The sequence below is a fragment of the Micromonospora sp. NPDC049282 genome (genome assembly GCF_043197045.1).
Classification (GTDB): Bacteria; Actinomycetota; Actinomycetes; order Mycobacteriales; family Micromonosporaceae; genus Micromonospora.
In genome coordinates this window covers 221,519-276,365 of record NZ_JBICSL010000006.1, presented here as the reverse complement: position 1 = coordinate 276,365, position 54,847 = coordinate 221,519, and the positions used below count along the sequence as shown (strand labels likewise).

The window sequence follows — 54,847 nt, the reverse complement described above, 5'->3', positions numbered from 1 at the left end:
GAGCGCGCCCGGGCGGCGGTGGCGGCGTTCGAGATCGCCGGGCCGAAGAACAACCTGCCGTTCTTCGCCGAGCTGCTGGAGAACCCGGAGTTCCTCTCCGGCGACTACGACACCGGCATCGTCGGCCGGATGCGCTGACCCGACCGCTCGACCCAAGTGAGGTGAATCTGATGGCGGAACTGCCGAGCTCCGTGAGCATCCGTGAGGTCGGTCCGCGGGACGGGCTCCAGAACGAGGAGCCGATCCCGACCGACGCCAAGGTGCGGCTGCTCGACGCGCTGTCCCGGACCGGGGTGCGGCGCATCGAGGCCGTCTCCTTCGTCCACCCGAAGGCGATCCCGCAGATGGCCGACGCCGACGAGGTGTGGCAGCGGGCGGAGAAGGTGGCCGGGGTGCGCTACTCGGCCCTGGTGCCGAACACCCGGGGCGCGCAGCGGGCCCTGGCCGCCGGATTCACCGAGATCGAGGTGGTGGTGTCGGCAAGCGACACGCACAACCGGCGCAACGTCAACCGCTCGACCGAGGAGTCGCTGGACGACATCGCCGAGCTGATCGACCTGCTGCACGGCGCGGGCGCGACCGCCGAGGTGATCGTGGCGACCAGCTTCGGCTGCCCCTACGAGGGGGACGTCGACCCGCGGCGGGTCGCCGCGATCGTCGACCGGGTCGCCCGCGACGGCGCGGACCGGGTCGCGTTCGGCGACACCACCGGCATGGGTACGCCCCGGCGGGTCCGCGAGCTGGTGACCGCGGTCCGCGACCGCAACGCCCACCTGCCGGTGCTGCTGCACTTCCACAACACCCGGGGCACCGCCCTGGCCAACATGCTCACCGCGATGGAGTTGGGCGTCACCGAGTTCGACGCCAGCGTCGGTGGCCTCGGCGGCTGCCCGTACGCCCCGGGCGCCAGCGGCAACCTGGCCACCGAGGAGGCGGTGCACATGCTGCACGACATGGGGGTCGACACCGGCATCGACCTGGACGCCCTGATCGGGGCGGCGGAGCTGGCCGAGCGGCTGGTCGGCAAGAAGCTCCCCTCCGGCGTGCTGCGCGCCGGCCCCCGTACCCGCCTCACCCCGATGCCGGGCTGACCTCGCCGGTCCGCTCCCTCCGGGGTCGCCGGAGGGGGCGGGGGTGGGGTAGCCTAACGATCGTTCAGGTCGGTGGGGTGGCGAGGGAGTCGGCGTGACGCTCGACGGTGAGGCTCTGGAGCAGCTGCGAAAACGTGCCCGTGCCGGCGGTGCGGACAAATACCACGCGGCCAACGCGGCCAAGGGCAAACTCTTCGCCCGCGAGCGGGTGGCGCACCTGGTCGACGAGGGCTCCTTCGTCGAGGACGGGCTCTACGCCAACGCCATGGCCGACGGTCTGCCCGCCGACGGGGTGGTGACCGGCACCGCGACCATCGACGGCCGGCCGGTCTGCCTGATGGCGAACGACTCCACGGTGAAGGCCGGGAGCTGGGGCGCCCGCACCGTCGAGAAGATCATCCGGATCATCGAGCGGGCCTACTCGACCCGCGTCCCGATGGTCTATCTGGTCGACTCCGCCGGCGCCCGGATCACCGACCAGGTCGACCTCTTCCCCGGCCGGCGTGGCGCCGGGAAGATCTTCTGGAACCAGGTCCGGGCCTCCGGCGCGATTCCGCAGGTCTGCGCGCTCTTCGGGCCGAGCGCGGCCGGCGGGGCGTACATTCCGGCGTTCTGCGACGTGGTGGCCATGGTGGACGGCAACGCCAGCATGTATCTCGGCTCCGACCGGATGGTCGAGATGGTCACCGGCGAGAAGACCACGCTGGAGGCGATGGGCGGGGCCAAGGTGCACTGCACCGAGTCCGGCGTGGGCCACTTCCTCTGCAAGACCGAGACCGACGCGCTCGACGTGGTGCGGACCTACCTGTCCTACCTGCCGGCCAACTGGACCGAGACGCCGCCGGCCGCCGAGGCGCGGCCCGCGCCGGAGAAGGCCGACCTGGCCGCGCTGGTCCCGGCCAGCGAGCGGCAGGCGTTCGACATGCGCCGGTACGTCAAGGGCCTGGTCGACGAGGGCAGCTTCTTCGAGATCCAGGCGCTCTGGGCCAAGGAGCTGACCATCGGCTTCGGCCGGCTGAACGGCGAGGTCGTCGGCGTGGTCGGCAACAACTCGATGTTCAAGGGCGGTGTGCTCTTCGTCGACTCGGCCGACAAGGCGACCCGCTTCGTGCAGCTCTGCGACGCGTTCAACGTGCCGTTGCTGTTCCTCAGCGACGTGCCGGGCTTCATGGTCGGCAGCGCGGTGGAGAAGCAGGGCATCATCCGGCACGGCGCGAAGATGATCACGGCGATCTCCGAGGCGACCGTGCCGAAGATCTGCGTGGTGGTCCGCAAGGCGTACGGCGCGGGTCTCTACGCGATGGCCGGCCCCGGCTTCGAGCCCGACGCCACCATCGCGCTGCCCACCGCGAAGATCGCGGTGATGGGCGCCGAGGCCGCGGTCAACGCCGTCTACGCCAACAAGATCGCCGCGATCGAGGACGAGACCGAGCGCGCCGCGTTCGTCGCCGCGAAGCGCGAGGAGTACGAGCGCGACATCGACGTGGTCCGGCTCGCCAGCGAGCTGGTGGTGGACGCGATCGTCGAGCCGCACGAGCTGCGCGCCGAGCTGGTGCGCCGGTTCGCCGCCGCCCGCACCAAGAACCGCGAGTTCTCCCACCGTCGCCACGGCGTCACCCCCGTCTGACCGGTAAGGAAGGGCCCCCGCTCAACGCCTGGTGCATAGGAAGGGGCCCCTCCTGACGCTTCAGCCGCTCCCGGCGTCACGAGCGCCCGGCGGCCCGTCCCTTCCAGGAGGATCGACATGGACTTCCGGCTCGACGAGGAGCAGCAGGCGCTGCGGGAGAGCGTTCGGGACTTCGCCCGTGAGGTGGTCGCCCCGGTGATCGGCGAGCACTACGAGAAGCACACCTTCCCTTACGAGATCATCCGGCAGATGGGCAAGATGGGCCTGTTCGGCCTGCCCTTCGCCGAGGAGCACGGCGGCATGGGCGGCAACTACTTCGCGCTCTGCCTGGCCCTGGAGGAGCTGGCCCGGGTCGACTCCAGCGTGGCCATCACGCTGGAGGCGGCGGTCTCGCTCGGCGCGATGCCGATTTACCGCTTCGGCACCGAGGAGCAGAAGGCGCAGTGGTTGCCGAAACTGCTCAGCGGTGAGGCGCTGGCCGGCTTCGGGCTGACCGAGCCGGGCACCGGCTCGGACGCGGCCGGCACCCGGACGCGTGCGGTCCTGGACGGCGACGAGTGGGTGATCAACGGTTCGAAGGCGTTCATCACCAACTCCGGCACCGACATCACCGCGCTGGTCACCGTCACCGCGGTCACCGGCACCAGGCCGGACGGCAGCAAGGAGCTGTCCACCATCATCGTGCCGTCCGGCACGCCCGGCTTCACGGTCGCGCCGGGCTACTCGAAGGTCGGCTGGACCGCCTCGGACACCCACGAGCTGACCTTCGACGACTGCCGGGTGCCGGCGGCCAACCTGCTCGGCGAGCGCGGCCGGGGCTTCGCCCAGTTCCTGCGCATCCTGGACGAAGGCCGGATCGCCATCGCGGCGCTGGCCGTCGGCCTGGCCCAGGGCTGCGTCGACGAGTCGATCAAGTACGCGAAGGAGCGCCAGGCGTTCGGCCAGCCGATCGGCAACTACCAGGCGATCCAGTTCAAGATCGCCGACATGGAGCTGAAGGCGCACACCGCCCGGCTGGCCTACTACGACGCGGCCGCCCGGATGCTGGCCGGCGAGCCGTTCAAGCGGCAGGCGGCGATCGCCAAGTTGCACGCCAGCACCGTCGCGGTGGACAACGCCCGGGAGGCGACCCAGATCCACGGCGGGTACGGCTTCATGAACGAGTACCCGGTCGCCCGCTTCTGGCGCGACTCCAAGATCCTGGAGATCGGCGAGGGCACCAGCGAGGTGCAGCGCATGATCATCGCGCGCGACCTCGGTATGTGAACGACACCCGCCTCGACCGTCTGTCGGATATCGGCGTCGTACGGTCGGGTGGTTGACGATCGGCTGTGGAGCGTCGGATCCCCTCCGTACTCTACGTGCCCATGACTCCCGATCATGATCGTTCGCGGAGCCCGGGTGACCGGACGCCGCTGTCCGATCTGTTGCGCGGGCACCGGCTCGTCGCCGGCCTGACCCAGGCCGAGCTGGCCGACCGGGCGGGCGTGGGCGTGCGGACCGTCCGCGATCTGGAGCGGGGCCGCGCGACCCGGCCCCAACGCACCACGGTCGACCTGCTCGCCGACGCGCTGGACCTGACCGGCGCCTCGCGGCGGGAGTTCGTCGCCACCGCCCGGCCCACGCCGGCCGCCGCGCCGGTCGAGGCCGCACCCGATCCGGGTACGCCGATCGCGCTGCCCCAGCCCGTACCGCTGCTCGGCCGGGAGGGCGACGCGGCCGAGGTGTCCGCCCTGCTCGACGCGCATCCGGTGGTGAGCCTGGTCGGGCTGGCCGGGGTCGGCAAGACCGCGCTCGCGCTCACCGTCGCCCACGCGGTCGCGGCCCGGCACCCGGCCGGCGTGGCCGGGGTGCTGATCGGCGAGGGCTCGGACGCCGCCGACGTGCTCGCCGCCTCGACGTCGGTGTTCGGCGTGAGCCGCCTCGCGGACCTCTCCTGCCGGCTCGCCGGCCGGCCGGCGTTGCTGCTGGTCGACGCCGTCGACCGGGCGCCCGGGCCGGTGGCCGAGGCGCTGCGGTCCCTGACCGACGCCGTGCCGAGCCTGCGGGTGCTGGTGACCGGCCGCCGGCCGGTCGGGCTTTCCGGCGAGCTGGTCCGGCCGGTGGCGCCGCTCGACGTGCCGCCGGCCGGCGTGGAGCCGGCCGACCGGGCCGAGCTGGACCACTGGCCCGCCGCGGCGCTCTTCGCCGCCCGGTTCACCCAGGCCCGGCACGCGCCGCCCACCCGGGCCGAGCTGCCGGCGCTCGCCGCGCTGGTCCGCCGCCTCGGCGGGCTGCCCCTGGCCATCGAGCTGATGGCCGCGCGGGGCCGCATCCTCGACGTCACCGAGTTGCTGGACCGGTACGGCGATCGCGTCCTCGACCTGGCCGGCGTACGTCCCGGCTGGGAGCCCGCCGGTCCGGTCGCCGGCTCGGTGACGTTGCGGGAGGCGGTGGCGACCAGCTACCACCTGCTCGCCCCCGCCGAGCGTGCCGCGCTGCGCCGGCTCTCCGCGTTCCGCAACCGCTGGTCGGTCGAGCTGGCCGAGGAACTGCTCGCCGACGGCGGCCACCGGTGGGACGCGGTCCCGCTGCTGGACCGGCTGCGGGAGCTGGGCCTGCTCAGCGTCCGGGGCGCCGGCCCGTTCCGGTTCCGGCTGCTGGACGCGGTTCGCGACTTCGCGGCCGAGCAGGCCGATCTGGAGCTCGAAACGGCGGGTATCCGGCTGCGACATGCCTCGGTGATCGCCGGGCTGGTCCGGCGCACCGCGCCCGGCCTGGTCGGTGCGGAGCTGCCGGGCACGGTGCACCTGCTCGACGAGGCGACCGGGGACATCAGCGCCGCGCTGGCGTACGCCGCCGAGGACGCGCCGGCGATCGCGCTGCTGCTGGCTGCCGCGCTGCCCCGGTGGTGGCGGCTGCGGGGGCGGGACGTCTCGGGTCGCCGGTGGCTGGGCCGGCTGCTGGCCGACCCGCGTACCGCCGGCGCGCCGCCGGTGCTGCGGGCCTGGGCGCTGCTCGGCTCGGTCCGGCTGGCCGCCGAGCACGGGGCGGGGCCGGAGGAATTGCCGGCGGCGCGGGCCGCGCTGGCCGTCTTCGCCGCGGCCGGCGACGTGACCGGGGAGTTGTCCGCCCGGTCGGTGCTCTGCGCGGTGCTGCGCGGGCTCGGCGCGCACGCCGAGGCCCGGGAGCAGGCCGACGCGGCGCTGGCGCTGGCCACCCGGCACGGCCGGGTACGCGAGATGGCGGTCGCCCAGCACCACCTGACCTGGCACGACGTACGCGTGGGGGAGCTGGCCGGTGGCCGGCGGCGGCTGGCCACGGTCGACCGGTTGGCCGCGCAGTGCGGCGATCAGCGGCTCCGGCTGCTGGCGCGGGCCGACCTGGCCGAGCTGACCCGGCTGGAGGGCCGTTACGCCGAGGCGGCCGAGCAGGGGCGGCGGGCGGCGGCCGCGCTCGTCGAGTTGGGTGATCCGGGTCGGCGCCGCCGGACGATCGGCAGCGTCGGGCTGGCGCTCGCGCTCCAGGGGCGGGACGACGAGGCGCTGGCGGTGGTGGCCGAGCTGTGGCCGTCGGGCCCGGTGCCCGGCCCGCGCCGGCCGCCGGCGGCTGAGCGGTGGGATCCGCCCGGTGCGGGCCGGGACGCCGAGGACGCGCTCCGTGGGCTGATCGAGGGCCAGGTGGCGTTGAACCGGGGAGATCGGGAGTTGGCGGCGGAGTGGTTCGCCGCGGCGGCCGAGGTCGCAGGCGGCGCGGACCGGCGGGACCTGGTCGAGGCGCTGGTGGGGCTGGCTGCCAGCACCGGGGAGACCGCCGTGCTGGATCGGCTGGAGCGGGCGCGGCAGGTCACCGGCGTCAGCCTGCTGCCCCGGGAGGAGGAACTGCTCTACTCGCTGGTGGCGCAGCGGGATCGCGCACGGCCGGCCTGAGCGGAGCCGACGGGGCGAAGGAGGGCGCGGGGGTGGCGCGAGCGAAGTAGCCCCCTGGTGCTGCCCCTCGCTCCACGCTCGCGCCAGCACCCCCCGGTGCCCCCCGCATTCGGCAGCCTATCCAGGCGCGCCGAGCGTCTTATCCGGTTTTGTCGTCTTTTGTCCCTAGGTGGGGACGGTTCTGCCGGTCGTTCTGCCGGTGACTCGCGAGTAGGCGACCGGCTCAGCAGGCGGCGCTGCCGGCCGGTTCCGTGCTGCCGGCGGTGGCGCCCGGGTGGACCGCGTCCCGAACGCGGCGCAGCCCGTCCAGGAGCCCGGCCAGCTCGGCCGGGCCGAGCTGGCCGGTGAACCACTGCTCGATGATCTTCAGGTGGCCGGGGAGGATCTCGTCCAGCCGACCCAGGCCCGAGGCGGTGACCACCGCGAAGGAGCTGCGCCGGTCCGACGGGCAGGCCCGGCGGCGGATCAGGCCGTCGCGCTCCATCCGGTCGACCACCCGGGTGACGCCGCTGGTGGAGAGCGAGGTCTGCGCCGCGAGGTCGGTCATCCGCAGTTGGTTGTTGGGTGAGCGGGCGAGCCGGGTGAGCACCTCGAACTCGACCGGGGAGAGCCCGTGCTCCTCGAACTGGGCGGCGAACCGGGCGGAGAGCCCGGCGTGCGCCTCGTAGAGGAGGCCGACGGCGGTGATCCGGGGGTCGTCGAACACGTTCTGATCCACGCCACCATCCTAGCAGCACTTGACACGGGGAATATTGTTGTAGTTATAGTTGCTCAGTCAGCCGTTGGGCTACTAAACAATCTTCTCCGAAGGAGAGCATCATGACCAGCAGCACCGAGGCGACTACCCGCGACTGGGAGGGCCTCACCATCCCGGCCCCCGGCACCTACCTCCTGGACGCCGCGCACAAGCGGGTCGGTTTCGTCGCGCGGCACATGATGGTCAGCAAGGTACGGGGTGAGTTCGCCGACGCCACCGCCACCATCACCGTCACCGACGACCCGCTGCAGTCCGCGGTCACCGCCAGCATCCAGGCCGCCAGCATCAACACCGCGCAGGCGGACCGGGACGCGCACCTGCGCAGCCCGGAGTTCCTCGACGCCGAGCAGTTCCCGACGCTGGAGTTCCGCAGCACCGGCGTGAAGTCCCGCGAGGGCAACGAGTTCGTGCTCGCCGGCGAGCTGACCGTCAAGGGCGTGACCCGTCCGGTGGACCTCGAGGTCGAGTTCGAGGGTGTCGGCCGCAGCCCGTTCGGGCAGGACATCTTCGGTTTCTCCGCGCACACCGAGATCGACCGGGAGGACTTCGGCCTGACCTGGAACGTCGCCCTGGAGACCGGTGGCGTCCTGGTCGGCCGCAAGGTCAAGATCGAGATCGAGGGCGAGGCCATCCGCCAGGGCTGAGCCGTCGCCAGGCCCACGGGCCCGCACCGTCGAACCCGACGGCGCGGGCCCGCCCTCGTATCCGGGGCCGTGCGGATTGTCACGTGATGTTCGCTGGTTACACGCGCTGCGCGAGGTGGCGGCGGGGTACAGGTGCAAACCTGCACCCGACCCCTGCTTCACCAGGGCCGGACGCACTTACGCAGATCACGTGGATGGTTCACAATGCGTTGCGGAACGCCAACGGTTCCGCCGCGCCGGCGCCGGGAGGACACATGGGCAGGGACGTCGAGCAGGGCGCCTTCTCCCGCGAGGATCGGGTCCGCTACCGGCAGAAGGTGCGTCGGTGCCTGGACGTCTTCGCGCTGATGCTGGACGACTTCGGCTTCGACGCCGACCGGCCGATGACCGGCCTGGAGATCGAGCTGAACCTGGTCGACACCGCCGCCGAGCCGGCCATGCGCAACGACCAGATCCTGGCCGACATCGCCGACCCGCTCTTCCAGACCGAGCTGGGCCAGTTCAACCTCGAACTGAACGCGTCGCCCCGGCTGATCGAGGGCACCGGGTTCACCGACTACGAGCAGGATCTGCGCAGCAGCCTCAGCCGCGCCGACGAGCGGGCCGCCAAGTCCGACGCCACCATCGTCATGGTCGGCATCCTGCCCACCCTCACCGAGCGTCACCTGGTCGCCGACAACCTCTCCACGGACGAGCGCTACCGGGTGCTCAACGACCAGATAGTCGGCGCCCGGGGCGAGGACATCGAACTGGACATCAACGGCGTCGAGCGGCTCCGTACGCACACCGACTCGATCGCGCCGGAGGCCGCCTGCACCAGCCTCCAGTTCCACCTCCAGGTCGCGCCGGACAGCTTCGCGGACCACTGGAACGCCTCCCAGGCGATCGCCGGCGTCCAGGTCGCCATCGGCGCCAACTCGCCGTTCCTCTATGGCCGTCAGCTCTGGGCGGAGACCCGGATCGCCCTGTTCCAGCAGGCCACCGACACCCGGCCGGACGAGTTGAAGGCCCAGGGCGTACGCCCGAGGGTCTGGTTCGGCGAGCGCTGGATCACCTCGATCTTCGACCTGTTCGAGGAGAACGTCCGCTACTTCCCGCCGCTGCTGCCGATCTGCGAGGAGGAGGACCCGGTCGAGGTGCTGCACGCCGGCGGCGTGCCCCAGCTCGGCGAGCTGCGGCTGCACAACGGGACCGTCTACCGCTGGAACCGCCCGGTCTACGACATCATGAACGACCGCCCGCACCTGCGGGTGGAGAACCGCGTGCTGCCCGCCGGCCCGACCGTGGTGGACATGCTCGCCAACGCCGCGCTCTACTTCGGCCTCGCCCGCGGCCTCGCCGAGGCGGAACGCCCCATCTGGAGCCAGCTCACGTTCAGCTCGGCCGAGGAGAACTTCCACGCCGCGGCCCGGCGCGGCATCGACGCGGTGCTGCACTGGCCGCGGCTCGGCGACGTGCCGGTCACCAGACTCGTCCTCGACACGCTGCTGCCGGTCGCCGCGCAGGGGCTGGACGGGTTCGGCGTCGCCCCGGCCGAGCGTGACCGCCTTCTCGGCGTGATCGAGGGACGCTGCCGTACCGCCCGCAACGGCGCGGTCTGGCAGACCGAGACGGTGTGGGCGGCCGAGCGGCACCGTGGCATGGACCGGAAGGCCGCGCTGCACCACATGGTTCAGCGCTACGCCGAACTGCAGCGCACCAACGAGCCCGTCCACACCTGGCCGGTCGACTGAGGTGTAAGGCGGGGCCCCCGCTCAACGCCTTCGGTACAGGAGGGGGCCCCGCTCAACGCGCCGGCGGGATCAGCGAGTACGGCGGCGGGCCTTCGGTTCGGTGGCGGGCGACGGCGGCACGACCGTGGCGTCCCCGGCCTCCGGTCCGTCGACACCGGGCCGGTCCGCGGCGGCGACCTGCGGAGCGTCCTCGGGCTGCCGCTGCTGGGGCACGGCTCTGCTCCGACGGGCGGCGGTCGTCCGCGCGGCGCCACCCGCCGGCGCGGCCTGCTCCTGCCCCGGCGTCGCGTCGCGACCTGAGCCGGTCACCGTCTCGCCTGCCGAGCCCGGCGTCGCCTCCGGGCCACGGTCGGCCGCACGTGCCGGTCCGCCGGGCGGACCCGACACCTCCGTCGGCGTCCGGCCAGCGTCCGGTCGGGTACCGGCGGAAGCCGCGGCATCGGCCGTCCCGGTTCCGTCAGGCGTCCCGGTCCCGCCGGACCCGCCGGGCTCGCCGCCCGGCCGCTTCCCGAGGACGGGTGCCGTGTCGGACCCGGCGTGACGGCGGAAGAACCGCCCCGCCGGCTTCGTCGCGGCCCCGACCGGCTCCGGCTGCCCGCCGGCCACCGCCTCTTCGCCGGCCACCGCCTCTTCGTCGGCCGGCTCCGGCGCCCCGGCGAGCTGGCCGGGCCCGGTCGGCGCAGCGCGGTCCGCGGCCCGCCGGTCGGTCCGCTGGGCCAGCGCGGCCATCAGGACCGAGCCGCCCACGCCGGCGATCACCGCGTACGGGGCGATCAGGTGGGCCGACAGCTGCTCGGCGGCGATCCCGGCCAGCCGCGGTACGGCCAGCAGATAGGCCAGTGCGACCAGCAGCGGACCGGCCGCACCGGAGGCGGTCGCGCCGACACGTGCCTGAGGCGACCGAACCGCACGCCGGGCGGCCAGCACTCCGATCAGCAGGGCGGCGCACAGGGAGAGCAGCGCACCCGGCCAGTAGAAGTAGTCACGGATCCAGAACCGGGCGCTGTCCGCGCTGATCTGCCAGATGCCGAGCTGGGCGGTGGTCAGGCCGCGGCCGGAGAGCACCCCGTCCACCACCGACACGACGGCGAGCAGCCAGAGCCAGCCGGTGGTGGCGATCAGGTTGGTGGCGGCGGCGCGGGTGTGCAGTGCCCAGGTCGCCAGCAGCACGCCGAGCACCAGCCCCGCGGCCGCGTACGCGGCGGCGACGGTCTGCGGCGCGGTGGTGTCCGGCACCCGGGCCGCCCGGGCCGGCACCGCCACCAGCAGCACGGTGACCAGTGCGCCGACACCGGCGGCCAGCGCGAGCCCGAGCCGGGGCAGCGCGCCGACCGGTTCGTCGCCGCCGCGCAGGCGCTGGGCGCACACGGCGCCGACGATGACCGAGGTCGCGGCGATCCAGGTGGCCCAGGCGAGGCTCGCCACCCAGGCCGACTCGACCCGCACGGCGCCGGTGGGCGCCCAGTTGATGATGCCGAGCCCGTAGCCGAAGCCGAGCTGCGCGGCGCCCGCGCCGGCAGCCACGCCGAGCGCGGCGGCGGTCGACCCTCCCCAGCCCCGTCTGGCCATGCGGGGCAGCGTAGCGTCCCGAGGTCGGCCCGGCGAGTCGTGGGAGCGACCGGCCGGGCGTGAGTGGCTTGGCGGCACCGGCTACGGTCGCCGATGACTGAGGCGGTGGACGCGATGACGGACGATCGGCAGCCGGTACGCGACGAGACCGGTCCGGGTCGGACCCGGCTGCTGGTCGGCGGCGGCCTGGCGGCGGTGCTGTTGGCGGTGATCGGCGCCGGCGCGGGTTGGGTGCTGGCCGGTGAGCCGGACCGGCCCACCGCCTCGTCCGGGGCCGCGCCACCGCCGGCCGCGCCGTCGTCCCGTCCCGCCGAGGTCACGCCCACCGAGGACCGGCCCGGCGAGGACCGCCCGACCGGTACGCGTTCGACCACCCCGACCGGGCTCACGGTGCCGGAGCTGGTGGGCACCGACTTCGAGCGGGCCCGGCAGGAGTTGCGCGACCGCAAGCTCGGCTGGCGGCTGGTGTTCGGCAGCGGCTCGGGCCGCGCCGTGGAACGCACCTCGCCGCGGTCCGGCGCGCCGGTCCGGCGCGGTGTCACGGTGACCGTCTGGGTCGTCGGGCCGGCACCGGCCGTCACCGTGCCCGACCTGGGCGGCCGGTCCTGTTCCGACGCGGCCGACGACCTGGTGGAGGCGGGGCTCTATCCCCGCTACCGCACCGGCCGCCAGGGGGCGGTCACCGCGCAGGAACCGGTCGCGGGGGGCACCGCCCGCTGGAACGATCAGGTCAGGCTGACCTGCGGAGCCGCGCCGTCCGCCCCGCCCACCGCCAGCGAGCTGCCGACGCCCTGACGGCCGACGGGGCGGGCCGGCGGGCCGGCGGGCAGGGCGGGCCGGCGCGCTGATCCCGGCCGGCCTGGCCGCGGCCCGTTACCGTGGACGTTCGAGGGCCGCGTGCCCCCGTCCCGGGTGGGGAAGGACGTGTGCCATGAGCGACGACCGTGAGGAGCCACCGGCCGGCGACGCGGACGCGACCCGGGCGATGCCCCGTGACGCGGCCGGCGGCGGTGCGGACGCGGACGCGACCCGGGCGATGCCGCGTAACGCGGCCGGCGGCGCGGGTGACTCGGACGCCACCCAGGCGATGCCGGGTGACCGTGGCGGGGACGCGACGCGGATCCAGCCCGGCGGGGCGGGCGAGGACGCGACCCGGCCGCTGCCCGGTGCAACGTCGCGACCTCTGGATGCCACCGGTCGGCAGGAGCCGGTCGGCGGTGGGGCCTGGTCGGGGCGGGCCGGGGTGCCGCCGCCACGACCGGCCGGCTATCCGGAGCCGGGTTCCGAGTGGTATGGCGACGAGCAGGCCGGCCGCCGCTGGTGGATGCCGATCCTGTTGGGCATCCTCGCCCTGATCCTGATCGGGTTGATCGCGGCCGGGGTCTGGCTGGCGCTGCGCGCCGCGGACCGCGACTCCGGTCCGGGCACGTCACCGTCGGCGGCGCCGAACACCTCGGCGCAGACGAGCGCCGCGCCGACCAGCGCGTCGCCGAGCAGTTCACCGCCGAGCACGCCGCCGACCACGACGGCGGCGGCGGAGGTGCCGATGCCCCCGCTGGTGGGGTTGCCGGAGACGGCCGCCCGGGCGGCGCTGGACCGGCTCGGCATCGACTACCGGGTGCAGCGCCGGCCGTCGGACCGGCCGGCCGGCACGGTGATCGCCACGGATCCGGAGGCCGGTTACTCGGTGAGCGAGGGCGAGCGGGTCACCCTCGTGGTGGCCGAGCCGGCGGAGCCCACCACCGGTGCGCCGACGACCGCCCGGACCACTCCGGGTTCCGCGCCGACCACCAGCGCCACGCCCTGACGTTCACCACTGACGGCGGCGGGTGCCGACCAGGCCGAGCCCGGCCAGCGAGATGGCGAGTCCGAGCAGGCCGGTGTAGAACAGCGACCGGCCGGGTTCGACCGGGTCGGTGGCGCGGTAGGCGAGCGAGCCCTCCCCGGCGCCGAGGCCCGCCGTACCGGGCGCGGGCGGTGCCTCGGCTCCGTCGGCCGCCGGCTCGTCCACGTCCGATCCGTCCTGCGCGGGTTGGTCCTGCGCGGGTTGGTCCTGCGCGGGTTCGGCGCCCGAGCGGGCGTCCTCCTCGGTCACGGTGATCTCCGGAGCGGGCACGGGTTCGGCCAGCTGCTGGGTGGCGGAGAAGGCCGGGTGGCGGACCACGACCGCGAGCGCGATGGCGACCCCGAGGAAGAGGAAGAGCCCGAGGGCGTAGCCGATGCGGGACCGGTGGTGCCGCCGCGCGGCGGGCAGATTGACCATGACCATCCCTGGTTCAGGGTCCGGGGCGCGCGGGGTGGAACGTGCCGGGGTGGGCGTACCGATTCTACGGCGACGGCACGCCCACCCGGCCGGGAATCGTGAGGTCAGCCCACCCGGACCGGGGTCCGTGCGATCGGCCGCCGGGCCGTGCGGACGGTGTGCTGACGAGGGACCGGCGCGGCCTGGACCTGCCGCAGCCCCTCCCGCTGTACGAAGATCGACCGTCGGTTGACCGCGTCCCCCGCCGCGTTCAACTCGTAGCCGTCGAGCCAGAGCCAACCGTCGTAGGTCGGCCAGTCGAGCACCCGGATCACCCGGAACATGATCGGTCGGAGGAACTGGACACTCGCCGCGCGCGTCACGTGCAGTACGTCACCGGAGCGGGGAAGCACATGGGCTCCTGGGAAGGTTCGGCCGGCGGCGGGGCCGGCGAGGCTGATCGGGGGTCGGGTGCGGTCCGGTGACGGGGGTGCTGCCTCGTGGACCGACGGTCGGTGGGTCGGTGCTGGTCGGGCCGTACCCGCGGTGGCGAACCGCCACCCGACCATCACCCGGCTGCTCCCGGTTACCGCTCCCGCCGCCGCAGCCGAGCCGGCGTGCAGCGGCGGGGTCTTCACTCCGGTGCAGGTCTCACGGCGCGGGACGGCTCCCCTCCGGCCGTCCCGCGAACCGTGGTGTCACCACGCCCGGAGATCAAGCGAAGACGGTGAGTAACCCGTGCCATACGGACAGACTGCATCAGCGGCGTGCGTCATGCAAGTTGCACGTCGAGTTTTGCCGATAGATGAGTGGGACACGTGAACGGGACGCTTGAAGCCTCAGGTGTCGGGACGGCACACTGGACGCCGGTTTCGCCCGTCGCGGCCGGTCGACGACCGGCACCACCCCCGCCGCGAACGCTTACCCGCCGGCCCCCGCAGCCGCGTACCGAGGAGTGCTCGTGAGCGAACGGCGCAGCCCGACCATCCGCCGGCGCCGTCTCGGGGCCGAACTCCGTCGGCAACGGGAAGCCGCCGGCATCACGATCGAGGTGGTCGCCGAGCAACTGGAGTGCTCGGCGTCCAAGGTCTCCCGGATCGAGACCGGGCACACCACCGCCACGCCCCGCGACGTGCGGGACATGCTCCGCATCTACGGGGTGGTCGGCGCGGAGAGCGACGAGCTGGTGCAGATCGCCCGCGAGGCGCGGCAGAAGGGCTGGTGGCATCCGTACAGCACGGTGCTGGTGGGCGCGTACGTCGGCCTGGAGGCGGCGGCCAGCTCGATCCGGGCGTACGAGCAGCAGGTCGTGCCCGGCCTGTTGGAGACCGAGGAGTACGCCGGCGCGATGATCCGCGCCGCCCGGCCGGACTTCACCGCGGAACAGATCGACCAACGGGTGCGTGTCCGACTGGGCCGTCAGTCGTTGTTGACGCAGGACGATCCGGTCGATCTGTGGGTGGTGCTCGATGAGGCGGTGCTGAGCCGGCCGGTTGGTGGCGACGCGGTCATGCGTGGTCAGCTCAAGCGGTTGGTGGAGGTGGCCGAACTGCCGAACGTGACGGTGCAGGTCCTGCCCTTCGAGGTGGGTGCGCACGCCGGCATGGACGGGACCTTCACGATCCTCAGCTTCCCCGAACCGAGTGATCCGGATGTCGTGTACGCGGAGAACGCCACGGGTGGGCTCTTCCTGGAGAAGAGCGACGAACTGCAGAAGTACAGCTTCATCTTCGATCACATTCGAGCAGCGGCCATACGACCGGAGGAGTCCGTCGCACACATCGCGAGACTGGCAGAGGAGCCGCTGTGGAAATGGCGACCAAGGAGTTCCCCGTGGACCTGACGCAGGCGACGTGGTTCAAGAGCTCGAAGAGCGGGCCGAACTGCGACAACTGCGTGGAGGTCGCTTATGTGACCGGGGCGGTCGGCGTCCGGGACTCGAAGGACAAGGCCGGCCCGGCCCTGGTCTTCGCCCCGGGTGACTGGCACGCCTTCGTCGTCGGCGCCAGGGGCGAGGCCTTCGGCCGGAGCTGATCGGCACCACCGGAGCATGGTCCCGCCCGGCAGCGTCGCCGGACGGGACCGTTTCGTCCCCCCGTACCACCGGAGCCCGACACCCGTCGCCAGTTCCGTTCCGCCTCGTTGAACCGCACGGATCGGCAACCGAACGAGGTAGGCGAGACGGATGACGACGATCGGTTCAGAGAATCTCACCAACGGCCCGGGCAAGCCCGAGCGGTTCGGTGGCAAGTATCGCGGGGCGCGCCGGGACACCGTCCTGACCGAGGTGGTCGCCGGTGACGGCGAGGAACTCGCCGGCCGGGACGCGGGCGCGCCGGAGCAGGCCGCCCCGGCGCTCTCCCTGCCGTCGCTCGACCCGAACCCGCTCACCGAGCCGTCCTTCCCGCCCAGCGGGTGGCCGATGGAGCAGCAGGAGTCCCTGGTGGACCATCCGCTGCTGCGCGGGCTGCTGCTGGAGCTGCCCCCGAAGGGCAGCGTGCCCCCGCCCGGCTGGTTGGACCGGTGGTTCGAGGCGACCCGGGCGATCCTGGAACTGCTATACGTGCAGGGCGCGAGCCGGATGCGCTGACACCGCCGGCGCCGCGCCGGCCGGCGGCATCGCCCGCTCGGCGAGCCGGTTGTGCCGCAGCGCGTGGCGTACCCCGATCGCGGCGACACCGAGCACCGCGACGGTGATCGTCGGCCCGGCCACCCCCGGCGCGGCGAACAGGTCGAGCCCGACCGCCGGAAGCATCGCCGCGAGCGCCGCCAGCGCGGTCGCCTGGAGTGGAAGCGCGATCAGCGGGTGCGCGGCGGCCGCCCGCAGTCCGTGCGGGGCCGGGGTGCCGGGCGCCGCGGCGAAGGCGCCCGCGCCGGCCCGCAGCCGCCGGACCCGGCGTACCGTGCAGCCCGCGACGAGCGCCGCCGGGGCCGCCGCGACGGCGAGCCCGGCGGCGGCCCGGTCCAGCGCCGTGTCGCCGGCGCTCTGCAGGCCCGCGACCAGAGCCGCCGCGGTGAGCGCGAGGCCGGTCAGCACCAGGGCGGACAACCATCCGGTACGCCGGCGCAGCGCCCGGGCGCGGTCCAGCCCGGGCAGGCCCTCCGCCACCAGCGCGGCGGCCAGCCAGACGGCGGCGACGGGGAGCAGCACGGCAAGACGGTCATCCATGGCCCCAGCCTCGCCCAGTTCGACGTCTACCGGATCGGGGACGGCACCCCTATCGACCCGGAACGTTCTCCCGTAGGGGACGTCGTCGGTCAGACGTCGAACGTGGTGAGGCGCTCGGTGGCCGGCGGCGGAGGGGTGGCCTTCCACAGGCCGGTCTTCTGCGCCGCCAGCCGGGCCAGGTAGGCCGGGTTGAGGATGACGTAGCGACGCCACAGCCGCTTCGGCTCCAGGCCGAGCCGCCAGAACCACTCCAGCCCGGCCCGCTGCATCCACGGTGGCGGGTTGCGCAGCAGCCCGGCGTGGTAGTCGAACGCCGCGCCGACGGCCATCAGCGGCATGTCCAGCAGCGGCCGCATGGCGTACGCGAAGACCTCCTGCCGGGGGCAGCCCAGGCCGACCAGGACGAGGCGGGCGCCGCTGCCGCGGATCCGGTCGGCGATCTCGACGTCCTCGCCGGGGGTGGCCGCCCGGAACTTGGACGGCTCGACCCCGGCGATCTTCAGCGCGGGGAACTTGCGCTCCAGCGCCGGGATCAGTCGGGCCAGGGTCTCCTCGGTGGAGCCGTAGAGATAGACCGGCAGCCCCTCGTCGGCGAACCGGGCGAGCACCCGCAGGGTCAGCTCCGGGCCGTAGACGCGGTCGGTGAGGCCGGCGCCGTGCAACAGGTTGAGCGCCCAGCGCACCGGCTGCCCGTCCGGGGTGACCACGTCGAACGAGTTGAGCCGGGCGTTGTGCGCCGGGTCGAGCACGCCGGTCATCACGCCGTGCACGGCCAGCGCGGTCAGGGCCAGCGGGCGACGCTCGCGGGCGGCGTCGACCACCGCCTCGGTGGCCCGGGCGTAGTCGGTGGCGTCCACCCCGACGCCGAGCACGTTGCGCTTGGTGTCGGCCGTCATGGCTTCGGCACCCACTTCTCGACGTTCGCCTCGTAGATCTCGCGGAGGATCATCGGCACGTCGTACGTGATCTTCCAGGCCGGGTAGTGCTCCTCGAACCGGGCCATGCTGCTGACGTACCACTGGTGGTCGCCGGTGCGGGCCTGCTCGACGTAGTTGATCTGCGCCTCGCGGCCGGTGATCTCCTGGGCGATCCGGAACGCCTCGATGTGCGAGGTGTTCGAGTGCCGGCCGCCACCGAGGTTGTAGACCTGGGCGGAGCGCGGCTCGCGGAAGAACGCCTCGAACGCGGTGAGCACGTCACGGGAGTGGATCGCGTCCCGGACCATCTTCCCCTGGTAGCCGAAGAGGTTGTACGTCCGGCCCTCCATCACGCACCGCATCAGGTACGCCAGGAAGCCGTGCAGTTCGGCGGCGGAGTGCGCCGGGCCGGTCAGCGTGCCGCCCCGGAAGCAGGCGGTCTTCATGTCGAAGTAGCGGCCGTACTCCTGGACCATCACGTCCGCGGCGACCTTCGAGGCGCCGAAGATCGAGTGCAGCGACTCGTCGATCGACATGTCCTCGGTGATGCCGCCGTACCAGTGGTGGTCCTCGGGCAGCTCGTAGCGGGTTTCCAGCTCGATCAGCGGCAGCGAGTTCGGCCGGTCGCCGTAGACCTTGTTTGTGGAACAGTGGATGAACGGCGCGTCGATCGCGTGCCGCCGGGTGTTCTCCAGCACGTTGAGCGTGCCGCCGGCGTTCACGTCGAAGTCGGTGTAGGGCTCCTTGGCGGCCCAGTCGTGGCTTGGCTGGGCGGCGCTGTGGATCACCACGGCGATGTCCCGGCCGTAGCGGGTGAACACCTTCTCCAGGCCGTCCCGGTCCCGGATGTCCACGGCGTGGTGGGTGTAGGCCGGTCCGAGGTCGGCGGCGAGCCGGTCGAGGCTCCAGGCGGTCGAGCCGTCCTCACCGAAGAAGTATCGCCGCATGTCGTTGTCGATGCCGACCACGTCGAGGCCGAGGCCGGCGAAGTGCCGGGCCGCCTCGGAGCCGATCAGACCGCCGGAACCGGTCACCAACGCGACACTCACACGCCACTCCTGGTCCATGGGAGGCAGGGAAACCATCGGAGCATAGCGTGACGTCCGGTACGCCCCGATACGGCGCGAGGGCCCCGCAGCCTGCGGAGCCCTCGTTCTGGTGGGGATGGGGGGAGTTGAACCCCCACGTCCTTTCGGACACACGGACCTGAACCGTGCGCGTCTGCCATTCCGCCACATCCCCGTGGCAAGACCCGGAATACCGTATCCCATCCCGTGCCCGCCTTCTGCGGCGGGTGCCGGGACATATTACGCTGTCCACTGGTCACGCCACGAGCGGTCACCGTCCGTGGCGGACGAAACTGTAGCACGCTCGCGGGCCCGGTCACGAACGGGCCGACGGCAGCCGGCCGAGCGGCGTGTGAGCTGCGGAGGCGGTGTCCGGATACCATCATTGCCTCGGGACCCGAGGAGGAGCCGGTGAGCGTGCTGCAACGCTTCGAGAAGCGTCTGGAAGGCCTGGTCGAGGGGGCCTTCGCCAAGGTCTTCAAAGGGGTGGTCCACCCCGTGGAGATCCTCAACGCCATGCAGCGGGAGGCCGAGGCGCACAAGGCGATCCTGGCCGGTGGGCGCACGTTGGTGCCCAACCGCTACGTGATCGATCTCTCGCCCTACGACCACAGTCGGTTGGCGCCGTACGCCGCCGCGCTGGCCCAGGAACTGGCCCAGTCGCAGGCGGAGTTCATCGGCGAGCAGGCCTGGACGGTCTACGGCGACGTGATCGTCGAGGTCGAACGTGGTGAGGGGCTGGACACCGGCATGTTCCGGGTCACCGCCGAGGTCTACACCGGCGGCGACGTCGCCCCGGTCTCCGCGCCCGGCGGCTACGACCAGGGCGGCGGTTACGACGCCGGCCCGGCGTACCCGGCCTACGACCAGGGCGGCGGCTACGGCCCCCCGCCCGGCCACGGCGGCGGTCGCAACGTCCGGCTGGTCTCCGGCGACGGCCGCACCTACCCGCTGCAGATGGGCTCGACCGTGATCGGCCGCGGCGACCAGGCCAACCTGCGCCTGCCCGACGTCGGCATCTCCCGGCGCCACGCCCGGCTGGACTTCGACGGCGGCCAGGTCGTGCTGACCGACCTCGGGTCCACGAACGGCACGATGGTCAACGGCCAGCGGGTCTCGGCGGTGGCCCTCAACCCGGGCGACATGATCCAGCTCGGCACCACGACGCTGACCTTCCGCGTGGACGGCTGATCCCCGTTGCCGGAGCTCGTCATCACCGTCGCCCGGTTCGGGTTCCTCATCCTGCTGTGGATCTTCGTCTTCACGGTGGTCGGCGTGATCCGCCGGGACCTCTTCGCGGGGGCCAGGTCGGGTCGGCTGGTGGCCGCGCCACGGGGGGTCGGCGCGTCGACCAGCCAGCCGCCGAGCGGCAAGCCCGCGAAGGTCAAGCGGGGTCGCGCCGCCCACCAGATGGTGGTCACCGCCGGTCAGCTGGCCGGCACCCGGATCACCCTCGGGGAGGCCCAGATCACCATCGGTCGGGCGGAGGACTCCACGCTGGTGATCACCGACGACTACGCCTCGGCCCGACACGCCCGGCTGGTCCCGCGCGACGGGCAGTGGTACGTCGAGGACCTCGGATCGACTAACGGCACCTACCTCGATCGCGCTAAGGTCACCGGACCAACCCCCGTCCCCCTCGGCGTGCCGATCCGGATCGGCCGCACTTCCCTCGAATTACGGCCATGACTCTGACCCTGCGCTACGCGGCCCACAGCGACCGCGGTCTGATCCGAGACGGTAATCAGGATTCCGTCTACGCCGGACCGCGGCTGCTCGCCGTTGCCGACGGCATGGGCGGCATGGCCGCCGGTGACGTCGCCAGCAACATCGTCATCGGTGCCATGGCGCCGCTCGACGAGGACGTCCCCGGTGACGCCCTGGTCGACGCGCTCCGATCCGCCGTGGGCACCGCCAACCAGCAGCTCCGCGACACCGTGGACGCCAACCCGCAGCTGGAGGGGATGGGCACGACGCTCACCGCGACCCTCTTCTCCGGCAGCAAGCTCGGGATGGTGCACATCGGTGACTCGCGGGCCTACCTCCTGCGCAACGGCGAGTTCGCGCAGATAACCAAGGACGACACCTACGTCCAGATGCTCGTCGACGAGGGCCGGATCAGCGCGGAGGAGGCGAGCAGCCACCCCCAGCGCTCGCTGCTCACCCGCGCGCTCGACGGCCGCGACGTCGACCCGGAGTACAGCGTCCGCCAGGTGCTGCCCGGTGACCGCTACCTGATCTGCTCGGACGGCCTCTCCGGCGTGGTCAGCGCGGACACCATCGGCGACACCATGCGGGAATACCCCGACCCGCAGCAGTGCGTGGAGCGTCTGGTGCAGCTCGCGCTGCGCGGCGGCGGCCCGGACAACATCACCGTGATCATCGCCGACGCGACCGACCAGGACATCGTCGAGGCGTCCCCGATCGTCGGCGGCGCCGCCGCCCGCGACCGGGGGATGGCCACGTCGGCCGACAACTCCACCCCGGCGGCCCGCGCCTCGGCGCTGTCCGCGCCGCGTCCGCCCGCTCCCGAGGAGCCGGCCGACAACCGCGACGACGAGCCCGAGCAGCGTCGACGCCGGCCACTGCGGACGGTGGCGATGGTGCTCGCGCTGGCGGTCATCGTCGGTGGCGGCGTCTTCGGCGGCTGGACCTACACCCAGCGGCAGTACTACGTCGGCGCCACCGACGACGGCCAGCTCGCGGTCTTCCGCGGGGTCCCCGGCCAGGTCGCCGGGCTCGACCTGTCGGACGTGCACGCGCGCAGCGGATCCCGGCTCGACGACCTCACCCTGGCCGCCCAGGAGCGGGTGAAGCAGGGCATCCAGGCCAAGAGCGAACCGGATGCCGAGCGCCGGCTGGCCGAGTTGACGAGCGACGACCCGGCCAACCCGAACCTCAAGCCGCTCTGCCCGCCCGGCCCGACGCCCGGCACGCCCGGTCCCACCCCGGGGGCGACCGCCGGCGCGCTGAGCCCGGCGGCCACCGGCACGCCCGTCCCGCCGACCCCGGCGTCGGGCACGCCGACGCCCGCGCCGACGTTGACCATCACGCCCGACGCCGTACCCTCCGACACCGACGCGCCGGCCGATCCCGCCGGTTGCCGGTTGCCGGAGTGAGCGCCGGCTCGATCCCGAGGACGCATCCGTGACCGCAGCCGCCGTACCGGCAGCCTCGCCCGCCTCGACGGGCGAGCAGTCCGGCGTACGCCTGGCCCGGTCCCGGCGTAACGCCGAGTTGTCCCTGCTCCTGCTGGCCATGGTGCTGGTGGCGGCATACGCGGCGATGGTCGAGGCGAAGGCGCTGGACACGATCACACCGGATTTCTGGATCCCGGCCGCCGCGCTGGGGCTGGTCTTCCTGGGCCTGCACCTGGTGATCAGGTGGCTGGCGCCGTTCGCCGATCCGGCGTTGCTGCCGGCGGTGGCGCTGCTCAACGGCATCGGGGTCGGCTTCCTGCGGCGGTACGACCTGGCCCAGGCCGCGCCGGCGGAGCGGGCCGACCTGGCCATCTTCGCCGGCACCGGTGGCCGTCAGCTCGCCTGGACGCTCGCCGCGGTGGTGCTCGCCGCCGCGCTGTTGGCGATCCTGCGTGACCACCGCACGCTGTCGCGCTACGCGTACACGTTGGGGCTGGCCGGCATCGTGCTGGTGATGATCCCGGCGATCCTGCCCGGCCGGTTCTCCGAGATCAACGGCGCCAAGCTGTGGATCCGGGTCGGCGGGTTCCAGATCCAACCGGGTGAGTTCGCCAAGCTTGCCCTGCTCACGTTCTTCGCCTACTACCTGGTGCGCAAGCGCGAGGTGCTCTCGCTGGCCAGCCGGCGGGTGCTGGGCGTCGACTTCCCGCGCGGGCGGGACCTCGGCCCGGTCCTGGTGGTCTGGCTGATCAGCATCCTGGTGCTGGTCTTCGAGAAGGACCTGGGCACCTCACTGCTCTACTTCGGCATGTTCGTGGTGACGCTCTACATCGCCACCGAGCGGGTCAGCTGGCTGCTCATCGGTCTGCTCCTGTTCTTCGGCGGCGCCTACCTGGCCTATCTGCTGGGCAGCACGGTGGGTGGACCGTTCGCCAACTTCTACGACCGGGCGCAGATCTGGCTCGACCCGTTCGCGGAGCCGTACGACCGGGGTTACCAGCTCGTCCAGGGTCTGCTCACGCTCGGCACCGGCGGCCTCTTCGGGGCCGGGCCGGGTGGTGGTCAGCCGACGCTGCTGCCCGAGGTGCAGACCGACTTCATCTTCGCCGGCATCGGTGAGGAGATCGGCCTGTTCGGGCTCTCCGCGCTGCTGGTGGTCTATCTGCTGATCGTCGAGCGGGGCCTGCGCGCCGCGCTGGCGGTGCGGGACTCGTTCGGCAAGCTGCTCGCCGGCGGTCTGGCGTTCACCCTGGGCCTGCAGGTCTTCGTCATCGTCGGCGGCATCAGCAAGCTCATCCCGCTGACCGGCCAGACCACCCCGTTCCTCTCCGCCGGCGGCTCCTCGCTGATGGCGAACTGGCTGCTGATCGCGGTGCTGCTGCGGGTCTCCGACGGCGCCCGCCAGCCGACGACCGGTGGTCGCGGTCCGGCCGCCCGGCCCGCCGGTGGCCCGCCCGAGCAGCTGCACGGCGCCCCCACGGAGGTGATCCGGCCGTGAACGCACCCCTGCGTCGCGTCGGTGTGGTCGTGATGATCCTGTTCGGGTTGCTCTTCGCGAACCTCAACTGGATCCAGGCCTACAAGGCCGACGAATACCGGACCAGCGACTACAACGGCCGGGTCCAGGTCGCCGAGTACGACCGCAAGCGCGGCAACATCGAGGTCGGCGGCACCGCGTACGCGCTGAGCAAGGAGACCGGCGGCGAGCTGAAGTACCTGCGCACCTACCCCGAGGGGGAGATGTACGCGCACGTGCTCGGCTGGAAGCCGGTGAACGGCAGCGCGAGCGGCATCGAGCGGGTGGAGAACGACTTCCTCGCCGGCACCAGCGACGCGCTCATCGCCAACCGGATCAAGGACATGTTCACCGGTGACGAGACCGGTGGCGGCAATGTGCTGCTGACTCTCTCCAAGCGGGCTCAGGAGACGGCGTTCAAGCAGCTCAACGACAATCAGGTCGGGGCGAAGAAGGGCGCCGCGATCGCGATTGACCCGCGTACCGGCGCGGTGCAGGCGCTGGTCTCGATGCCGAGCTTCGACCCGAACCCGCTGGCCAGCCACTCGAGCGCGGAGGCCGACCGGGCCTACAACACGCTGGAGAAGGACAAGGACCGGCCGCTGGCCAACCGGGCGCTCGCCGAGACGCTGCCGCCCGGCTCCACCTTCAAGGTCATCATGGCCGCCGCGGCGCTGGAGAACGGCATCGGCCAGCAGACCCAGATCCCGGCCGGGTCGAGCTACACCCCGCCGACCTCCGGGTCGCCGATCAAGAACGCGGCGCCGTCGATCTGCCCGGAGTCGCAGGTGACCCTGCGGGAAGCGGTGACCGAGTCCTGCAACACCGGCTTCGCGCAGCTCGGGGTGCGCCTCGGCGCGGACAAGGTCAAGGAGAAGGCGAAGCAGTTCGGCTTCGAGCAGGAGGACCTCACGGTCGGCCAGACCGGCGAGGGTGGCCTGCCGGTGGCGGCCAGCCGCACGGGCGACATGCAGAACCCGGACGGCAGCACCGACCCCGCCGCGCTGGCGCAGTCGTCGATCGGCCAGAACAACGTGCGGATGACGCCGTTGCAGGGCGCGCTGATCGCCGCCGCGGTGGCCAACGGCGGCAGCCAGATGCGTCCGTACCTGGTGAAGCAGCTGCTCGGACCGGACCGCACCACGGTCTACGACGCCGCCAAGCCGCGCGAGCTGCGCCGCCCGGTCAGCGGCCAGGTCGCCGCCGACCTGCGCTCGATGATGCAGAACGTGGTGAAGGAGGGCACCGGTCGCCGGGCCGACATCGACGGCTACGTGGTCGGTGGCAAGACCGGCACCGCCCAGTCCGGCCCGGACACGCCGGACCACGGCTGGTTCATCGGCTTCGCCCTGGACAAGAACGGCACCCCGCTCTCCGCGGTCTGCGTGGAGCTGGAGCAGGCCGGCAGCGGCGGCAGCGCCGAGGCGGCCCGGATCGCCGGCCGGATCATGGCGGCGGCCATCCAGGATTCCGGGAGGCGCTGACGTGCTCAGCCCGGGGGTTCAGCTCGGCAACCGCTACCGGCTGGACGAGCGGATCGCCAGCGGTGGCATGGGCGACGTCTGGCGCGGCACCGATCAGGTGCTGGGCCGGACGGTCGCGGTCAAGAGCCTGCTTCCCGCGCTGCTCGACGAGCCGGGCTTCGCGGAGCGGTTCCGCGGTGAGGCCCGGACCATGGCCACCATCAACCACCCCGGCGTGGTCGACGTCTACGACTTCGGCAGCGACCAGCAGATCGCGTTCCTGGTGATGGAATACGTGGAGGGCGACGCGCTCTCCGCCACCCTCGGCCGGGTCGGCCGGCTCACCCCGGCCCGCACCATGGCACTGCTGGCCCAGGCCGCCGACGCGTTGCACGCGGCGCACGAGAAGGGCATCGTGCACCGCGACGTGAAACCCGGCAACCTGCTGGTCCGGCCGAACGGCACGCTGGTGCTCACCGACTTCGGCATCGCCCGGTCGGAGCTGGTCGGTCAGCTCACCGCCGCCGGCTCGGTGCTCGGCACCGCCTCCTACATCTCGCCCGAGCAGGCCACCGGCGCGGTCGCCACCCCCGCCTCGGACGTCTACGCGCTCGGCGTGGTCGCCTACCAGTGCCTGGCCGGTCGGCGTCCCTTCGAGGGGGACAATCCCCTCGAGATCGCCATGAAGCACGTGCGGGAGAGTCCCCGGGCGCTTCCCGGCGACATCCCGCCGCAGGTGCGGGCCATCGTCGACCGGGCGATGGCGAAGGATCCGGGGGCCCGCTGGCCCAGTGCCGCCGCATTGGCGAGCGTCGCCCGGCAGGCGAAGCTCACCCTGTCCCAGCAGGCGCGCGGCGGCCGTCCGATCTCGGGCGTACCGGCCTCGCCGGCCGCGCCCGCCGCGCGGGCGCAGGTGCCGACCGCGACGCCCCGCCCGCAGCCCCGGCCGCCGGTGGCGCCGGCCCGCCCACCGGTGGGGCCGCGCCCGACCATGGTCGCGCATCCCGCCCCGCAGCCCCGCCCACCGGTGGGTCCGCGCGGCGCGGCGCCCGTCCCGCAACCGCGACCCCCGCACAACCCCCTGGGGTACGCTCGCCCGCCGGCCGCGCCGCCGCCGGCACCACCCCGGCGCTCGCGCTCCGGGCTCTGGACCACCGCGATCCTGGTGGCCGTGCTGGTCATCCTCTGCTCGGGCGTGATTTCGTTCTGGTACCGGAAATACGTGGCCGGTGCCGCCGGCGCACCCGGTTCCGTGAGTGTGAGCGTGACCTCCGGCGCGGTGCGGGCGTACGGGGGCGACTATCCGGTCCGCACGTCGTACCGTCGTGAGGTACGCCTCCAGCCGGCCGGCGGCGGTACGACGACGAGCGAAGGACGAGAGACGCGATGACAGCGCAGGCCCGCCTGCTCGGTGGCAGGTATCAGGTCGGCGAGCTGCTGGGCTACGGCGGCATGGCGGAGGTGCACCGCGGTCGCGATCTCCGGCTCGGGCGGGACGTCGCGATCAAGATGCTTCGTACCGACCTGGCCCGCGACGCCACCTTCCAGATGCGGTTCCGCCGGGAGGCGCAGAACGCCGCCTCGCTCAACCACCCGGCCATCGTCGCCGTCTACGACACCGGCGAGGAGACCGCGCCGACCGGCGAGACACTGCCGTTCATCGTGATGGAGTTCGTCAACGGGCGGACCCTGAAGGAGGTCCTCGGCGTCGAGGGGCGGCTCCAGCCGCGCCGGGCGCTGGAGATCTGCGCCGACATGTGCGCCGCGTTGGAGTTCAGCCACCGGCACGGGATCATCCACCGGGACATCAAGCCCGGCAACGTGATGCTCACCCAGACCGGCCAGGTCAAGGTGATGGACTTCGGCATCGCCCGGGCGCTGGCCAGCGGCGCCACCACGATGACGCAGACCAGCGCGGTCATCGGCACCGCACAATATCTTTCCCCGGAGCAGGCGCGCGGCGAGGCGGTCGACGCCCGGTCCGACGTCTACGCGGCCGGGTGCGTGCTGTTCGAGCTGCTCTGCGGGCACCCGCCGTTCGTCGGGGACAGCCCGGTCAGCGTCGCCTACCAGCACGTGCGGGAGCAGCCGCCGACGCCGAGCACGATCAACCCGGACGTCAACCCCGCGGTCGACGCCATCGTGCTCAAGGCGCTCTCCAAGAACCCGCTCAACCGCTACCAGAGCGCCGGCGAGATGCGGGCCGACCTGCTCCGTGCCGCCGCCGGCCGGCCGGTGCTGGCCACCCCGGTGATGCCCACCGAGGAGACCATGCCGATGGGGGCCGCCGCGGGCGGCTACCAGGCGGCGCAGCAGACCCAGATGATGGGCCCGCAGACCCGCCAGCAGGCGCCGGCCCGGGTCGGTGACCCGCGCAAGCGCAAGAGCTCCTCCTGGGTCATCGCCACGTTCGCCGCGCTCGGCGTGCTCGCGGTGATCGCGTTGGGCACCGCGCTCTGGCTCAACCAGGCCGGCAACGAGAAGGTCTCCGTGCCGCAGTTGGTGGACCGCACGCAGGCCGAGGCGCAGGCCGCGCTCACCCAGGCCGGGCTGCGCTTCGTGGCCGGCGCTCCGGTGAAGAATGAAGAGTGCAAGGAAGGCACCGTGGTCGGGCAGACCCCGCCGTTCGGCCAGCGGGTGGAGAAGAACAGCGCCGTCACGGTGCAGGTCTGCGCCGCCCCGGATGACGTCACCATCCCGACGGACCTGGAGGGCGGCAACTACACCGCCGTGAAGGCGCAGTTGGAGGGCATGGGGCTCACCGTCGTCCGCAAGGACGTCAGCAGCGGCGCTCCGGCGGGGCAGGTCGTCCGGGTGTCACCCAAGGGCGGCAGCACGGTGAAGCCGAGGAGCGAGGTGACCCTCGAGGTGTCGAAGGGCGACGTCAACGAGGTGCCGGACGTTCGCGGCTTCACCGAGGACCAGGCGAAGAAGCGGCTCAAGGAAGCCGGCTATGACGTCCGGGTGGTCGACGGCGAGCAGGTCGAACCGGCCCAGGCGGGCAAGGTGAGCGGCCAGAACCCGTCCGCCGGGAAGAAGCTGGCCAAGGGCCAGCGGGTCACGATCGAGGTCGACGTACCGCTGCCGGAAGAGACCCCCAGCGAGACGCCGAGCGGTACCCCCAGCGCGACGCCGACCACGCCGGGCGGCGGCGGTGGCGGCTTCCCGTTCCCGACCGTCCCGCCGGCGCGAAGCAACGGCTGACGGCTGTCGACCCACACGTGGCGGTGCCCCGACCGGGGTGCCGCCACGTGGCGTATCCGGGCTCTCAGGCCGTGGCGAAGGCGGCCCGACGCCGCGCGTCGACCTCGGCGGCCAGCTCCGGGGCCCGCTCAAGCGCTGCCGGGAAGCCGCAGGTGGCCAGCCAGTTCGCCAGCATCAGGTGGCCGCCCTCGGTCAGCACCGACTCGGGGTGGAACTGGACGCCCTCGATCGGCAGCGTCCGATGCCGCATCGCCATCACCACGCCGGAGGCGGTCCGGCCGGTGACCTCCAGTTCGTCTGGGAGCGTCTCGGGCAGCACGGCGAGCGAGTGGTAGCGGGTGGCGGTGAACGGGTCGGGCAGGCCGGCGAGCACGCCGACGCCGTGGTGGCGTACCTCGGAGGTCTTGCCGTGCAGCAGCTCCGGCGCCCGGGTCACGGTGGCGCCGAACGCCTCGCCGATGGCCTGGTGGCCGAGGCAGACACCGAAGAGGGGCAGCTTGCCGGCGTACTCGCGGATCACGTCCAGGCAGATGCCGGCCCGGTCCGGGCTGCCCGGTCCGGGTGAGAGCAGCACGCCCGCCGCGCCGGCCCGGCCCACCTCGGCCACGTCGATCTCGTCGTTGCGGCGGACGTCGCAGTCCACGCCGAGCTGGCCCAGGTACTGCACCAGGTTGAAGACGAACGAGTCGTAGTTGTCGATCACCAGGACGCGCATCGGGGTCACCTGTTCGGGGTGGAGGGCGGGGCGTTGTTCGTCTCGGTGCTGTAGGGCAGCTCCTCGTCCTCGGCGGGCTGTCCCGTCGGGTCGGTCAGCTCTCCGGGATTGCCACCCGGCACGCCGGCGGGCTGCTCGACCTGCACGTCGTCGAAGGGCAGCAGCGGCTCGGCCCACGGGAAGACCACCAGCCAGAGGAGGGCGACCGTGGCGGTGGCCAGCAGCACCGAACCGATCAGCTTGCCGGGCAGCCCGAGGGGCAGTTTCCGCCAGATCCACGAGTACACGGCTCAGCCCTCCAGCTCGGCCGGTCGGCCCGCCGACTTCGCCTGGGCGTGGTCGAAGCGGGCGTGGATGATCAGCCGCTGGTAGTTGTCGAACTTGGGGTTGCAGGTGGTCAGCGTGAGCAGCTTCTCGGTCGCCCTGCTGCCCGGCCTGCCCGGCACGGGCGCGACCACCTCGACCTGGGACGGCTTGACGATGCGCTGCTGGTAGACCCGGTAGACGAGCCACTCGGTCTTGGTCTCGACCAGGATCGTGTCGTCCGTCTTCAGCTCGTCCAGCCGCCAGAACGTGGACCGGATGCGGTGCCCGGCGACGGAGAAGTTGCCCACCTGGCCGGGCATGGCGCTGTCCGGGTAGTGGCCCGGGGCGTACCGGATGTCGTCCGGGCTGACCCCTTCGACCACCACCCAGTGCTTGTCGAGCTTCGGGATGTAGAGGCCGGCGACCGGCTTTCCCTCGGCCGGCGGCTTCGGCTTCGTGCTCGGGCCGGTCGTCGGACCGACCGTCGGGTCCGCCGCCCACTCCTGGGCGAGCTGGCCGTTCAGATCGTTCTGGTGAGCGTCGACGATGACCGACTTGCCCCAGATCTCGTAGCCGGCGAAGAGGAGCACCACCAGACCGAACGTGATCAGCAGTTCCCCGGCGCCCCGGACGAGCGTGCGCACGCGGGAGCCGGTGGTGGGACGGGTCAGCTCGGAGTAGACGCTCTTGTAGCCCTCACCGGTCTGCTCCGGCCGGAGTTGCACCACCCGTTCGCCGCGTCGCGGCCGCGGCGGCTCGGCGGGCGGCTCGGCGCCGTCGTCGTCGCCGGTGTCGGGCACCGGGGGCACCGCGCCCATCAGCCCGGTGGCGTCGAGCCGCGGATCCGCCGGAGGGCGCGGGACCGCCGGCAGCACCGCGGTCGCCCCGGGGTCGGCCGGCACGGTCGCGTCCGGCCCGCGTCCGGTCGGGCCACCCGATCGGGGTACGTCGGCGCGCCGCTGGGACCGCTCCGCCACCGGCGGGATGAATTGGGTCGGTCCGTCGCCCGGTGCGGCCGGTCGCACGCCGGCCGCGAGCGCGTCCCCGGCTCGGCCCGGCCTGCCCTCGGGCCGGCCCGGTGTGGCCCCCGTCCGGCCTGGTGTGGCTCCGAGCCGGCCTGGTGTGGCCCCGGCCCGGCCTGGTGTGGCTTCGGGCCGACCTGGTGTGGCTTCGGGCCGACCTGGGATGGCGGCAGGCCGTCCCGGTATGGCTCCGGGCCGACCCGGGGCGGCGGCAGGCCGTCCCGGTGTGACCCCGGGCCGGTCCGGTGTGGCAGCGGCGCGGTCCGGTGTGGCGACGGGCCGACCGGGTGGGGCGACGGCCCGGTCCGGGCCGGAGCGGCGGTCGGACGTGTCGTCGTCGGCCGGGCGGGAATGCGCTCCCCGCCCGGGGGAGTCGGACCGCCGGCCGGCGGCGGGACCGGGCGGGTCGGCGAACCGCCGGGCTTCGGAGGCGGGCGGTCCGGCGGCGAGTCGTGTCTCCGGTCCGACGGGTCCGGCGGGCAGCCGTTCCCGGGGCCCGAGGGGCCCGGCGAGTCGCGCCTCCGGCCCGGCGGCAGCGGGCCCGGGTGGACCGGCGGCCGGCCGGGCGCCGGGCGTGTTCCGGCTCTCCGGGCCGGCCGCCGGTCGACCGGGGTGGCGCGACGGCGGGTACGCCTCGGCGCGGGACGCGGCGCTCGGCGGGCGAGGCTGGTTGCCCGGCCAGGCGGGCGGCGGGGCGGTCGGTCGGGCGGGGCCGCGTCGCGCCGGGGCGGAGTGGGCCGGGCCGGCGTCCGGCCAGGGCAGATCGAGCGGGGGTGGCGATGTCGGGCGTTCGGCCTTCGGCGGCGCCGGGCGCCCCGCCTGCGGGAGGAACGCGGTCGGCTCCTCCGGTCGGGCCCGGCCGCGACCGTCGCGTTCGCCGGGGCCGTCGCCGTTCACCTGGGCACCGTCGCGGACTGCAGTGCGGTGGAACCCTCGAACGCCGGCACGGTGACGGTGGAGACCTGCTCGCGGTAGCCGAGCTGGTAGTGGTCCGCCACTTCCTTGAACACCCGGACTCCTTCAGAGGCGGCGAGCGCCCGCTGGAACTCGGCGGGATCGCCGATGGCCACGATCTTGAAAGGAGGGGAGTAAACCCGGCCGTGCAGCAGCAGGGTGTTACCGACGCAGCGTACCGCGCTGGTGCTGAGCACGCGGACGTTCATGATTGACATGGCTTCCGCGCCGCCGGCCCAGAGCGCGTTCACCACCGCCTGCACGTCGCCCTGGTGCACGACCAGGTCGTCGTTGCTGGCGCCCTTGGGCAGCGGTTGGCCGGGACCCCAGTCGGCGTCGTTCAACTCGATCGTGATCCCGCTGCCGGTGAGCGCGGTGAACCCGGCGGCCTGCCGGATCGCGGCGGCCCTGTCCCGCTGGGTCTTCACCGGCCCGTCGGTGCCGGCGAGGGCCTCGGTCTGTTCCTCGACCTCGTCGCGCAGCCGGGCGGCCTTCGCCTCGCTGGCCGCCACCTGCTCGCGTCGGTCCTCGATCAGTTGGGTGAGTAGTGGGCGCCGGTCCTCGCGCAGCGAGGTGCCGCCGGCGGTGGTCGCGGTGGTGGTGAACAGCAGCCCGGCCGCGGCGGCGATCAGCGGCACGCCGATCGACCAGCCCGGGCGGCGCTGGCGCGCTCGCCGGGGCAGCAGACCGGCCACCGCGCGGCGGAGAGCCTTCTGCCAGGAGGCGGCGCCGGACGTGTACTCCACCGGGCGTTCCCTTTCCCGTCGTCTCGTTCCGGCCCGCGTCGACGCGAACCACCCTGCTCGACCCGAAAAGTCCGCTCTTTTCGGTAACTCCGTGCACCGGCCCGACCCCATTCGTGGCCTGGACGGTCCTTCCGGACTACGCTAACTGTCGAACATTATTGGCCATGGACCGTCGCCCCCGCGCCCGGTTGTCAGGCCGGACGAGGTCGTACCCCCCTCTGGAGAGCGTCGTGCCCAAGTCTCAGGTCCGCAAGAAGAAGGTGTACACCCCGCCGACGGACGTGCGTCCGACGGCGACGGCGTCGACGCGCAAGCCTAGCCCGATCTGGCTGCCGGTCACGGCCGTCGCGCTGATCGTGGTCGGCATCGGCTGGCTGGTCGTCTACTACCTTTCCGAGCAGGCGTACCCGGTCGCCTCGTGGGGCTACTGGAACCTCGCGGTGGGCTTCGGCGCGATGGTCTCCTCGCTGATCCTGCTCTCCCGCTGGCGCTGATCGGCCCGTTCGCACCCCAACTCACGTCACGCCACGCCGCCCCTGCCCGGCACCCGGGTCTCGGTCCACCTAAGGTGTCCGCAGGGCGGCGTGGCCGATGCGAGAAGACTCACGTTACTGCTGAGTAACCTTCCGCGTAGGCTGCACTGACAAGCAGCAGACCGGGAGGCCAACTCGATGGGCAGCGTCCAGATCGTCACCACGATCCTCGCGGCCGCCATCACCGCCGTTGCGGTGTGGCTTGCGGTACGCGCGGTCATGAAGATGACGGCCGTCATCCGGCTCGGGCAGCCCGCGCCCGAGCGGTTCGCCGACAAGGGCGCCCGCACGACGAAGATGCTGGTGGAGACCGTCGGCCACACCCGCATGCTGAAGTGGAGCGTGGTCGGGGCCGCGCACTGGTTCGTGATGGTCGGCTTCATCGTGCTGTCGCTGCTGGTGCTCGAGGCGTACTTCGAGGTGGTCACGCCCGGCGGCGGGCTGCCGATCATCGGGCACTGGACGGTCTTCGGCCTGGCCACCGAGTGGATCGGCATCCTGGGCCTGGTCGGCATCGTGGTGCTGATGGCGATCCGGCTGCGCAACCGGCCGACCCGCCCGGGCGGCCTGTCCCGGTTCACCGGGTCGACCATGTGGCAGGGCTACTTCGTCGAGTGGGTCGTCCTGCTGGTCCTGATCTTCGGCTTCGTGATCCGCGGCTTCAAGGTGGCCACCGATCACTTCGAGTACCCGGTCTGGGCCACCCCGCTCAGCCACGCGGTCGGCGCCGCGCTCCCGGCCTGGACGGCCGGCGTCAGCGTGGCCGCCCTCATCAAGATCATGATCTCGATGACCTGGCTCATCGTGATCTCGCTGAACGTCACCATGGGCGTGGCCTGGCACCGCTTCCTGGCCTTCCCCAACATCTTCTTCAAGCGCGACCCGGAGAAGCCGGCCGGCTCCGGCCTGGGCCCGCTGCGCCCGATGACAAGCGAGGGCAAGCCGCTCGACTTCGAGGAGGCCGACCCGGAGAAGGACCAGTTCGGCGTCGCCCAGGTCGAGCAGTTCACCTGGAAGGGCCTGCTCGACTTCAGCACCTGCACCGAGTGCGGCCGCTGCCAGTCGCAGTGCCCGGCCTGGAACACCGGCAAGCCGCTGTCGCCGAAGCTGCTGGTGCTGAGCCTGCGCGACCACGCGTACGCGAAGGCGCCCTACCTGCTGGCCGGCGGCGGCAAGGACCTGACCGGCGAGGAGAAGGGCACCGAGGAGCAGCTGGCCGGCGTCGACGTGCTGGCCATGGCCGAGGCCGACCGCCCGCTGATCGGCACCGCCGAGGAGGGCGGCGTCATCGACCCGGACGTGCTCTGGTCCTGCACCACCTGCGGCGCCTGCGTCGAGCAGTGCCCGGTGGACATCGAGCACGTCGACCACATCGTCGACATGCGCCGCTACCAGGTGCTGATCGAGTCGAGCTTCCCCTCCGAGGCCGGCGTGATGCTGCGCAACCTGGAGAACAAGGGCAACCCGTGGGGCGCGCCGCAGAACACCCGCGAGGACTGGACCAAGGGCCTCGGCTTCGAGGTGCCCCGGGTCGGCGAGGTCGAGGACTTCGAGTACCTGTTCTGGGTCGGCTGCGCCGGCGCGTTCGAGGACCGGGCCAAGAAGACCACCCGTGCCGTCGCCACGCTGCTCAACGAGGCCGGCGTCAGCTTCGCCATCCTCGGCGAGGGCGAGACCTGCTCCGGTGACCCGGCCCGCCGGATCGGCAACGAGTTCGTCTTCCAGATGCTCGCCCAGCAGAACGTCGAGACGTTGAACGAGGCGTTCGAGGGTCGGGAGAAGGCCAAGCGGAAGATCGTCGCCACCTGCCCGCACTGCTTCAACACGCTGGGCAATGAGTACGGCCAGCTCGGCGGCGAGTTCGAGGTCGTGCACCACACCCAGTTGCTGGCCCATCTGGTCAGCGCCGGCAAGCTCACCCCGGTGCAGCCGGTCGACGGTGGGGTGACCTACCACGACCCGTGCTACCTGGGCCGGCACAACCGGATCTTCGCCGCCCCCCGCGAGGTCCTCGGCGACTCGATGCAGGGCGAGCTGACCGAGATGCCGCGCAACAGCGAGCGCTCCTTCTGCTGCGGCGCCGGCGGCGCCCGGATGTGGATGGAGGAGAAGATCGGCAAGCGGATCAACGTGGACCGGGTCGAGGAGGCCATCTCCACCGGGGCGAAGACCATCGCGGTGGGCTGCCCGTTCTGCTCGACCATGCTGAACGACGGCGTGAACGGCAAGGGCGCCGGCGAGGACGTCGAGGTGGTCGACGTGGCAAGCGTGCTGCTGCGCTCGGTCAAGCCGGAGGCCCCGGCGGGCGAGCCGGAGACCGCGCCGGCAGCCGGCTGAGGCGTACCCAAGGAGAGCCGGACCAACGACGGCGGCGGCACCCGTGCGGTGCCGCCGCCGTCGTTCAGTTGCCGGCGGAGATCGCCGTCGTGCTGGCGACCGTGGTCGCGACGATCAGCGCGGCCTGCATCTCGTCGATCGCCTTCCGCACGGCGGCGGAGGCCCAGTCGCCGGCGGCGATCTCGTTCAGCCGGGCCTTGACCCGATCCTTCGGCAGCTCCCGGAAGAGCTTGCGGTCCAGGCCGACGGCCCGGACCAGGGCGAGCAACGCGGCGGTCCGCGCGTCGACCGGCCCGTCGCCGACCAGCGCGGCCACCATCCGCGCCCGGGCCGCGGTCTCCGCCGCCGGCTCCGCGCCGGTCGGCGAGGGATAGCGGGTACGCGGGAAGACCAGCAGCACCCGGTCGGACTCCCGGCGCAGTACCCCGGCGCCGACCAGCCCGTCCAGCACCCGGTCCGGCAGGCCCTTGGCCAGCTTGCCGATCCAGTCCTTCGGCTTGCGCGGCCGACTGGCCGCCACCGTGCCGAGCGCCTCGTCGAGCAGCGGCACGCCGGTCGGGGTGGGATCGGTCACCACCAGCCGCTTGTCCGCCACCTCCACCCGGCGGGCGAGAGCCAGCTCCAGCAGCAGCGCACCGGCGAGGCCGTAGTCGAGGTGCGGGCGACCGAGCCGGTTCGTGCCGCCGTCGTCGTACGCGAGCAGGAGCAGTTCGTCGGTGAGCAGCAGGCCGTCCATACCCGCCACGCTACGGGTGGCGCACCAGCGGCGCCCGCGTGCCACAATCACGCCCATCGACGGCCTGCTGGTTCTGACGCTGTTGCCCCTGGTCGGCTTCGTGCTGCTGACCGCCGGCAACGCCTTCTTCGTCGCGGCCGAGTTCGCCCTGGTCACCGTCGACCGGGCGGAGATCGACAGGCGGGCCGGCGAGGGGGACGGCCGGGCCGCCACGGTCCGCCGGGCGCTGCGGGACCTCTCCTTCCAGCTCTCCGGCGCCCAGCTCGGCATCACCATCACCGCGCTGCTCACCGGCTATCTCGCCGAGCCCGCGCTGGCCCGGCTCGTCGCGCCGCTGCTGCGCCCGTTCGGCGGCGCGGACCGCTTCTCCGGGTTGCTCGCCCTGGCCCTGGCCACGCTCCTCTCGATGCTCTTCGGCGAGCTGGTGCCGAAGAACCTGGCGCTGGCCCGCCCGATGCCTGCCGCACTGGCCACCGCCGCGCCGATGCGCGCCTTCTCGCGTACCTTCGGTTGGCTGATCCGGCTGCTCAACGACTCGGCCAACCGGCTGGTCCGCCGGCTCGGCGTGGAGCCGCAGGAGGAGTTGGCCAGCGCCCGTTCCCCGGAGGAGCTGGGGTTGCTGGCGGCGATCTCGGCGCGGGCGGGCGCGCTTCCACCGGACACCGCGATGCTGCTGCGCCGCACCATCCGGTTCCGCGACAAGCGGGCCGCGGAGGCGATGACGCCGCGCGTCGATGTGATCGCGCTGCGCGCCACCGCCTCCGTGGCCGAGCTGCTGGACCTGTCCCGGCAGACCGGCCGGACCCGGTTCCCGGTGTACGAGGAGACGCTCGATCTGGTCACCGGTGTCGTCGGGGTGCCCGACGCGCTCGGTGTGCCGCTGGCCCGCCGCTCGGCCACCACCGTCGCCTCGGTCGCCCGCGAACCGGTGTACGTCCCGGAGAGCCTGGACCTGGACGGGGTGCTGGCCGCGCTCAAGGACGCCGGCGCGGACCTGGCCATCGTGGTCGACGAGTACGGCGGCACCGACGGCGTGGTGACCGTGGAGGACCTGGTCGAGGAGCTGGTCGGGGAGATCGCCGACGAGTTCGACCCGGCCGCGGTGGGCGACCTCGGGCCGGCGGAGCTGACCGTGCCCGGCGGGGAACGGACCGTCCTGGTGGACGGCGTGCTACGCGCCGACGAGCTGATCGAGCAGACCGGTTTCCGGCTGCCCGACGGGCCGTACGAGACGTTGGGCGGCTTCCTCATGGCCCGGCTCGGCCGCATCCCGGTCCCCGGCGAGTCGGTCGACGAGGCCGGGTACGAGTTCACCGTGGTGGAGGTCGACCGGCACCGGATCGAGCAGGTCCGGGTGGTTCGCCCCGAGGAGCCCGACGACGGTGCCTGAACTGCTTGTCGCCCTGGTGTTGCTGCTCGGCAACGCCTTCTTCGTGGGCAGCGAGTTCGCGTTGATCGCGTCCCGCCGTACCGTGATCGAACCGCTCGCGGCGACGTCGAAGCGGGCCCGCTGGGCGCTCGCCGCGATGAACCAGATCCCGCTGATGATCGCCGGCGCGCAACTCGGCATCACCGTCTGTTCGCTCGGCCTCGGCGCGATCGCCGAACCGGCGTTGGCCCACCTGCTGGAGGCGCCGTTCACCGCGATCGGCTTGCCGGCCTCCGCGGTGCACCCGGTGGCGTTCGTGATCGCGCTGGCGGTGGTGGTGTTCCTGCACACCGTGGTCGGCGAGATGGTGCCGAAGAACATCACGCTGGCCGGTCCGGAACCGTCGGCGCTGTGGCTCGGCCCCGCGATGCTCGTCTTCTGCCTGGCCACCAAGCCGCTGCTGCTGGCGATGAAGTGGTCGGCCCGGCAGGTGCTGCGGTGGTGGCGGGTGGAGGCGACCGACGCGGTGAAGACGGTGTTCACCGCCGAGGAGCTGGCCGGGCTGGTCTCCCAGGCGCGCACCGAGGGGCTGCTGGACGCCGAGGAGCACGCCCGGATCACCGGCGCGCTCGCCCTGCACACCCGCACCGCGGCCGACGCCCTGCAACCGTGGTCCACGGTGACCACCGTGGCCGAGGACGTCTCACCCGCCTCGCTGGAGGTGCTGGCGACCCGTACCGGCCGGTCCCGCTTCCCGGTGGTACAGCGGTCCACCCGCCGGGTGCTCGGCTTCGTGCACGTCAAGGACGTGCTCGGGTACGCCGGCGCGAGCCGGCGGGGCCCGGTGCCGGCGGAGCTCTACCGGCCGCTGGCCGTGGTGCCGCCGGACCGTACGCTGGCCGATCTGCTGCTCGCGATGCGCCGCGAGCGCCGGCACATGGTGCTGGTCAGCGACGGTCGCCGGCCCCTGGGCGTGGTCACGCTCGACGATGTATTGACAGCTATCGTCGGCAAGTGAATGAATACCCTTGGTGTGCAACTGATTGCGGACACGTGATTGAACAACGGTCCGCCTTGATTCCACCCCGGTGCCTTCCCTAATGTGATGCACCGACCGTTGTGGGTCGTCCGCCTCGATCTTCCCTCTCGCGAGGCGCCCGCCGGTCGCTTGCAAAGGAGTCCGTGCCGGTGGCAACCATGCCCCCTCGACGTCACGCCCCGAGCGCCCCACCCGGCCGGTCGGCCGGGTTCCACCGGGTGGTACGCCGTCTCCTCACCCTGGTCGCGGCCGTCGCGGTCGGCGCCGGGATGCTGACGGCCCCGGCGCACGCGGCGCCCTCGGTGGACGAGATCGACGCGCAGATCGACAAGCAGTGGGAGAAGCTCGAACCCACCATCGAGCAGTACAACAAGGTCCGCTCCCAGCTCAAGGTCAACAAGAAGAAGTCCGCGGACCTCCAGAACAAGATGGTGCCGCTGGAGCTGGCCTCGACGCTGGCCATGAACAAGGTCGGCGACATCGCCGCCCGCTACTACATGCGGGGCCCGTCGCAGGAGATGGGCGCGCTGCTGGTCAGCACCAAGCCGGGCACGCTTGCCGAGCAGCTCGTCATGCTGGACCGGCTTGCCGACGACCAGCGCAAGCAGATCGCCGGTGTGCTCGCGACCCGCGACAAGTACAACCGGGAGAAGCAGAAGCTCGACGCGCTGATCGTGACCGAGCAGAAGCAGGAGGCCCAGCTGGCCTCGCAGAAGAAGCAGATCGACTCGGAGATCAAGCGGCTGACCGCGATGCTGCCGGTGACCTCGATCCGCCCGGCCGGCTGCCCGAACATCGACGGCGTGGTGAGCAGCGCCGCGCGTACCGCGATCAAGACGGCGTGCGCCCAGGTCGGCGACCCGTACGTGTGGGGCGCCACCGGCCCGAACTCGTTCGACTGCTCCGGCCTGACGCAGTACGCCTACAAGGCGGCGGGCATCTCGCTCACCCACTTCACCGGCGCCCAGTGGAACGAGGGCCGGAAGGTCTCCCGCTCCGAGGCCAGACCCGGTGACCTGGTCTTCTTCGGCAGCGACCTGCACCACGTCGGGCTCTATCTCGGCAACGGGGTGATGGTGCACGCGCCCCGGACCGGAAAACCGGTCCAGGTGTCGAGCATCAGCACGCAACCGCTCGCCGGCTTCATCCGGGTCAGCTGACCCGAGCCGGCCACGACGGAGAAGGCCCCCGGTCCACCTGGACCGGGGGCCTTCCGCCGTTCCGGGTCAGCGCGGCGCGCCGACCGGCGACGGCAGGATCAGCACGTCGGCGAGGTTCACGAACATGATCCGGTGGCCGAACTGGACCTGCACGTAGCGGTTCTCGCCCCGCACCACGGTCTGGTCACCGGGGGCCGAGCCGTCGAACGAGACGGCCCGGTAGTACTCGCCCGGCAGCACGCCGCCGACCGCGTACCGCTGGCCGGCGGCGAGCGTGTACTGGAGAGGGGAGATGGCCTGGTAGGGGATGGTGTCCGGGTAGGCGGCCTGCTCCGGGTAGGCGCGGCCGTACACCGGGATCGTGGCCTTGCCGGGCCGCGGCGTCACCACGAAGCCGGTCGCCCACTTCCCGGTGGGCGCCGAGGCCGGGTTGTGGAACCACGCCTTCTGGCCGAGATACCAGATCGCCGTCCAGTCACCCTGCCGGCCGGCCACCGCGTACGTCTGTCCGGCGGAGGCGCGGGCCCCGTGGTCCGAGATGTACATGGTGTCCGGCGTGCCGTCCGGGCGCAGCCCGAGGTCGTTGACGAGCGGGGCGTCCGCGCTCGGCGCGCTCCGCAGGATCACCGCCGAGGAGCCGCGCGACGGGCAGGTCTCGGCCGGCGGGGTGGGCGTCGGCACGCCCGGCGGCTGCTGGTTGCAGCCGACGAACGCCGGCCGGTTGGTGGCGAAGTCCGGGTCGATGGTGACCAGCCCGGTACGCGACGTGCCGGTGGTCCGGAACGGCGCCTTCATCAGGTCGAAGTAGTGCGACCAGTCCCAGTAGGGCCCCGGGTCCCAGTGCATGCCCCGGACGGTGCCGGCGGTGGTGCCGGGCACGTTGTCGTGGCCGATGATGTGCTGCCGGTCCATCGGGATGCCGAACTTCTGCGCCAGGTACCGGACCAGCTTCGCCGAGCTGCGGTACATCGCCTCGGTGTACCAGGTGCCCTGCCCGGCGAAGCCCTCGTGTTCCAGGCCGATGGACTTGGCGTTGACGTACCAGTTGCCGGCGTGCCAGCCGACATCCTTGGCCTTGATGTGCTGGGCGACGTAACCGTCCACCGAGCGCAGCGTGTAGTGCCAGCCCAGGTAGTCGGCCCGCTTCACCAGGTCGACGCTCGGGTCGAAGTAGCCCTCGGTGTCGTGGATGACGATGTACTCGATCTTCTGCTGCTTCGGCCGGTTGCCCAGGTCGTGGTTGCCGTAGTCGCCCGGGTCCGCGCTGAGCTGCTCGTACGGCGCGGGGATCCACTCGCAGGCCAGCCGCACCGGGCACTCCAGCCCGTCCGGCCGCGCGGCGTGGCGCAGCCCGAGCCGGGCCAGGCCGGCGCGGTCCGGGCGCGCGGCGGTGGCGGCCAGCGTGACCCGCTGCCCGTCGTCGGTGGTGCGGGTCGCGCCCTGGCCGAGCTGGTCGTAGACCTCGTCGGCGAAGGCGGCCGCCGCGTCGGAGGTGTCCGCGCCGGAGTAGCGGGCCACCGCGCCGTACCAGGCCGCCGGGTCGCTGCCGGCGCCGACCGGCCCGCCCAGTGCCTTCTGGTACGAGGCGAGCAGCGCCGCGCCACCACGGATGTTCGCGGCCGGGTCGGTGCGCAGCTTCTGCGCGTCGAGCCCGGTGAGCGTCGCGGCGGCGTCGAGCGTCTGTAGCGAGGCCGTCGGGAGTGGTGTCTCCCGGGCCGGCGCGGCGGCGGTGGCCGGGTCGAGGGTGAGCGGGCGTGAGTCGTCGCCGCGCGGGTCCTCGTCCTCGTCGACGTGCGCGCTGCCCGGCGTGGCGAGCACGTGCGTGGCGTCGGTCAGGTGCATCGGGCCGTAGCCGCCGCTGGTGCTGGGCTGGCCCGGGTGGGCATCCCAGCGGGACTCCAGGTAGGAGACCCCGAGCAGCACGTTCTGCGGCACGCCGTACTCGGCCGCCGCGGCGGCGTACTGCTGCTGCCGGTCTCCGGCGGGTGGGGCGGCCTGTGGCGCGGCGGTCACCGGGCCGGTGGTCGCCAGCGCGGCGGCGGTCGCCACGGCGGCGGCGAGCAGTATCCGTCCGCCCGAGGGCGGGGGTGAGAGGTGCATCGAACCTCCTGGACAGGGATGGGGGTCACTGCGTCCCCCACCCTCACTCCGTTGGCCCGGGAGGGTCAATGCCTTTCCGGTGGGTAATCTGATGTGAAAGAAAGCTTCATTCGCGTCCGACCGGCACATCCGGTACGGAGTGTCACTGCCGTTCGGGTTGCGGATCGATAACAGAGGTCCCTACTCTGGTCAATCGTCGGCCGCCAGTTTCATCGTCCAACCCGGGCGGTGACGGTCCGACACCGCCGAGTCGCCCACGGGCGAACCGGGGACCCAGGTACCTGGGGTGAATCCGCAGTCACTGCGGTAGGGCGGCTCCCTTCCCGCCCGAACCCGTCAGCTAACCCGGTAGGCGGTCAGACGAAGGAGTACGGACGCCCGGTGGCACACCATGCCCCGCGGCCGACGTCGAGCCGGTCCACGGACCGGTCCGCAGTCGTGCCGCGTTCCCGCTGGTCCCGCTTCACCCCCACACTCGCCGCCCTGGTCGGCGCCGCGGTCGTTCTGACCGGTGGCGCGACGGCGGCCCGCGCCGAACCCTCGGTCGCCGAGATCGAGGCCCAGATCGACCGCGACTGGAACAAGCTCGAACCCGTCATCGAGCAGGTCAACGCCGTACGCGAGCAGCTCGGCGTGCGACGCCGGCAGGCCGACGCGCTCGGCAAGCAGATCGCCCCGCTCCAGGCCCGGGTGGACGCCGCGCTCGGGCAGGTCGGCGGGCTCGCCGCCGACGCCTACAAGGGTGACAACCTCTCCACCGTCAACGCCCTGCTGGGCAGCCGCTCACCGAGCGAGCTGGTCAGCGGTCTGGAGATGCTCGACCGCTTCGCGCACCACCAGCAGGAGCAGGTACGCGACATCGCCGAGCTGCGCGACGAGCTGGCCGCGAAGAAGAAGCCGCTGGACGCGATGGTCGCCGACCTGAGCCGTACCGAGGCGCAGCTCGCGGCGAAGAAGAAGCAGATCGACGCCGAGATCGCCAAGCTCCAGAAACTGCGGCTCAAGGTGTACGGCAACGGTGGCGGCGGCCCGCTCCGGCCGGCCCCCTGCCCGGCCGGATATCCCGGCGGCGCGGCCGGGGTGGCGGTCAAGTTCGCCTGCGCCCAGATCGGCAAGATCTACGTCTGGGGCGCCGCCGGCCCGGACCACTTCGACTGCTCGGGCCTGACCATGGCCGCCTGGGCCAAGGCCGGTGTCTCGCTGCCGCACAACGCCCGCCAGCAGCACAACGTCACGCGGCGGGTCAGCCGCGCCGAGTTGCGCGCCGGTGACCTGGTCTTCTACTACGGCGACCTGCACCACGTGGGCATGTACGTCGGCGACGGCTGGGTGGTGCACGCCTCCCAGTCCGGCAAGCCCATCACCATGAAGCGCGTCGACGACGGCGACATCAACAGCTACGGCCGCCCCGGCTGAGGTGCAAGGAGGGGCCCCCTGTCAACGCATTCCGCATAGGAGGGGGCCCCGCTCAACAGCGGCGGAGAGCGTCAGCGGGTCGGCCAGGTGCGCCAGCTCTGCCAGGACCGGCTCGGCGTCGGGCCGCGCTGGCCCTGGTAACGCGAGCCGTAGACGGCCGAGCCGTACGGGTGCTCGGCCGGCGAGGAGAGCCGGAAGATGCACAACTGACCGATCTTCATGCCCGGCCAGAGCGTGATCGGCAGGTTGGCCACGTTGGACAGCTCCAGTGTGACGTGGCCGGAGAAGCCCGGATCGATGAAGCCGGCGGTGGAGTGGGTGAGCAGACCGAGTCGCCCCAGCGACGACTTGCCCTCCAGTCGGCCGGCCAGTTCCTCGCCCAGCGAGATCACCTCGAGTGTGGACGCGAGCACGAACTCGCCCGGGTGCAGCACGAACGGCTGCCCCTCGGGAACCTCCACCATCGATGTCAGGTCGTCCTGCTGCACGGACGGGTCGATGTGGGTGTAAAGGTGGTTGTTGAAGACCCGGAACAGCCGGTCCAGGCGTACGTCGATGCTGGACGGCTGCACCAGCGTGGGCTCGAAGGGCTCCAGCGCGAGCGTGCCCGCCTTGATCTCGGAGACCAGGTCGCGGTCGGAGAGCAGCATCGGAACACCATAGCGACCGCTATCGGTGACCTGCGTGTCGGACTACTTCTTCGTACACCTGTTCGATAGAATGTCCGCATGGCTTCCTGGTCCGAATTCGCCGCCGACGAGCCCCGCCTCGCCGCCGAGATCCGCCTTCTGATCCAGCAGTACGGGCCGGGCTTCGGCTACCTCGCCACGGTCCGCGCCGACGGGGGCCCCCGGGTGCACCCGGTCTCCCCGCTGATCACCGACGACGGGCTCTGGTGCTTCGTCATCGACTCACCGAAACGGCGCGACCTCGAACGCGACGGCCGCTTCGCGCTGCACTCCTTCCCGCCGGAGGAGAGCGACGACGAGGCATACGTGGCGGGCCGGGCTCGCCCGGTGGTCGATCCGGCCACGGTGGCCCGGCTGGCCGGGCTCGGCCGGGCGGTGCCACGGGGTGACTGGCGGCTGTTCGAGTTCACCGTCGACGTGGCGATGCTGACCCGGCGCGATCCGGTGGTCCGTTCCGGTGCCGGTCGGCCGCAGGTGCGGCTCTGGCTCGACCCGCGGGGCGCCACGCCGGCCCTTCGACGCGAACCGCTCGTTGCGGAGGGGCGGCGCGGCCGGCACGGCTTCGACACCCGCCGCCCGGCCGCCTGACCGGGCCGAGAGGCCGTCCGATGGCCGGGCCGCGAGGCCGCCGCCCGGCTGGTCGGACGAGGCCGCCCGCTTGGCCCGGCCCGGAAACGACAGGTGCCGGCCCTGTCCGAGGACAGGGCCGGCACCGTGCGTGGTGCGTCAGGTCAGGCCGCGCGGTAGGCGTTCCACGCGGTGAGCATGCGGCTCGCCTGGCCGGCGGTGAACTGGTACATGCAGGAGTCGTAGGTGTAGTCCATGAAGTTGGTGATCGGGTCCTTGCCGGTGGTGGAGCAGGTGTCCCGGCCGGTCGGGCACTGGTAGGCCGGGGACGCCTCGGCCGGGGTGTCGGAGACGCTGTCACCCGAGCCCGAGCAGCCGCCCTGGAAGGTGTGGTAGAGGTTCAGCCAGTGGCCGATCTCGTGGGTACCGGTGTCACCCTGGTTGTAGTTGGTCGCCGTGCCGCCGGGCAGCGACTCGTTGAGCACGACCACGCCGTCCATCTTGTCCAGCGTCTGCTTCGGGAACGTGGCCCAGCCGAGCAGGCCGTCGCTCAGCTCACCCAGGTACATGTTGAGCGTGTTCTTGCCGCCCGTGCGCAGCGAGGTCTTCATCGACCGCTCCGCCGAGGAGCCCTGCACGATCGGGTACCACGACGTGTTGGTCACGCGGTTGATCTTCGTGAGCTGGAACGAGAACGCGGTGGCCGCGCCGCCGGTCGAGCCCGCGTACGACTGGTTGAGCACGCTGATCTGCTGGTTGATCAGCGAGTCCGGGATGTTGCCGCCGGCCCGGGTGCTGCTCTTCTGAATGACGTGCACGACAACCGGGATGGTCACGGTCGCCAGCGGGGCGACGGCGCCGGTCCGGAAGCTGGCCCGGGCGCGTTGCGCGGCGGCGAGGTCGGCCTCGCGTTCGCGTACCTGCTTGGCGGTCAGCTCGTTCGGGTCGAGCTTGGCGTTGCCGCCCTTGGCGACGCGGGCGTCGGCGTGGGCGTCGGCCGGCTCGGCGCAGACGCCGGCCGGAGCGGCCGAGAAGGCCGAAGCAGCGGGGACGACGCCGACGGCCGCGGTGCTGAGCAGCAGCGCGAGAGTCGACGTCGCGACACCGGCGGTACGCCGGGTCAGCAGGTTGGGACGGAGTCCCATGGGCCCACCTCTTTCTTACGACGTGACCGGGGGTGTGTCACGCCGGGTCGGAAACGTGGAGCAGACGTTACATCCCATCGACGAATTTGAGAACGGCCATATGTTGCCGGCGGGCAAATTGCTTGATCGACCGGCCCGACCGCTCCGGCGGAGGTACCTGGGTGCACGGGCGTGGTGACCTCAGGTACAGTGGTGCCGCCCGCGGGTGTAGTTCAATGGCAGAACATCAGCTTCCCAAGCTGACAGTGCGGGTTCGATTCCCGTCACCCGCTCCAGCACGAAGGCCCTGCCCAGGATGAGAGTCCCGGCCAGGGCCTCGCTGCTACCCGCAGTGGGCACGGGTGAGATCGACCATGAGCTGACGGCTCAGCCGGTCAGTTCCCGCACCAGGGTCGTCCGGTCCTCGCTCCACAGCTCGATCGAGTAGCGCAGGCCGAATCCGGCGAGCACGGCCCCGAGTTCCTCCGTCCGGGACGGCTCGACGACACCGCTGAAGATGCGCGGCTCCATCAACTCGATGCACGCCCACTCGTGCTTGACCTCGTAGTCGGTCCACGAACTTGCGCGAGCGCGCCAGCCCGCCCGGACGAACATCTCGGCCAGTTCCCGTGCGGGCGGGGCATCGGTGAGGCTGCCGTATACGTTGTTGTCCAGGACGGCCAGGTGGTCGGCGAGACGCGGTCCGGGGGTACCGCCGGAAGTGATTTCCACGCCTGCCAGTCTCCCGCACATTCGCTACCGCCACCGGCCGCGAATCCGGTGGACGGTCGGGAGCCTGCCACCGCAGACTCTCGGGCATGGCGGAGCCCTGCGTCCTGGGTCGTGGCACCAGCCCTCGTTGGGTGGTCCATCCCCCGGTGGATCCGTATGGCGAGGGGTACGTCCTGACCGTCGCCACGGAGCTGCGCGACGAGGGGGTGACCGCTCCTCGAAACGGTGGCGGCCAGGACCGCCTCTAGAGTTCCGGCATGGCCTTCTTCGCCGTACACCGCAACGGCCGGCCGGCGACCGTCGACGACCTGGCGCCGCTCGCCTTCGCCGGGAACGCCCACTTCACCGCCATGCAGGTGCGCGGCGGCCGGGTACGCGGCCTCGACCTGCACCTGGCCCGCCTGCGGGAAGCCTCCCATGAGCTGTTCGGCGCCGCGCTGCCCGACGACCGGGTGCGCACCGCGCTGCGGGTCGCGATCAACGCCGGCCCACCGGACGTCACGCTGACCGCCACCATTTATTCGGGTGCGGACGAGGATGAACCGGACCTGCTGGTCCGGACCCGGGCCGCCGCGTCGCCGCCCGCCGGGCCGCTGGCGCTGGCGGCGTACGAGTACGAGCGGTTCCTCCCCGCGGTGAAGCACGTCGGCGAGCTGGCGAAGAGCCATCTCGCCCGGCAGGCGATCCGGGACGGCTTCGACGACGCGGCGTTCGTCGACCGGACGGGCCGGCTCACCGAGGCGACCATCTGGAACCTGGCGTTCTTCGACGGCGACTCCGTCGTCTGGCCGGAGGCGCCCATGTTGGCCGGCACCACGATGGGCGTCCTTCGGCGGCAGTTGACCCAGCTCGGTGTGTCGCAGCGCACTCACCCGATCACGCTCGATGATCTGCCCGACCACGCCGGGGCGGCAGTGATGAACTCGTGGACGCCCGGGGTGGGGGTGTCCCGGATCGGCTCCGCGACGTTGCCGGACGCGCCGGCGTTCCTGGCGACGCTGCATCGGGCCTACCGGGCGGAGCCGCCGGTGGAGATCTGAGCGGTGAGGTCGAGGATGTGCCGCACGCCGGGCTCGCCGTTCAGTTCCACCTCGCCGTCGGGCGCGAAACCGATACGCCTCAGCACCGCCAGCGACGCCGGGTTCGCCAGCGCGGCCGAGGCGACCAGCCGGCGCAGCCCGTACTCGTCGCGGGCCAGGTCGCAGACGCGTCGGACGCCGTGCTGGGCCAGGCCGCGTCCGGCGGCGTGCTCGGCGACCCGGTAGCCCAGTTCGGCGTTGCCGTCGACCACGTCGACCAGGTTGAACCGGCCGAGGACGGCACCGTCGTCTTCGGTCAGCACGTGGAAGTGGCAGATGCCGCGCTCCTGCTCGTCGAGCAGGGCCGCGTGCCGGGCCGCGAAACCGGCGAAGTATTCGTCGCCCCGATCGGGCACGAATCGGGCGAAGTATGCCCGGTTCTCCCGCTCGAACCGCAGTACCGCGGGGGCGTGTCCGGCGGTGAGTCGTTCGAGTTCCGGCATCGCGTCAGGCTAACGAATCGTAGGTGCGCAGCTCGACCGTGTTGCCGTCCGGGTCGCGTACGTAGATCGAGGTGCCGGTGCCTCGGGCGCCGAAGCGCGGCACCGGGCCGGTCAGCACCGTGAACCGCCCCGAACCGACCACCGATGGCCAGTCGACCGGCGCCACCACCAGGCAGAAGTGGTCCACGTTCGACCCGTCCGGTTCACCGCGCACCAGGTCGATGATGGTGCCGGCGTCGACGCGTACCGACGGGAACGGCACCTCGCCGGCGCGCCAGCGGTCGACCCGCACCGGGGCCAGGCCGAGCGTGCCGCAGTAGAAGTCGAGGGAGCGCTCGACGTCGCCCACCGTCAGCACCAGGTGGTCGAAACCGGTCACACGCATCGTCATCAGGTCCTCCTGACCAGGTTGGGAACACCGTCAACCCTGGTCGTAGGCGGCGGCCGGACCAAGCCGCGATCGCTTTACCATCGTTGACCGGGAGTCAACGACGGGAGCGCCGGGTGCTGGAGCGGTACGAGATCGAGGCGTTCCTGACCCTGGCCGAGGAGCTGCACTTCGGGCGCACCGCCGAGCGGCTGCGGGTGACCACCGGGCGGATCAGCCACGTGGTGCGCCGGCTGGAGCGGCGGATCGGCGCGCCGCTGTTCGAGCGGACCAGCAGGGTGGTCCGGCTCACCCCGATCGGCGAGCGCCTGGCCGGGGAGATGCGTCCGCTGGTGGCCGGCATCGAGGACGCGGTCCGGCGGGCCGTGGACGCCGGGCGCGGCCGCACCGGTGAGCTGCGGGTCGCGTACGTCGGGGAGTCGACCGCGCCGGCGCTGCTGCGGGCCGTGGCCCGGTTCACCGAGCGCCACCCGGACTGCGAGGTGCACGTCCACGAGGCGCCGCTGGCCACCACCCGGTCGAGCCTGGTCGACGGCACGATCGACGTGCTGATCGCTTCGTACCCGTTCGACGGGATGGCGAACGGCCCGGCGCTGCTGCACGAACGCCGGCTGCTCGCGGTGGCCGCGGGCCACCCGCTGGCCGGTGAGGAGTCGGTGTCGCTGGAGGTGCTCGGCGACCATCCGGTGATCCAGTACCCGGCGGTCACGTCGACTGCGTTCAAGCAGGACCGCACGCCGGAGCGGACACCGGCGGGCCGGCCGGTGCCGAAGGGGCCGGCCGGCGGCAGCTTCTCCGAGATGCTCGCGCTGGTCGCGCTCGGGCGCGGGGTGCTGCCGGTGGGCGAGCAGACCCGGCACTACCACGCCCGGCCCGACCTGGCCTACGTGCCGATCCACGACGCGCCGCCGATCCGTCGCGGTCCGGTGTGGCTGCCCGGCAACACCACCACCCGGGTACGCGAGTTCGTCCGCGCGGCGGTCGACGCCAACCCGTCCCCGGCGGCCTGACGGCGTCGTACCCGGCTGGCAGCATCGAGCGGATGCGGGACGAGATCCGGGCCCTGGTCGAGGCGTTGACCCCGGGCGACGAGCAGGAGGCGCGACACCGGCAGGAGGCGCTGGCCTGGCTGGCCGGCACGGAGGACATCTTCCGCCGGGTCAAGCCACGCACGCCCTCGCCGCACCTGGTCGCCTACTTCCTGATCCGCGACCCGTCCGACGGCGCGGTGCTGCTGGTCGACCACCGCAACGCCGGCATGTGGCTGCCCAGCGGTGGCCACGTCGAGCCGGGCGAGCATCCGGTGCTCACCGTCCGCCGCGAGCTGCGGGAGGAACTGGGCGTGCCGGCGGTCTTCGCGCCGCCGTACGGGGAGCGGCCGGCCTTCCTCACCGTCACCGAGACGGTCGGCCCGCCCGAGCAGCGGCACACCGACGTCAGCCTGTGGTATCTGCTGACCGCCGACCGCGAGCAGCGGTTCACCCCCGACCCGGTCGAGTTCCGGGGCGTCCGGTGGTGGACGCCGGCCGAGGTGACCGGGGCGCCGGCCGGCACCGTCGAGCCGCATCTCGGCCGGATGCTGGCCAAGCTCACCCCGGCTTGACCGTCAGCGGACGCGGTTCGCGGCGGGGCGCGAGCGCGATCGCCAACAGCGTCGCCGAGCAGGCCAGGCCGACCAGGAGGAACAGCGAGAGCGTCGGCTGGCCGAGCCATTCCCACAGCGGGTGCCAACTGGGATGTGGCTCGTCCAGGTGATGCCCGGCCAGGGAGGGGGCGGCGAGCAGGGCGGGCGCCCACCAGAGGACGAGAACGCCCCCGAGCAGCAGCGGCACGCCGCGCCGCCCTTGGGTGCGCCGGCTCACCCAGCCGAAGACCAGCCAGGCCAGGGCGCCGACGACCACCCCGGCGAGGACGGCGGCGGGAAGCACGGCCGGCGGCGTCGCCCGCTGCAACTCCACCTCGAGGTACGACCCGTAGGTGTCGGGGTCTTCGAAGGTGGCCCGCACGACGGTGTCGCCACGCCGGGCGACCAGCGTGGTCTCGACCGGCTCGTCCGTCCGCTCGCAACGGGCGGCGGCGCAGGTCTGGAGCACGGTCGAGGTCGGCCCGTACACCTGCCAGCCGTCGGCCTCCAGCCGTTGCACGGCCGTGGCCAGCGCGCGGTCCTGGTCCACCGGCATCGGGCCGGAGGTCAACCCGGAGGCGGAGCCCTCCTGGTATTCGCCACCGTCACCGAGCAGGATTCCGCGCCACTGGCTGAGCCGCAGCGGGTGGTTGTAGTAGACGAAGAGCGCGGGTGCGGTCGACACGTCGTCGCCGAGGCGGTGGCCGGGGAACGCCTCGGTGAAGACGGCGGTGAACTCGGCCCGGTCGGGCTGCGGCCGGGACGTCTCCCAGGCGAGCCGCGCGGCGAGCGAGGCGGTGAACAGTCCGCAGATCAGCGCGGTGAGTGCTGCCCAGACACCGACCGTTCTGCTGGCCGGGCGGCCGAGCCGGCAGCGGAGCCCGCCGCGGATCAGGTCGGCGGCCTCGCGGACGGTGGGCCGGGTTCGGCCCGGTGGTGCCGAGTCCAGCAACAGTCCGAGGATCTCCGAGCCGCGTTCCCGCCGGTAGGCGCGGGGATAGGCGAGGAGCAACCGTCGGTAACGGTGGTCGAGCGGCATGGTCTCCCCTACGGTCTGCGGCTGGGGGCGGGACGCGGTTCAGGCGGTGCGCGGGCGCAGGGCCCGCAGCCGGGTCTCGGCGACGGTGGCGAGCTGCCGAAGTCGGGCGGTCTCGGCCTTGAGGCCGTCGAGGCCGGCCGGGGTGAGGCGGTAGTAGCGACGCAGCCGGCCGTCCACCACCTCTTCACGGTCCGGTTCGACGAGACCCTGGGCGGTGAGTCGGTCCAGTGCGGTGTAGAGCGTGCCCGGCAGCAGGCTCACCCGCTCGGCGGAGAGCGCGGCGACCTCCTGGGTGATCCCGTAGCCGTGCCTCGGCCCGCCGGCGAGCGAGGTGAGGATCAGGAACGTCGGCTCCCGCATCTGGTTCATGCAGGCAACATATATAAGTCGTCGATGTATCGTCAATGGCTTGACCCGGCCCCTGCGGCAAGGCCGAGCGTGCTCCCTGCCGGCCACCGGGGCCGGCGCGAGGAGGAGGGCACCGTGCGGCTGCTGACCATCGGGGCGTTCGCCCGTGCGGCCCGCCTGACCGCCAAGGCGCTGCGGGTCTACGACGACTGCGGGCTCCTGCCGCCGACCGCCGTGGACCCGCACTCCGGCTACCGCTACTACGCGCCGGAGCAGCTCGACCGGGCGCGGCTGATCGCCGCGCTGCGCCGGGCCGGCATGCCGTTGGCGGAGATCCGGACCGTCTGCGGGCTGCCGCCGGACGCCGCCGCCGAGGCGCTCGACGCCTGGTGGCGGCGGGAAAGCGCGGACACCGCCGCCCGCGGTCGCACCGTCGCGCTCCTCGTCGACCAGCTCACCGAGAGGGGCACCACCATGTCCGGGAACACCACCTTCCGGTACGCGGCGCGCTGCGAGACCGGCGACGTCCGGGACTCCAACGAGGACACCGCGTACGCGAGCGACACGCTGCTCGCGGTCGCCGACGGCGTACGCGGTCCGGGTGGCGCCGCCGCCAGCGCCGCCGCGGTGGACGCGTTGCGGCCGCTGGAGCGGGTCGACGCGCCGGCCGCCGACCTGCTCGCCGCGCTGGCCGACGCGGTGGCCCACGCCGACCGGGCGGTACGCGCGCAGGCCACCGGCGACGACCGGCCGGCGAGCACGCTCACCGCGATCGTCGGGCGGGGCACCCGGCTCGCCCTGGTGCACGTCGGGGACACCCGGGCGTACCTGCTGCGCGGCGGCGAGTTGTCCCGCCTCACCCAGGACCACACGTACGTGCAGACCCTGGTCGACCAGGGGCGGCTCACGTTGGCCGAGGCCGGCGCGCACCCGCAGCGGGCGCTGCTGGCCCGGGCGCTGGGCGCGGGTGGCGAGGTGGAGGCGGACCTGGCGCTGCGTACGGCGCTGCCCGGCGACCGCTACCTGCTCTGCTCGGACGGCCTCTCGGCGGTGGTCGACCCCGGCGCGCTGCACGCCGCGCTGGCCGGGGCGGACGACCCGGAGACGGCCGTCGGGCGGCTGGTCGACGTGGCGTACGCGGCGGGCGCGCCGGACAACGTCGCCTGCGTGGTGGCCGACGTGACGGCGTGACGCCGGACCCGGGCCGGGGTGTCCGGCCCGGGTCGTACCCTGGCGATCATGCGAATTGGCATCGTGATCCTGCCGGACCAGCGCTGGTCGGAGGCGCGCCGGCGGTGGACTCAGGCGGACGAGTGGGGCTTCGACCACGCGTGGACCTACGACCACCTGGGCTGGCGTGACCTGGTCGACGGGCCCTGGTTCGACTCCTGGACGACGTTGACCGCGGCGGCGACGGTGACCTCCCGGGTCCGGCTCGGCACGCTTGTCGCCTCGCCGAACTTCCGCCACCCGGCGGCGTTCGCCCGGCAGGTGACCGCGCTTGACGACGTCTCCACCGGCCGGGTGTTGCTCGGGCTCGGCGCGGGTGGCATCGGCTTCGACTCGGCGGTGCTCGGCGGGGAGACGCTGCCGCCCCGGCAGCGGGTCGACCGGTTCGCCGAGTTCACCGAGCTGCTCGACCTGATCCTGCGCGAGGACGGCACGACCTGGCGTGGGAAGTGGTTCGCCGCGGTGGACGCCCGCAACAATCCCGGCTGCGTCCAGCAGCCCCGGGTGCCGTTCGTGATGGCCGCGAACGGACCCCGCTCGATGCGGCTGGTCACCCGGTTCGGGCAGGGCTGGGTCACCACCGGCCTCGGCGGCGACGACCTGGAGAGCTGGTGGGGCACCGTGGCGGAGCTGTCCGACCGGATGACCCGGACGCTGGAGCAGGCCGGCCGGGATCCGGCCACGCTGGACCGCTACCTCTCGCTCGACGCGGCCCCGGTCTTCTCGCTGACCAGCGCCGAGAAGTTCGCGGAGCAGGTCGCCCGGGCGGGCCGGCTGGGCTTCACCGACGTGGTGACGCACTGGCCGCGGGCCAGCAGTTGGTACGCCGGCGACGAGACGGTGCTCACCGAGGCGGCGGCGCTGCTGCCGGAGCTGCGCCAGGTGTAAGGAGGGGCACCCGCATCGCACCTCAGGTGCCGACGCTGCCCTCGGTGGAGAGCAGCCGGAACCGGAGGCAGACGATCCGGCTGTCGTCGGTGACCGGGGTGCCCTGCCGGGCCCAGTAGGCGCCGTGGCCGGCCCGCCACTCCTCGATCGACCGGTCCCCCTCGCCCTCGGCGCGGGCGAAGTCCCACGGCACGTCGGCGAAGCGCACCACCTCGACGCCGGTGATCTCGACGACGCCGACCAGCGCGTCGCGGTCGTCGACCAGGGCCAGCCGTTCGCCGACGTGCTCCAGTTCCTCGTTCTCCTCGGCGTACTCGCCGATCAGCCCGGCGGTGGCGGTCTTCACGCCGGCGAGCACGAGGTTGTTCAGGTCGGCGCGCAGCCCGCCGGGGGTGCCGAGAGCGAGCGCGCGCAGTCCACCGATGCGGGGCCACATGCGCACCGAGGCTACGGCACCCCACCGCTCAGATCAGGCGGCCGGCGTGGCCGGGCGCGGCCAGCACCCGCCGGTCGCCGGTCGTCGCGTACGCCTCCAGCGCCGCGTCGGCCAGCTTCACCACGTGTTCGTCGCCGTGCCGGGCCGCGCGCGCGAACACCTCGACCGGGTCGGCGGGCCCACCGACCGGCGCCGCGGCGGCCGGCGTGGGTGCGGCGTACACCGAGGTCACGGCCGCCGTCGCGGACCAGGCCGCGGCGACGCTCGGGGCTCGCAGCGCCGGATCCAGGGCCGGCAGGGTACGCAGCACGGCGGTCGGCGCGGTGACCGCGTGCACCAGCATGACCGGCTCGCCGTGCCCGAACCGTAGGTAGTCCAGCGCGGCCCGGTGCACCATCTCGGCGAGCGTGCGGGTGGCCTCGTCCGGGTCGGCCGGCGGTCGCAGCGCGGTCACCGCCCCGGACCATCCGGGTACGCGGGTCAGCCGGCCCAGCCGTTCCCGGATGCCGCCGGTCCGCTCGGCGATCCGGGGCACCCCGGCCAGCGCCGACGCGACGTCGGAACGGCCGGTGAGCGGGCCGGCGCCGGGCACCGGCTGCCAGCGGGCCGCCCAGTAGCCGAGCGCCTGACCCAGTTCGACGCGGCGGTCCGGAGTCTCCCCGTCGACACGCAGCACCCGCACCGCGTGCCCGACCCGGATCACGCCGTGGGTGGCGCCGGCCGCGATGCCGGGCAGCAGTCGGGGCCACCACTCGCCGAGCACCTCCCGCCACGGCCGTTCGCGCAGCTCGCGGTCGAAGTGGTGGAGCCAGTCGCCGGCCCGTTTCGGGTCACCGAGCGCGGCCCGCCAGTCGTCGATCGGCCGCAGCCCCCGGGGCAGCTCGTCCAGCCGGCGCAGGTAGCCGTCGAGCCAGCGGTGCACGCGTGCGCCCTGTCCGTGCCGGACCAGCGCCTCGGCCGCCATCGGCCCGTGGTTGGAGAGCCAGCCGGAGAACTCGGGGCCGGTGCGGTGCAGTCGTTGGTACGCCTCGTCCAGGATGTCGTCCATCCGGGGATCGTCCGGGTTCAAGCTTGCTTGAGGTCAAGCGGCCGGGAGTTGGTCGCCGGTGAGCAGGGCGCGCAGCCGTAGCCGCTCGGCGGCGGCGGGCGGGCAGGTCGACACCAGCGCGGCGGTGCCGACCGGCTCGGCGGCGGCATCCCGGACCAGCCGGTGCAGGGCGTCCAGTTGTGCGCCGGTGTCGACCCAGTCGTCCACCAGCAGCACCCGGTCGCCCGGGCCGAGGCGCCGGCCGTCCACGCCGACCCGGAGCCGCTGCCCACGGTGGTCCGGCGGGGTCTCGGCCCACCGCGTCGGCCCGATCCGTCGCCGTTCACCGCCGGCCTTGTACGCGGGCAGGAAACCCGCGCCGGCGGCCACCGCGACCAGCGGGCCGAGCAGCAGGCCGGTCACCTCGGGGGCGATCACCACGGTCGGCCGCGCGTCGGGGTGGAGACCGGCCAGCGCCGGACCGACCTCGGCGAGCACGTCGGGATCGCGCCACCAGCCGGAGAGGTCGCTGATCAGATGGCTGCTGGCCGGCCCGGGGTCGGCCCATCGGAACAGCTCGACCAGGCGACGGTTCAGCACGCGTTCCATCCTGCACACGTTCCACCGTTCGGACCAGCGGGGATGGCTTGATCGGCTACACGTACCAGGGTAAATGCGGGCATACCACCATGATCACGTTGACTTCGGAAGTGCTTCTCTCGTTACGGTCCGAGCCGGTTTGTTCAGCTGACG

Annotated in this window: 54 protein-coding genes, 2 tRNA genes and 1 riboswitch (1 of these 57 only partly in view); of the genes, 32 read left to right on the top strand and 24 right to left on the bottom strand. The window is 72.8% G+C overall.

What is annotated here, in order from left to right:
* From ACGFI2_RS13965 to ACGFI2_RS13945, 5 genes are all read left to right on the top strand, one after another.
* Window positions 1-138 carry the final stretch of an acetyl/propionyl/methylcrotonyl-CoA carboxylase subunit alpha gene (locus ACGFI2_RS13965; RefSeq protein WP_393515709.1) on the top strand. It extends 1,230 nt beyond the left edge of the window, so 138 of the gene's 1,368 nt are visible here — the last part of the coding sequence; its start codon lies beyond the left edge, outside the window; the stop codon is at window positions 136-138.
* A gap of 32 nt (window positions 139-170) precedes the next feature.
* On the top strand, window positions 171-1,091 hold the full coding sequence (locus tag ACGFI2_RS13960) for a hydroxymethylglutaryl-CoA lyase (RefSeq protein ID WP_393515706.1): 921 nt from the start codon (window positions 171-173) through the stop codon (window positions 1,089-1,091).
* 94 nt (window positions 1,092-1,185) lie between these two features.
* On the top strand, window positions 1,186-2,718 hold the full coding sequence (locus ACGFI2_RS13955; protein ID WP_393515703.1) for an acyl-CoA carboxylase subunit beta: 1,533 nt from the start codon (window positions 1,186-1,188) through the stop codon (window positions 2,716-2,718).
* A 117-nt stretch (window positions 2,719-2,835) separates the two neighbouring features.
* Window positions 2,836-3,984 (top strand): acyl-CoA dehydrogenase family protein, encoded by a 1,149-nt coding sequence (locus tag ACGFI2_RS13950; RefSeq protein ID WP_393515700.1) that lies wholly within the window; start codon window positions 2,836-2,838, stop codon window positions 3,982-3,984.
* Window positions 3,985-4,085: 101 nt separating this feature from the next.
* Window positions 4,086-6,626 carry an ATP-binding protein gene (locus tag ACGFI2_RS13945; RefSeq protein ID WP_393515697.1) on the top strand — a complete coding sequence of 847 codons (2,541 nt, stop codon included), beginning with the start codon at window positions 4,086-4,088 and terminating at the stop codon, window positions 6,624-6,626.
* Window positions 6,627-6,849: 223 nt separating this feature from the next.
* Here the strand turns inward: ACGFI2_RS13945 and ACGFI2_RS13940 are convergent, their stop codons facing one another.
* Window positions 6,850-7,344 (bottom strand): MarR family winged helix-turn-helix transcriptional regulator, encoded by a 495-nt coding sequence (locus ACGFI2_RS13940; protein ID WP_393515694.1) that lies wholly within the window; start codon window positions 7,342-7,344, stop codon window positions 6,850-6,852.
* Window positions 7,345-7,445: 101 nt separating this feature from the next.
* Here ACGFI2_RS13940 and ACGFI2_RS13935 point away from each other — a divergent pair, with 101 nt between their 5' ends.
* Both ACGFI2_RS13935 and ACGFI2_RS13930 read left to right on the top strand, forming a co-directional pair.
* Window positions 7,446-8,027: a YceI family protein gene (locus ACGFI2_RS13935; RefSeq protein WP_393515691.1), complete on the top strand. Its 582-nt coding sequence runs from the start codon at window positions 7,446-7,448 to the stop codon at window positions 8,025-8,027.
* A 254-nt stretch (window positions 8,028-8,281) separates the two neighbouring features.
* Entirely contained in the window at window positions 8,282-9,760 is a 1,479-nt protein-coding gene (locus ACGFI2_RS13930; RefSeq protein WP_393515688.1) for a glutamate--cysteine ligase, read from the top strand.
* A gap of 69 nt (window positions 9,761-9,829) precedes the next feature.
* Here the strand turns inward: ACGFI2_RS13930 and ACGFI2_RS13925 are convergent, their stop codons facing one another.
* Complete coding sequence (locus tag ACGFI2_RS13925; protein ID WP_393515685.1) at window positions 9,830-11,329, bottom strand: hypothetical protein; 1,500 nt, start codon at window positions 11,327-11,329, stop codon at window positions 9,830-9,832.
* 93 nt (window positions 11,330-11,422) lie between these two features.
* On the opposite strand from ACGFI2_RS13925, the gene ACGFI2_RS13920 reads away from it, so the two are divergent.
* Entirely contained in the window at window positions 11,423-12,124 is a 702-nt protein-coding gene (locus ACGFI2_RS13920) for a PASTA domain-containing protein (protein ID WP_393515682.1), read from the top strand.
* Between the two features lie 136 nt (window positions 12,125-12,260).
* On the top strand, window positions 12,261-13,136 hold the full coding sequence (locus ACGFI2_RS13915; protein WP_393515679.1) for a PASTA domain-containing protein: 876 nt from the start codon (window positions 12,261-12,263) through the stop codon (window positions 13,134-13,136).
* 3 nt (window positions 13,137-13,139) lie between these two features.
* On the opposite strand, the gene ACGFI2_RS13910 is transcribed toward ACGFI2_RS13915, so the two are convergent.
* Both ACGFI2_RS13910 and ACGFI2_RS13905 read right to left on the bottom strand, forming a co-directional pair.
* A complete protein-coding gene (locus ACGFI2_RS13910; RefSeq protein WP_393515676.1) occupies window positions 13,140-13,598 on the bottom strand; it encodes a hypothetical protein in 459 nt (152 codons plus the stop codon).
* Window positions 13,599-13,696: 98 nt separating this feature from the next.
* The gene (locus ACGFI2_RS13905; protein WP_393515673.1) at window positions 13,697-13,984 is read right to left on the bottom strand and encodes a hypothetical protein; all 288 of its coding nucleotides are present in this window, start codon (window positions 13,982-13,984) and stop codon (window positions 13,697-13,699) included.
* A 548-nt stretch (window positions 13,985-14,532) separates the two neighbouring features.
* On the opposite strand from ACGFI2_RS13905, the gene ACGFI2_RS13900 reads away from it, so the two are divergent.
* The 3 genes from ACGFI2_RS13900 to ACGFI2_RS13890 all read left to right on the top strand — a co-directional run bounded on the left by ACGFI2_RS13900 (window position 14,533) and on the right by ACGFI2_RS13890 (window position 16,161).
* Window positions 14,533-15,414, top strand: a complete 882-nt coding sequence (locus tag ACGFI2_RS13900; RefSeq protein ID WP_393515670.1) for a helix-turn-helix domain-containing protein — start codon at window positions 14,533-14,535, stop codon at window positions 15,412-15,414.
* The gene (locus ACGFI2_RS13895) at window positions 15,384-15,605 is read left to right on the top strand and encodes a DUF397 domain-containing protein (protein WP_393515667.1); all 222 of its coding nucleotides are present in this window, start codon (window positions 15,384-15,386) and stop codon (window positions 15,603-15,605) included. The genes ACGFI2_RS13900 and ACGFI2_RS13895 overlap by 31 nt, the downstream gene beginning before the upstream one ends.
* Before the next feature lie 151 nt (window positions 15,606-15,756).
* Window positions 15,757-16,161, top strand: a complete 405-nt coding sequence (locus tag ACGFI2_RS13890) for a hypothetical protein (protein ID WP_393515664.1) — start codon at window positions 15,757-15,759, stop codon at window positions 16,159-16,161.
* On the opposite strand, the gene ACGFI2_RS13885 is transcribed toward ACGFI2_RS13890, so the two are convergent.
* The 4 genes from ACGFI2_RS13885 to ACGFI2_RS13870 all read right to left on the bottom strand — a co-directional run bounded on the left by ACGFI2_RS13885 (window position 16,129) and on the right by ACGFI2_RS13870 (window position 18,899).
* Window positions 16,129-16,740: a hypothetical protein gene (locus ACGFI2_RS13885; RefSeq protein ID WP_393515661.1), complete on the bottom strand. Its 612-nt coding sequence runs from the start codon at window positions 16,738-16,740 to the stop codon at window positions 16,129-16,131. The two genes, ACGFI2_RS13890 and ACGFI2_RS13885, sit on opposite strands and share 33 nt — an antisense overlap.
* An 89-nt stretch (window positions 16,741-16,829) precedes the next feature.
* Window positions 16,830-17,636, bottom strand: coding sequence for a WecB/TagA/CpsF family glycosyltransferase (locus ACGFI2_RS13880; RefSeq protein WP_393515658.1), 807 nt, complete (start codon window positions 17,634-17,636; stop codon window positions 16,830-16,832).
* The gene (locus tag ACGFI2_RS13875; RefSeq protein WP_393515655.1) at window positions 17,633-18,742 is read right to left on the bottom strand and encodes an NAD-dependent epimerase/dehydratase family protein; all 1,110 of its coding nucleotides are present in this window, start codon (window positions 18,740-18,742) and stop codon (window positions 17,633-17,635) included. The genes ACGFI2_RS13880 and ACGFI2_RS13875 overlap by 4 nt, the downstream gene beginning before the upstream one ends.
* 71 nt (window positions 18,743-18,813) lie before the next feature.
* Window positions 18,814-18,899: transfer RNA gene (locus ACGFI2_RS13870), tRNA-Leu, on the bottom strand.
* Between the two features lie 209 nt (window positions 18,900-19,108).
* Between ACGFI2_RS13870 and ACGFI2_RS13865 the strand changes: the two genes are divergently transcribed.
* The 7 genes from ACGFI2_RS13865 to pknB are packed head-to-tail and all read left to right on the top strand — an operon-like array spanning window position 19,109 to window position 28,047.
* Complete coding sequence (locus ACGFI2_RS13865) at window positions 19,109-19,915, top strand: FhaA domain-containing protein (RefSeq protein WP_393515847.1); 807 nt, start codon at window positions 19,109-19,111, stop codon at window positions 19,913-19,915.
* 6 nt (window positions 19,916-19,921) lie between these two features.
* The gene (locus tag ACGFI2_RS13860) at window positions 19,922-20,413 is read left to right on the top strand and encodes an FHA domain-containing protein (RefSeq protein ID WP_091062019.1); all 492 of its coding nucleotides are present in this window, start codon (window positions 19,922-19,924) and stop codon (window positions 20,411-20,413) included.
* On the top strand, window positions 20,410-21,843 hold the full coding sequence (locus tag ACGFI2_RS13855) for a PP2C family protein-serine/threonine phosphatase (protein WP_393515651.1): 1,434 nt from the start codon (window positions 20,410-20,412) through the stop codon (window positions 21,841-21,843). Before ACGFI2_RS13860 ends, ACGFI2_RS13855 begins: the two co-directional genes overlap by 4 nt.
* Before the next feature lie 28 nt (window positions 21,844-21,871).
* A complete protein-coding gene (locus ACGFI2_RS13850; RefSeq protein WP_393515648.1) occupies window positions 21,872-23,362 on the top strand; it encodes an FtsW/RodA/SpoVE family cell cycle protein in 1,491 nt (496 codons plus the stop codon).
* Window positions 23,359-24,864: a peptidoglycan D,D-transpeptidase FtsI family protein gene (locus ACGFI2_RS13845; RefSeq protein ID WP_393515645.1), complete on the top strand. Its 1,506-nt coding sequence runs from the start codon at window positions 23,359-23,361 to the stop codon at window positions 24,862-24,864. The genes ACGFI2_RS13850 and ACGFI2_RS13845 overlap by 4 nt, the downstream gene beginning before the upstream one ends.
* Window position 24,865: 1 nt before the next feature.
* Window positions 24,866-26,233, top strand: coding sequence for a serine/threonine-protein kinase (locus tag ACGFI2_RS13840; protein ID WP_393515642.1), 1,368 nt, complete (start codon window positions 24,866-24,868; stop codon window positions 26,231-26,233).
* Entirely contained in the window at window positions 26,230-28,047 is a 1,818-nt protein-coding gene (gene pknB, locus ACGFI2_RS13835; protein WP_393515639.1) for a Stk1 family PASTA domain-containing Ser/Thr kinase, read from the top strand. The genes ACGFI2_RS13840 and pknB overlap by 4 nt, the downstream gene beginning before the upstream one ends.
* A gap of 64 nt (window positions 28,048-28,111) precedes the next feature.
* Here the strand turns inward: pknB and ACGFI2_RS13830 are convergent, their stop codons facing one another.
* From ACGFI2_RS13830 to ACGFI2_RS13815, 4 genes are all read right to left on the bottom strand, one after another.
* The gene (locus ACGFI2_RS13830) at window positions 28,112-28,762 is read right to left on the bottom strand and encodes an aminodeoxychorismate/anthranilate synthase component II (protein WP_393515636.1); all 651 of its coding nucleotides are present in this window, start codon (window positions 28,760-28,762) and stop codon (window positions 28,112-28,114) included.
* Between the two features lie 5 nt (window positions 28,763-28,767).
* Window positions 28,768-29,049 (bottom strand): hypothetical protein, encoded by a 282-nt coding sequence (locus tag ACGFI2_RS13825; protein ID WP_393515633.1) that lies wholly within the window; start codon window positions 29,047-29,049, stop codon window positions 28,768-28,770.
* 3 nt (window positions 29,050-29,052) lie between these two features.
* The gene (locus ACGFI2_RS13820) at window positions 29,053-30,045 is read right to left on the bottom strand and encodes a class E sortase (RefSeq protein ID WP_393515630.1); all 993 of its coding nucleotides are present in this window, start codon (window positions 30,043-30,045) and stop codon (window positions 29,053-29,055) included.
* A 938-nt stretch (window positions 30,046-30,983) separates the two neighbouring features.
* Window positions 30,984-31,790, bottom strand: coding sequence for a DUF881 domain-containing protein (locus ACGFI2_RS13815; protein ID WP_393515627.1), 807 nt, complete (start codon window positions 31,788-31,790; stop codon window positions 30,984-30,986).
* 230 nt (window positions 31,791-32,020) lie between these two features.
* Between ACGFI2_RS13815 and ACGFI2_RS13810 the strand changes: the two genes are divergently transcribed.
* Both ACGFI2_RS13810 and ACGFI2_RS13805 read left to right on the top strand, forming a co-directional pair.
* Window positions 32,021-32,284: a cell division protein CrgA gene (locus ACGFI2_RS13810; protein WP_281585724.1), complete on the top strand. Its 264-nt coding sequence runs from the start codon at window positions 32,021-32,023 to the stop codon at window positions 32,282-32,284.
* A 177-nt stretch (window positions 32,285-32,461) separates the two neighbouring features.
* Window positions 32,462-34,660, top strand: coding sequence for a (Fe-S)-binding protein (locus tag ACGFI2_RS13805; protein ID WP_393515624.1), 2,199 nt, complete (start codon window positions 32,462-32,464; stop codon window positions 34,658-34,660).
* Between the two features lie 64 nt (window positions 34,661-34,724).
* Here ACGFI2_RS13805 and ACGFI2_RS13800 read toward each other — a convergent pair whose 3' ends face one another.
* On the bottom strand, window positions 34,725-35,396 hold the full coding sequence (locus ACGFI2_RS13800) for a GPP34 family phosphoprotein (protein WP_393515621.1): 672 nt from the start codon (window positions 35,394-35,396) through the stop codon (window positions 34,725-34,727).
* A gap of 82 nt (window positions 35,397-35,478) precedes the next feature.
* On the opposite strand from ACGFI2_RS13800, the gene ACGFI2_RS13795 reads away from it, so the two are divergent.
* The 3 genes from ACGFI2_RS13795 to ACGFI2_RS13785 all read left to right on the top strand — a co-directional run bounded on the left by ACGFI2_RS13795 (window position 35,479) and on the right by ACGFI2_RS13785 (window position 38,964).
* Window positions 35,479-36,786: a hemolysin family protein gene (locus tag ACGFI2_RS13795; RefSeq protein WP_393515844.1), complete on the top strand. Its 1,308-nt coding sequence runs from the start codon at window positions 35,479-35,481 to the stop codon at window positions 36,784-36,786.
* Window positions 36,779-37,783: a hemolysin family protein gene (locus ACGFI2_RS13790; RefSeq protein ID WP_393515618.1), complete on the top strand. Its 1,005-nt coding sequence runs from the start codon at window positions 36,779-36,781 to the stop codon at window positions 37,781-37,783. Before ACGFI2_RS13795 ends, ACGFI2_RS13790 begins: the two co-directional genes overlap by 8 nt.
* 170 nt (window positions 37,784-37,953) lie before the next feature.
* Window positions 37,954-38,964: a C40 family peptidase gene (locus ACGFI2_RS13785; protein ID WP_393515615.1), complete on the top strand. Its 1,011-nt coding sequence runs from the start codon at window positions 37,954-37,956 to the stop codon at window positions 38,962-38,964.
* A gap of 66 nt (window positions 38,965-39,030) precedes the next feature.
* On the opposite strand, the gene ACGFI2_RS13780 is transcribed toward ACGFI2_RS13785, so the two are convergent.
* Complete coding sequence (locus ACGFI2_RS13780; RefSeq protein ID WP_393515612.1) at window positions 39,031-41,064, bottom strand: N-acetylmuramoyl-L-alanine amidase; 2,034 nt, start codon at window positions 41,062-41,064, stop codon at window positions 39,031-39,033.
* A 233-nt stretch (window positions 41,065-41,297) separates the two neighbouring features.
* Window positions 41,298-41,435: riboswitch (cyclic di-AMP (ydaO/yuaA leader) on the top strand.
* Between the two features lie 67 nt (window positions 41,436-41,502).
* Here ACGFI2_RS13780 and ACGFI2_RS13775 point away from each other — a divergent pair.
* Window positions 41,503-42,480, top strand: coding sequence for an NlpC/P60 family protein (locus ACGFI2_RS13775; RefSeq protein ID WP_393515609.1), 978 nt, complete (start codon window positions 41,503-41,505; stop codon window positions 42,478-42,480).
* A gap of 71 nt (window positions 42,481-42,551) precedes the next feature.
* Here the strand turns inward: ACGFI2_RS13775 and dcd are convergent, their stop codons facing one another.
* Window positions 42,552-43,130 carry a dCTP deaminase gene (gene dcd / locus ACGFI2_RS13770; protein ID WP_278108718.1) on the bottom strand — a complete coding sequence of 193 codons (579 nt, stop codon included), beginning with the start codon at window positions 43,128-43,130 and terminating at the stop codon, window positions 42,552-42,554.
* Window positions 43,131-43,208: 78 nt separating this feature from the next.
* Between dcd and ACGFI2_RS13765 the strand changes: the two genes are divergently transcribed.
* The gene (locus tag ACGFI2_RS13765) at window positions 43,209-43,757 is read left to right on the top strand and encodes a pyridoxamine 5'-phosphate oxidase family protein (protein WP_393515605.1); all 549 of its coding nucleotides are present in this window, start codon (window positions 43,209-43,211) and stop codon (window positions 43,755-43,757) included.
* Between the two features lie 143 nt (window positions 43,758-43,900).
* Here ACGFI2_RS13765 and ACGFI2_RS13760 read toward each other — a convergent pair whose 3' ends face one another.
* The gene (locus ACGFI2_RS13760; RefSeq protein WP_393515602.1) at window positions 43,901-44,881 is read right to left on the bottom strand and encodes a zinc metalloprotease; all 981 of its coding nucleotides are present in this window, start codon (window positions 44,879-44,881) and stop codon (window positions 43,901-43,903) included.
* Window positions 44,882-45,082: 201 nt separating this feature from the next.
* Between ACGFI2_RS13760 and ACGFI2_RS13755 the strand changes: the two genes are divergently transcribed.
* Window positions 45,083-45,156: transfer RNA gene (locus ACGFI2_RS13755), tRNA-Gly, on the top strand.
* Window positions 45,157-45,247: 91 nt separating this feature from the next.
* Here ACGFI2_RS13755 and ACGFI2_RS13750 read toward each other — a convergent pair.
* Entirely contained in the window at window positions 45,248-45,592 is a 345-nt protein-coding gene (locus ACGFI2_RS13750) for a hypothetical protein (RefSeq protein ID WP_393515599.1), read from the bottom strand.
* Window positions 45,593-45,849: 257 nt separating this feature from the next.
* Between ACGFI2_RS13750 and ACGFI2_RS13745 the strand changes: the two genes are divergently transcribed.
* A complete protein-coding gene (locus ACGFI2_RS13745) occupies window positions 45,850-46,632 on the top strand; it encodes an aminotransferase class IV family protein (protein WP_393515597.1) in 783 nt (260 codons plus the stop codon).
* On the opposite strand, the gene ACGFI2_RS13740 is transcribed toward ACGFI2_RS13745, so the two are convergent.
* Both ACGFI2_RS13740 and ACGFI2_RS13735 read right to left on the bottom strand, forming a co-directional pair.
* Window positions 46,602-47,114, bottom strand: a complete 513-nt coding sequence (locus tag ACGFI2_RS13740; protein WP_393515594.1) for a GNAT family N-acetyltransferase — start codon at window positions 47,112-47,114, stop codon at window positions 46,602-46,604. The genes ACGFI2_RS13745 and ACGFI2_RS13740 overlap by 31 nt on opposite strands.
* A gap of 4 nt (window positions 47,115-47,118) precedes the next feature.
* Window positions 47,119-47,505 (bottom strand): VOC family protein, encoded by a 387-nt coding sequence (locus ACGFI2_RS13735; protein WP_393515591.1) that lies wholly within the window; start codon window positions 47,503-47,505, stop codon window positions 47,119-47,121.
* Between the two features lie 113 nt (window positions 47,506-47,618).
* Here ACGFI2_RS13735 and ACGFI2_RS13730 point away from each other — a divergent pair, with 113 nt between their 5' ends.
* Entirely contained in the window at window positions 47,619-48,512 is an 894-nt protein-coding gene (locus ACGFI2_RS13730) for a LysR family transcriptional regulator (protein WP_393515588.1), read from the top strand.
* Between the two features lie 32 nt (window positions 48,513-48,544).
* Window positions 48,545-49,105 carry an NUDIX hydrolase gene (locus ACGFI2_RS13725; RefSeq protein ID WP_393515585.1) on the top strand — a complete coding sequence of 187 codons (561 nt, stop codon included), beginning with the start codon at window positions 48,545-48,547 and terminating at the stop codon, window positions 49,103-49,105.
* Here the strand turns inward: ACGFI2_RS13725 and ACGFI2_RS13720 are convergent.
* Both ACGFI2_RS13720 and ACGFI2_RS13715 read right to left on the bottom strand, forming a co-directional pair.
* A complete protein-coding gene (locus ACGFI2_RS13720) occupies window positions 49,092-50,165 on the bottom strand; it encodes a hypothetical protein (RefSeq protein ID WP_393515583.1) in 1,074 nt (357 codons plus the stop codon). The genes ACGFI2_RS13725 and ACGFI2_RS13720 overlap by 14 nt on opposite strands.
* Window positions 50,166-50,204: 39 nt before the next feature.
* Window positions 50,205-50,525 carry a PadR family transcriptional regulator gene (locus ACGFI2_RS13715; protein ID WP_393515842.1) on the bottom strand — a complete coding sequence of 107 codons (321 nt, stop codon included), beginning with the start codon at window positions 50,523-50,525 and terminating at the stop codon, window positions 50,205-50,207.
* Between the two features lie 123 nt (window positions 50,526-50,648).
* Here ACGFI2_RS13715 and ACGFI2_RS13710 point away from each other — a divergent pair, with 123 nt between their 5' ends.
* Complete coding sequence (locus tag ACGFI2_RS13710; protein ID WP_393515580.1) at window positions 50,649-51,704, top strand: MerR family transcriptional regulator; 1,056 nt, start codon at window positions 50,649-50,651, stop codon at window positions 51,702-51,704.
* A gap of 48 nt (window positions 51,705-51,752) precedes the next feature.
* Window positions 51,753-52,631, top strand: coding sequence for an LLM class flavin-dependent oxidoreductase (locus ACGFI2_RS13705; RefSeq protein WP_393515577.1), 879 nt, complete (start codon window positions 51,753-51,755; stop codon window positions 52,629-52,631).
* 22 nt (window positions 52,632-52,653) lie between these two features.
* Here ACGFI2_RS13705 and ACGFI2_RS13700 read toward each other — a convergent pair whose 3' ends face one another.
* From ACGFI2_RS13700 to ACGFI2_RS13690, 3 genes are read right to left on the bottom strand one after another with little or no spacing between them, the layout of a single operon-like run.
* The gene (locus ACGFI2_RS13700) at window positions 52,654-53,067 is read right to left on the bottom strand and encodes an ASCH domain-containing protein (protein WP_393515574.1); all 414 of its coding nucleotides are present in this window, start codon (window positions 53,065-53,067) and stop codon (window positions 52,654-52,656) included.
* Between the two features lie 28 nt (window positions 53,068-53,095).
* Complete coding sequence (locus ACGFI2_RS13695) at window positions 53,096-54,115, bottom strand: questin oxidase family protein (protein WP_393515571.1); 1,020 nt, start codon at window positions 54,113-54,115, stop codon at window positions 53,096-53,098.
* A 33-nt stretch (window positions 54,116-54,148) separates the two neighbouring features.
* Window positions 54,149-54,703 (bottom strand): phosphoribosyltransferase, encoded by a 555-nt coding sequence (locus ACGFI2_RS13690; protein ID WP_393515568.1) that lies wholly within the window; start codon window positions 54,701-54,703, stop codon window positions 54,149-54,151.
* Window positions 54,704-54,847: the final 144 nt, after the last annotated feature.

Bases quoted from the DNA above. Each gene is read 5' to 3' on its own strand.
- ACGFI2_RS13895 (WP_393515667.1), top strand. From the start codon at position 15,384: ATGGCGACCAAGGAGTTCCCCGTGGACCTGACGCAGGCGACGTGGTTC.
- ACGFI2_RS13705 (WP_393515577.1), top strand. From the start codon at position 51,753: ATGCGAATTGGCATCGTGATCCTGCCGGACCAGCGCTGGTCGGAGGCG.
- ACGFI2_RS13920 (WP_393515682.1), top strand. From the start codon at position 11,423: ATGACTGAGGCGGTGGACGCGATGACGGACGATCGGCAGCCGGTACGC.
- ACGFI2_RS13890 (WP_393515664.1), top strand. From the start codon at position 15,757: ATGACGACGATCGGTTCAGAGAATCTCACCAACGGCCCGGGCAAGCCC.
- ACGFI2_RS13915 (WP_393515679.1), top strand. From the start codon at position 12,261: ATGAGCGACGACCGTGAGGAGCCACCGGCCGGCGACGCGGACGCGACC.
- ACGFI2_RS13760 (WP_393515602.1), bottom strand. From the start codon at position 44,881: ATGGGACTCCGTCCCAACCTGCTGACCCGGCGTACCGCCGGTGTCGCG.
- pknB (WP_393515639.1), top strand. From the start codon at position 26,230: ATGACAGCGCAGGCCCGCCTGCTCGGTGGCAGGTATCAGGTCGGCGAG.
- ACGFI2_RS13720 (WP_393515583.1), bottom strand. From the start codon at position 50,165: ATGCCGCTCGACCACCGTTACCGACGGTTGCTCCTCGCCTATCCCCGC.
- ACGFI2_RS13740 (WP_393515594.1), bottom strand. From the start codon at position 47,114: ATGCCGGAACTCGAACGACTCACCGCCGGACACGCCCCCGCGGTACTG.
- ACGFI2_RS13885 (WP_393515661.1), bottom strand. From the start codon at position 16,740: ATGGATGACCGTCTTGCCGTGCTGCTCCCCGTCGCCGCCGTCTGGCTG.
- ACGFI2_RS13800 (WP_393515621.1), bottom strand. From the start codon at position 35,396: ATGGACGGCCTGCTGCTCACCGACGAACTGCTCCTGCTCGCGTACGAC.
- ACGFI2_RS13880 (WP_393515658.1), bottom strand. From the start codon at position 17,636: ATGACGGCCGACACCAAGCGCAACGTGCTCGGCGTCGGGGTGGACGCC.
- ACGFI2_RS13930 (WP_393515688.1), top strand. From the start codon at position 8,282: ATGGGCAGGGACGTCGAGCAGGGCGCCTTCTCCCGCGAGGATCGGGTC.
- ACGFI2_RS13765 (WP_393515605.1), top strand. From the start codon at position 43,209: ATGGCTTCCTGGTCCGAATTCGCCGCCGACGAGCCCCGCCTCGCCGCC.
- ACGFI2_RS13690 (WP_393515568.1), bottom strand. From the start codon at position 54,703: ATGGAACGCGTGCTGAACCGTCGCCTGGTCGAGCTGTTCCGATGGGCC.
- ACGFI2_RS13875 (WP_393515655.1), bottom strand. From the start codon at position 18,742: ATGGTTTCCCTGCCTCCCATGGACCAGGAGTGGCGTGTGAGTGTCGCG.
- ACGFI2_RS13950 (WP_393515700.1), top strand. From the start codon at position 2,836: ATGGACTTCCGGCTCGACGAGGAGCAGCAGGCGCTGCGGGAGAGCGTT.
- ACGFI2_RS13735 (WP_393515591.1), bottom strand. From the start codon at position 47,505: ATGACGATGCGTGTGACCGGTTTCGACCACCTGGTGCTGACGGTGGGC.
- ACGFI2_RS13780 (WP_393515612.1), bottom strand. From the start codon at position 41,064: ATGCACCTCTCACCCCCGCCCTCGGGCGGACGGATACTGCTCGCCGCC.
- ACGFI2_RS13960 (WP_393515706.1), top strand. From the start codon at position 171: ATGGCGGAACTGCCGAGCTCCGTGAGCATCCGTGAGGTCGGTCCGCGG.
- ACGFI2_RS13830 (WP_393515636.1), bottom strand. From the start codon at position 28,762: ATGCGCGTCCTGGTGATCGACAACTACGACTCGTTCGTCTTCAACCTG.
- ACGFI2_RS13700 (WP_393515574.1), bottom strand. From the start codon at position 53,067: ATGTGGCCCCGCATCGGTGGACTGCGCGCGCTCGCTCTCGGCACCCCC.
- ACGFI2_RS13945 (WP_393515697.1), top strand. From the start codon at position 4,086: ATGACTCCCGATCATGATCGTTCGCGGAGCCCGGGTGACCGGACGCCG.
- ACGFI2_RS13745 (WP_393515597.1), top strand. From the start codon at position 45,850: ATGGCCTTCTTCGCCGTACACCGCAACGGCCGGCCGGCGACCGTCGAC.
- ACGFI2_RS13925 (WP_393515685.1), bottom strand. From the start codon at position 11,329: ATGGCCAGACGGGGCTGGGGAGGGTCGACCGCCGCCGCGCTCGGCGTG.
- ACGFI2_RS13805 (WP_393515624.1), top strand. From the start codon at position 32,462: ATGGGCAGCGTCCAGATCGTCACCACGATCCTCGCGGCCGCCATCACC.
- dcd (WP_278108718.1), bottom strand. From the start codon at position 43,130: ATGCTGCTCTCCGACCGCGACCTGGTCTCCGAGATCAAGGCGGGCACG.
- ACGFI2_RS13935 (WP_393515691.1), top strand. From the start codon at position 7,446: ATGACCAGCAGCACCGAGGCGACTACCCGCGACTGGGAGGGCCTCACC.
- ACGFI2_RS13910 (WP_393515676.1), bottom strand. From the start codon at position 13,598: ATGGTCATGGTCAATCTGCCCGCCGCGCGGCGGCACCACCGGTCCCGC.
- ACGFI2_RS13725 (WP_393515585.1), top strand. From the start codon at position 48,545: ATGCGGGACGAGATCCGGGCCCTGGTCGAGGCGTTGACCCCGGGCGAC.
- ACGFI2_RS13715 (WP_393515842.1), bottom strand. From the start codon at position 50,525: ATGCGGGAGCCGACGTTCCTGATCCTCACCTCGCTCGCCGGCGGGCCG.
- ACGFI2_RS13695 (WP_393515571.1), bottom strand. From the start codon at position 54,115: ATGGACGACATCCTGGACGAGGCGTACCAACGACTGCACCGCACCGGC.
- ACGFI2_RS13855 (WP_393515651.1), top strand. From the start codon at position 20,410: ATGACTCTGACCCTGCGCTACGCGGCCCACAGCGACCGCGGTCTGATC.